Origin of the sequence: Streptomyces lydicamycinicus (genome assembly GCF_000829715.2) — a bacterium.
GTDB lineage: Bacteria > Actinomycetota > Actinomycetes > Streptomycetales > Streptomycetaceae > Streptomyces > Streptomyces lydicamycinicus.
The window spans coordinates 1-55,292 of the sequence record NZ_BBNO01000005.1; the positions used below are offsets into that span (position 1 = coordinate 1).

Annotated in this window: 54 protein-coding genes and 2 rRNA genes (1 of these 56 running past the window's edge); 35 read left to right on the top strand and 21 right to left on the bottom strand. The window is 71.0% G+C overall.

All coding sequences use genetic code 11. The features are described from left to right. The 10 genes from TU31_RS17630 to TU31_RS17670 all read left to right on the top strand — a co-directional run. Positions 1-234, top strand: a 23S ribosomal RNA gene (locus tag TU31_RS17630); the annotation flags it as partial. A gap of 73 nt (positions 235-307) precedes the next feature. After that, a 5S ribosomal RNA gene (rrf, locus tag TU31_RS17635) occupies positions 308-424 on the top strand. 83 nt (positions 425-507) lie between these two features. Then, the gene (locus TU31_RS17640; protein WP_042156572.1) at positions 508-1,176 is read left to right on the top strand and encodes an HAD family hydrolase; all 669 of its coding nucleotides are present in this window, start codon (positions 508-510) and stop codon (positions 1,174-1,176) included. A 94-nt stretch (positions 1,177-1,270) separates the two neighbouring features. Next, the gene (locus TU31_RS17645; protein ID WP_042155617.1) at positions 1,271-2,509 is read left to right on the top strand and encodes an MFS transporter; all 1,239 of its coding nucleotides are present in this window, start codon (positions 1,271-1,273) and stop codon (positions 2,507-2,509) included. Beyond that, positions 2,478-3,653: an acetoin utilization protein AcuC gene (locus TU31_RS17650; RefSeq protein ID WP_042155619.1), complete on the top strand. Its 1,176-nt coding sequence runs from the start codon at positions 2,478-2,480 to the stop codon at positions 3,651-3,653. Before TU31_RS17645 ends, TU31_RS17650 begins: the two co-directional genes overlap by 32 nt. 218 nt (positions 3,654-3,871) lie before the next feature. Next, complete coding sequence (locus TU31_RS17655; RefSeq protein ID WP_042156574.1) at positions 3,872-4,687, top strand: phosphatase; 816 nt, start codon at positions 3,872-3,874, stop codon at positions 4,685-4,687. 128 nt (positions 4,688-4,815) lie between these two features. Beyond that, positions 4,816-5,025 (top strand): helix-turn-helix domain-containing protein, encoded by a 210-nt coding sequence (locus TU31_RS17660; RefSeq protein WP_006604741.1) that lies wholly within the window; start codon positions 4,816-4,818, stop codon positions 5,023-5,025. 120 nt (positions 5,026-5,145) lie between these two features. Then, positions 5,146-5,244, top strand: coding sequence for a 30S ribosomal protein bS22 (locus tag TU31_RS36950; RefSeq protein ID WP_003948845.1), 99 nt, complete (start codon positions 5,146-5,148; stop codon positions 5,242-5,244). A 200-nt stretch (positions 5,245-5,444) separates the two neighbouring features. Next, the gene (locus TU31_RS17665; protein WP_042155621.1) at positions 5,445-6,494 is read left to right on the top strand and encodes an NAD-dependent epimerase/dehydratase family protein; all 1,050 of its coding nucleotides are present in this window, start codon (positions 5,445-5,447) and stop codon (positions 6,492-6,494) included. Positions 6,495-6,508: 14 nt separating this feature from the next. Further along, positions 6,509-7,504 (top strand): lysophospholipid acyltransferase family protein, encoded by a 996-nt coding sequence (locus tag TU31_RS17670; RefSeq protein WP_042155622.1) that lies wholly within the window; start codon positions 6,509-6,511, stop codon positions 7,502-7,504. A 47-nt stretch (positions 7,505-7,551) separates the two neighbouring features. Here TU31_RS17670 and TU31_RS17675 read toward each other — a convergent pair whose 3' ends face one another. The 4 genes from TU31_RS17675 to TU31_RS17690 all read right to left on the bottom strand — a co-directional run bounded on the left by TU31_RS17675 (position 7,552) and on the right by TU31_RS17690 (position 11,631). Then, complete coding sequence (locus TU31_RS17675; RefSeq protein ID WP_042155625.1) at positions 7,552-8,763, bottom strand: DUF5667 domain-containing protein; 1,212 nt, start codon at positions 8,761-8,763, stop codon at positions 7,552-7,554. Positions 8,764-9,036: 273 nt separating this feature from the next. Then, positions 9,037-9,822 (bottom strand): ECF subfamily RNA polymerase sigma factor, BldN family, encoded by a 786-nt coding sequence (locus tag TU31_RS17680; RefSeq protein WP_006604745.1) that lies wholly within the window; start codon positions 9,820-9,822, stop codon positions 9,037-9,039. Between the two features lie 330 nt (positions 9,823-10,152). Beyond that, a complete protein-coding gene (locus TU31_RS17685; RefSeq protein WP_033271004.1) occupies positions 10,153-11,094 on the bottom strand; it encodes an HAD family hydrolase in 942 nt (313 codons plus the stop codon). Between the two features lie 258 nt (positions 11,095-11,352). Beyond that, the gene (locus TU31_RS17690) at positions 11,353-11,631 is read right to left on the bottom strand and encodes a glutaredoxin family protein (RefSeq protein WP_042156576.1); all 279 of its coding nucleotides are present in this window, start codon (positions 11,629-11,631) and stop codon (positions 11,353-11,355) included. A gap of 332 nt (positions 11,632-11,963) precedes the next feature. Between TU31_RS17690 and TU31_RS17695 the strand changes: the two genes are divergently transcribed. The 6 genes from TU31_RS17695 (at position 11,964) to TU31_RS17720 (ending at position 18,280) form a co-directional block, all read left to right on the top strand. After that, entirely contained in the window at positions 11,964-12,731 is a 768-nt protein-coding gene (locus tag TU31_RS17695; protein WP_042155629.1) for a redox-sensing transcriptional repressor Rex, read from the top strand. Beyond that, positions 12,728-14,095, top strand: coding sequence for a glutamyl-tRNA reductase (locus tag TU31_RS17700; RefSeq protein WP_042155631.1), 1,368 nt, complete (start codon positions 12,728-12,730; stop codon positions 14,093-14,095). Before TU31_RS17695 ends, TU31_RS17700 begins: the two co-directional genes overlap by 4 nt. Then, on the top strand, positions 14,092-15,120 hold the full coding sequence (gene hemC / locus TU31_RS17705) for a hydroxymethylbilane synthase (protein ID WP_042155633.1): 1,029 nt from the start codon (positions 14,092-14,094) through the stop codon (positions 15,118-15,120). The genes TU31_RS17700 and hemC overlap by 4 nt, the downstream gene beginning before the upstream one ends. Beyond that, complete coding sequence (locus tag TU31_RS17710; protein ID WP_042155634.1) at positions 15,117-16,766, top strand: bifunctional uroporphyrinogen-III C-methyltransferase/uroporphyrinogen-III synthase; 1,650 nt, start codon at positions 15,117-15,119, stop codon at positions 16,764-16,766. Before hemC ends, TU31_RS17710 begins: the two co-directional genes overlap by 4 nt. A 191-nt stretch (positions 16,767-16,957) precedes the next feature. Further along, on the top strand, positions 16,958-17,947 hold the full coding sequence (hemB, locus tag TU31_RS17715; RefSeq protein WP_042155636.1) for a porphobilinogen synthase: 990 nt from the start codon (positions 16,958-16,960) through the stop codon (positions 17,945-17,947). A gap of 150 nt (positions 17,948-18,097) precedes the next feature. Then, positions 18,098-18,280: a CsbD family protein gene (locus TU31_RS17720; RefSeq protein ID WP_042155638.1), complete on the top strand. Its 183-nt coding sequence runs from the start codon at positions 18,098-18,100 to the stop codon at positions 18,278-18,280. A gap of 113 nt (positions 18,281-18,393) precedes the next feature. On the opposite strand, the gene argS is transcribed toward TU31_RS17720, so the two are convergent. Continuing rightward, the gene (gene argS / locus TU31_RS17725; RefSeq protein WP_042155640.1) at positions 18,394-20,157 is read right to left on the bottom strand and encodes an arginine--tRNA ligase; all 1,764 of its coding nucleotides are present in this window, start codon (positions 20,155-20,157) and stop codon (positions 18,394-18,396) included. A gap of 160 nt (positions 20,158-20,317) precedes the next feature. Here argS and lysS point away from each other — a divergent pair, with 160 nt between their 5' ends. Both lysS and TU31_RS17735 read left to right on the top strand, forming a co-directional pair. Continuing rightward, positions 20,318-22,042, top strand: coding sequence for a lysine--tRNA ligase (gene lysS / locus TU31_RS17730; protein WP_042155643.1), 1,725 nt, complete (start codon positions 20,318-20,320; stop codon positions 22,040-22,042). Between the two features lie 123 nt (positions 22,043-22,165). Continuing rightward, positions 22,166-22,381, top strand: a complete 216-nt coding sequence (locus TU31_RS17735; protein ID WP_042155645.1) for a hypothetical protein — start codon at positions 22,166-22,168, stop codon at positions 22,379-22,381. 71 nt (positions 22,382-22,452) lie between these two features. Here TU31_RS17735 and TU31_RS17740 read toward each other — a convergent pair whose 3' ends face one another. The 3 genes from TU31_RS17740 to TU31_RS17750 form a co-directional block, all read right to left on the bottom strand. Next, positions 22,453-23,685, bottom strand: a complete 1,233-nt coding sequence (locus tag TU31_RS17740) for a DUF2637 domain-containing protein (protein ID WP_042155646.1) — start codon at positions 23,683-23,685, stop codon at positions 22,453-22,455. A 200-nt stretch (positions 23,686-23,885) separates the two neighbouring features. Beyond that, positions 23,886-24,596 (bottom strand): DUF3558 family protein, encoded by a 711-nt coding sequence (locus TU31_RS17745; RefSeq protein ID WP_042155648.1) that lies wholly within the window; start codon positions 24,594-24,596, stop codon positions 23,886-23,888. A 211-nt stretch (positions 24,597-24,807) separates the two neighbouring features. Continuing rightward, positions 24,808-25,701: a hypothetical protein gene (locus TU31_RS17750; protein ID WP_042155650.1), complete on the bottom strand. Its 894-nt coding sequence runs from the start codon at positions 25,699-25,701 to the stop codon at positions 24,808-24,810. Positions 25,702-25,863: 162 nt separating this feature from the next. Here TU31_RS17750 and TU31_RS17755 point away from each other — a divergent pair, with 162 nt between their 5' ends. Further along, positions 25,864-27,057 carry an RtcB family protein gene (locus TU31_RS17755; RefSeq protein ID WP_042155652.1) on the top strand — a complete coding sequence of 398 codons (1,194 nt, stop codon included), beginning with the start codon at positions 25,864-25,866 and terminating at the stop codon, positions 27,055-27,057. A gap of 283 nt (positions 27,058-27,340) precedes the next feature. Further along, entirely contained in the window at positions 27,341-27,982 is a 642-nt protein-coding gene (locus TU31_RS17760; protein ID WP_042155655.1) for an RDD family protein, read from the top strand. A 27-nt stretch (positions 27,983-28,009) separates the two neighbouring features. Here TU31_RS17760 and TU31_RS17765 read toward each other — a convergent pair whose 3' ends face one another. From TU31_RS17765 to TU31_RS17780, 4 genes are all read right to left on the bottom strand, one after another. Next, positions 28,010-29,674 (bottom strand): alpha/beta hydrolase, encoded by a 1,665-nt coding sequence (locus tag TU31_RS17765; RefSeq protein ID WP_042155657.1) that lies wholly within the window; start codon positions 29,672-29,674, stop codon positions 28,010-28,012. A 267-nt stretch (positions 29,675-29,941) separates the two neighbouring features. Beyond that, complete coding sequence (locus tag TU31_RS38675; protein WP_158894527.1) at positions 29,942-30,214, bottom strand: hypothetical protein; 273 nt, start codon at positions 30,212-30,214, stop codon at positions 29,942-29,944. Between the two features lie 366 nt (positions 30,215-30,580). Further along, positions 30,581-31,339, bottom strand: a complete 759-nt coding sequence (locus tag TU31_RS17775) for an SDR family oxidoreductase (RefSeq protein ID WP_042155660.1) — start codon at positions 31,337-31,339, stop codon at positions 30,581-30,583. A gap of 77 nt (positions 31,340-31,416) precedes the next feature. Further along, positions 31,417-31,752: a YnfA family protein gene (locus TU31_RS17780; RefSeq protein WP_042155662.1), complete on the bottom strand. Its 336-nt coding sequence runs from the start codon at positions 31,750-31,752 to the stop codon at positions 31,417-31,419. 91 nt (positions 31,753-31,843) lie between these two features. On the opposite strand from TU31_RS17780, the gene TU31_RS17785 reads away from it, so the two are divergent. Continuing rightward, the gene (locus TU31_RS17785) at positions 31,844-32,584 is read left to right on the top strand and encodes an AAA family ATPase (protein ID WP_042155664.1); all 741 of its coding nucleotides are present in this window, start codon (positions 31,844-31,846) and stop codon (positions 32,582-32,584) included. Here the strand turns inward: TU31_RS17785 and TU31_RS17790 are convergent. Next, positions 32,541-34,151: an FAD-dependent monooxygenase gene (locus TU31_RS17790; RefSeq protein WP_042155666.1), complete on the bottom strand. Its 1,611-nt coding sequence runs from the start codon at positions 34,149-34,151 to the stop codon at positions 32,541-32,543. The two genes, TU31_RS17785 and TU31_RS17790, sit on opposite strands and share 44 nt — an antisense overlap. A gap of 108 nt (positions 34,152-34,259) precedes the next feature. Here TU31_RS17790 and TU31_RS17795 point away from each other — a divergent pair, with 108 nt between their 5' ends. After that, a complete protein-coding gene (locus TU31_RS17795; protein WP_078885839.1) occupies positions 34,260-34,940 on the top strand; it encodes a TetR/AcrR family transcriptional regulator in 681 nt (226 codons plus the stop codon). Positions 34,941-35,413: 473 nt separating this feature from the next. Here the strand turns inward: TU31_RS17795 and TU31_RS17800 are convergent, their stop codons facing one another. Beyond that, positions 35,414-36,217, bottom strand: a complete 804-nt coding sequence (locus TU31_RS17800) for a helix-turn-helix domain-containing protein (RefSeq protein WP_042155667.1) — start codon at positions 36,215-36,217, stop codon at positions 35,414-35,416. Positions 36,218-36,309: 92 nt separating this feature from the next. Here TU31_RS17800 and TU31_RS17805 point away from each other — a divergent pair, with 92 nt between their 5' ends. The 3 genes from TU31_RS17805 to TU31_RS17815 all read left to right on the top strand — a co-directional run bounded on the left by TU31_RS17805 (position 36,310) and on the right by TU31_RS17815 (position 38,418). Next, on the top strand, positions 36,310-36,996 hold the full coding sequence (locus tag TU31_RS17805) for a TIGR03086 family metal-binding protein (protein ID WP_078885840.1): 687 nt from the start codon (positions 36,310-36,312) through the stop codon (positions 36,994-36,996). Positions 36,997-37,108: 112 nt separating this feature from the next. Next, positions 37,109-37,624 carry a cupin domain-containing protein gene (locus tag TU31_RS17810; RefSeq protein ID WP_042155669.1) on the top strand — a complete coding sequence of 172 codons (516 nt, stop codon included), beginning with the start codon at positions 37,109-37,111 and terminating at the stop codon, positions 37,622-37,624. Next, positions 37,621-38,418 carry an SDR family NAD(P)-dependent oxidoreductase gene (locus TU31_RS17815; protein ID WP_042155671.1) on the top strand — a complete coding sequence of 266 codons (798 nt, stop codon included), beginning with the start codon at positions 37,621-37,623 and terminating at the stop codon, positions 38,416-38,418. The genes TU31_RS17810 and TU31_RS17815 overlap by 4 nt, the downstream gene beginning before the upstream one ends. A 33-nt stretch (positions 38,419-38,451) precedes the next feature. Here TU31_RS17815 and TU31_RS17820 read toward each other — a convergent pair whose 3' ends face one another. Then, complete coding sequence (locus TU31_RS17820) at positions 38,452-39,048, bottom strand: hypothetical protein (RefSeq protein ID WP_078885841.1); 597 nt, start codon at positions 39,046-39,048, stop codon at positions 38,452-38,454. A 325-nt stretch (positions 39,049-39,373) separates the two neighbouring features. Between TU31_RS17820 and hemL the strand changes: the two genes are divergently transcribed. From hemL to ccsB, 7 genes are all read left to right on the top strand, one after another. Continuing rightward, positions 39,374-40,681: a glutamate-1-semialdehyde 2,1-aminomutase gene (gene hemL / locus TU31_RS17825; protein ID WP_042156582.1), complete on the top strand. Its 1,308-nt coding sequence runs from the start codon at positions 39,374-39,376 to the stop codon at positions 40,679-40,681. A gap of 53 nt (positions 40,682-40,734) precedes the next feature. Further along, positions 40,735-41,415: a histidine phosphatase family protein gene (locus TU31_RS17830; protein WP_042155674.1), complete on the top strand. Its 681-nt coding sequence runs from the start codon at positions 40,735-40,737 to the stop codon at positions 41,413-41,415. A gap of 147 nt (positions 41,416-41,562) precedes the next feature. Next, positions 41,563-42,783 (top strand): polysaccharide deacetylase family protein, encoded by a 1,221-nt coding sequence (locus TU31_RS17835; RefSeq protein WP_042155676.1) that lies wholly within the window; start codon positions 41,563-41,565, stop codon positions 42,781-42,783. A gap of 77 nt (positions 42,784-42,860) precedes the next feature. Further along, entirely contained in the window at positions 42,861-43,475 is a 615-nt protein-coding gene (locus TU31_RS17840) for a TlpA family protein disulfide reductase (RefSeq protein ID WP_042155678.1), read from the top strand. Positions 43,476-43,479: 4 nt separating this feature from the next. Further along, positions 43,480-44,241: a cytochrome c biogenesis CcdA family protein gene (locus TU31_RS17845; RefSeq protein ID WP_042155680.1), complete on the top strand. Its 762-nt coding sequence runs from the start codon at positions 43,480-43,482 to the stop codon at positions 44,239-44,241. A gap of 3 nt (positions 44,242-44,244) precedes the next feature. Then, a complete protein-coding gene (gene resB, locus TU31_RS17850) occupies positions 44,245-46,029 on the top strand; it encodes a cytochrome c biogenesis protein ResB (protein WP_042155682.1) in 1,785 nt (594 codons plus the stop codon). Then, a complete protein-coding gene (gene ccsB / locus TU31_RS17855) occupies positions 46,026-47,117 on the top strand; it encodes a c-type cytochrome biogenesis protein CcsB (RefSeq protein WP_042155684.1) in 1,092 nt (363 codons plus the stop codon). The genes resB and ccsB overlap by 4 nt, the downstream gene beginning before the upstream one ends. 232 nt (positions 47,118-47,349) lie before the next feature. On the opposite strand, the gene TU31_RS17860 is transcribed toward ccsB, so the two are convergent. The 4 genes from TU31_RS17860 to TU31_RS17875 form a co-directional block, all read right to left on the bottom strand. Next, positions 47,350-48,777, bottom strand: coding sequence for an alkaline phosphatase family protein (locus TU31_RS17860; protein ID WP_042155686.1), 1,428 nt, complete (start codon positions 48,775-48,777; stop codon positions 47,350-47,352). 214 nt (positions 48,778-48,991) lie between these two features. Further along, positions 48,992-49,681 (bottom strand): DUF4291 domain-containing protein, encoded by a 690-nt coding sequence (locus TU31_RS17865; RefSeq protein WP_078885842.1) that lies wholly within the window; start codon positions 49,679-49,681, stop codon positions 48,992-48,994. Positions 49,682-49,769: 88 nt separating this feature from the next. Then, positions 49,770-50,198, bottom strand: a complete 429-nt coding sequence (locus TU31_RS17870) for a nucleoside deaminase (protein WP_042156585.1) — start codon at positions 50,196-50,198, stop codon at positions 49,770-49,772. A gap of 145 nt (positions 50,199-50,343) precedes the next feature. Continuing rightward, the gene (locus TU31_RS17875; RefSeq protein ID WP_042155689.1) at positions 50,344-50,769 is read right to left on the bottom strand and encodes a PLD nuclease N-terminal domain-containing protein; all 426 of its coding nucleotides are present in this window, start codon (positions 50,767-50,769) and stop codon (positions 50,344-50,346) included. Positions 50,770-50,857: 88 nt separating this feature from the next. Here TU31_RS17875 and TU31_RS17880 point away from each other — a divergent pair, with 88 nt between their 5' ends. Beyond that, a complete protein-coding gene (locus TU31_RS17880; protein ID WP_042155691.1) occupies positions 50,858-52,312 on the top strand; it encodes a menaquinone biosynthesis decarboxylase in 1,455 nt (484 codons plus the stop codon). After that, the gene (mqnP, locus tag TU31_RS17885) at positions 52,309-53,214 is read left to right on the top strand and encodes a menaquinone biosynthesis prenyltransferase MqnP (protein ID WP_042155693.1); all 906 of its coding nucleotides are present in this window, start codon (positions 52,309-52,311) and stop codon (positions 53,212-53,214) included. Before TU31_RS17880 ends, mqnP begins: the two co-directional genes overlap by 4 nt. Before the next feature lie 265 nt (positions 53,215-53,479). Here mqnP and TU31_RS40265 read toward each other — a convergent pair whose 3' ends face one another. Then, entirely contained in the window at positions 53,480-54,088 is a 609-nt protein-coding gene (locus TU31_RS40265) for a magnetosome magnetite crystal formation protein family (RefSeq protein WP_042155695.1), read from the bottom strand. A gap of 94 nt (positions 54,089-54,182) precedes the next feature. After that, positions 54,183-54,776 carry a rhomboid family intramembrane serine protease gene (locus TU31_RS17895; RefSeq protein ID WP_042155697.1) on the bottom strand — a complete coding sequence of 198 codons (594 nt, stop codon included), beginning with the start codon at positions 54,774-54,776 and terminating at the stop codon, positions 54,183-54,185. A gap of 115 nt (positions 54,777-54,891) precedes the next feature. Here TU31_RS17895 and TU31_RS17900 point away from each other — a divergent pair, with 115 nt between their 5' ends. Then, positions 54,892-55,292: the 5' portion of a UbiX family flavin prenyltransferase gene (locus tag TU31_RS17900; RefSeq protein WP_042155699.1), read on the top strand. It continues 328 nt past the right edge of the window; the window shows 401 of its 729 coding nt (coding positions 1-401); its start codon is at positions 54,892-54,894; its stop codon lies off the right edge, out of view.

A 55,292-nucleotide genomic window follows, 5' to 3' on the forward strand; every position in this document is an offset into this window, starting at 1 on the left:
CGGGACGGACGAACCTCTGGTGTGCCAGTTGTCCTGCCAAGGGCATGGCTGGTTGGCTACGTTCGGAAAGGATAACCGCTGAAAGCATCTAAGCGGGAAGCCTGCTTCGAGATGAGGGCTCCCACCAACTTGATTGGTTAAGGCTCCCAGTAGACGACTGGGTTGATAGGCCAGATATGGAAGCCCGGTAACGGGTGGAGTTGACTGGTACTAATAGGCCGAGGGCTTGTCCTCAGTTGCTCGCGTCCACTGTGTAGGTTCTGAAGTAACGACCTGTGATTATGCCGGGTTGTCATCTTCATAGTGTTTCGGTGGTCATTGCGTTAGGGAAACGCCCGGTTACATTCCGAACCCGGAAGCTAAGCCTTTCAGCGCCGATGGTACTGCAGGGGGGACCCTGTGGGAGAGTAGGACGCCGCCGAACAATTTTTCAGCTCCGGTCCCTGAACCTCTGGTTCAGGGACCGGAGCTTTTTTGCGTTTCCGGCCGCTCGGTAGGCTCGTGGGCATGCGCTACGACCTGGTCATTTTCGATAACGACGGTGTCCTGGTGGACAGCGAGGCGATCTCCAATCGGATTCTTGCCGGCTACCTCACCGAATTGGGCCATCTGACCAGCTACGAAGATTCGCTGCGGGATTACATGGGTGGTGCGATGCACCGCATTCATGAGGTCGTGCTCCAGCGGTCCGGGAAGCGGTTGCCGGCCGAGTTCGACGAGAGTTTTCATGCGCGGGTCTTCGACGAGTTCCGTAGGCGGCTGGAGCCGGTGGCGGGGGTGTGCGAGGTGCTGGAGAAGCTGGCCGCGGACGGGGTTCCGTACTGCGTCGGGTCGTCGGGCAGCCATGAGCGCATTCGGGTGGCGCTGACGAAGACCGGGCTGTGGGAACGGTTCGCGGAGGCCGGGGGTGGTGCCGGTGAGCGGATCTTCTCGTCGCAGGACGTGGGGCGGGGGAAGCCGGCGCCGGATCTCTTTCTGTATGCGGCACAGGAGATGGGGGTGGCTCCGGAGCGGTGTGCGGTGGTCGAGGACAGTCCGCTGGGCGTGCGGGCCGCGGTCGCCGCGGGCATGGATGTCTACGGCTTCACGGCGATGACACCGGCGGAGAAGCTGACGGAGGCCGGGGCCACCGCGCTGTTCGCCCATATGGCGGAGCTGCCGGCGCTGTTGCAGTAGGGGGCACCGTCCCCGCCGCCCGTCGGACGCCGGGCGACATCGGCGCTGTGATCCATCTACCCAGTGGTAGTGGGGAGTTCTAGGCTGAGCGGCCGTGACGGCCCCTCGGGTACCAGGAGCGCAGCTGCGACACGGCCGGGTCTCGCTCGCCCTGAGCTTCTTCATCCAGGGTGCGGTCTTCGCCCTTCTGGTGACGCGAATACCCGCGATCCAGGACCGCTACGGGATCTCGGACGGGCTGCTGCCGGTGTTCCTGGCGGCGGTACCGGTCCTCGCGGGGGTCGGCAGTGTCGTCACCGAGCAGCTGGTGAAGCGGGTGCGGCCCGGCCGGGTGCTGCGAGCGGTGCAGCCGGTGGTGTGTCTGGCGCTGGCCGCCGTCGGGTCGGTCGGCTCGATGGCGCAGGCGGCGGTCGCGCTGGCGGTGTTCGGGCTGACGGTGGGCGCGTTGGACGCCTCGATGAACATGCTCGGGGTGAGCCTTCAGCGGGCGTACGGGCGGAGCATCATGCTCGGGTTCCACGCCGCGTACAGTCTGGGCGGCATCGTGGGCGCCTCGCTGGCCTGGGCGGGTGCGCACTGGAAGCTGTCGCTGGCGCTGCTGTACGGGCCGGTGGTGGCGGCCCTGGTGCCGCTGACGCTGCTCGTGGGCCGATGGTTCGTGGACCGGGGCCGGGAGGCGCAGGGGGACAGCGAGGAGGGGACGGCGGGGGCCGTCGTGCCCCTTGCGATGCGGCTGTTGGTGCCGCTGTGTCTGGTGATGGCCTTCGCCTATATCGGGGACTCGACCGTCTCCAACTGGAGCGCCAAGTATCTCCAGGACGTCCTGGGGAGCTCCGAGCAGCTCGCCACCGTCCCGTACAACGTCTATATGGTCACCACGCTGCTCGGGCGGGTGGTGGGGGACCTGGGCGTGCGGCGTTTCGGGGCGGTCGCGGTGGTGCGGGCCGGGGCGGTGGTCGCGGCGGGCGGCTTCGCGGTGGTGGCGGCGGCGCCGGTGGCGTGGGCCGGTATGGCGGGGTTCACGCTGCTGGGGTTCGGGCTCAGTGTGCTCGTGCCCCAGACGTTCGCGGCGGCGGGGCGCTACGCCTTCGAGCGGCACGGTCCGGAGGCCGCGGACATGGCCGTCGCGCGGCTGAACATCTTCAATTACGTGGGCTTCTTGATCGGCTCTCCGCTGGTCGGTGCGCTGGGTGATGTCTGGAGCTATCGGGGGGCGATGCTCGTACCGATGGCCCTGGTGCTGGTGACGCTGGTGTATGCCCGCTCGTTCGGGGCGCCGGCGGCCCGATACGGTGACGGGCATGAGCGGCCGCGCACAGCTGATGTGGGATGAGGCAGTAACGGGCTACGACTTCGGGTCCGGGCATCCGATGGACCCGGTCCGGCTCGCGCTGACCATGCGTTTGGTGGAGGCGTTCGAGCTGGACCGCGGACCGCTGGAGGTGGTCGCGGCCAAGCCGGCCGGGGACTCCACGCTGCGGCTGGTGCATCGTGAGGACTACATCGCCGCGGTCCGCAGAGCCTCGGCGGACCCGGCGGCGGCGGACCTGTCGTACGGGCTGGGGACGGCGGACGATCCGGCGTTCCCGCGGATGCACGAGGCGTCCGCGCTGATCGCCGGGCAGTCGGTGGGCGCGGCGGAGGCCGTCTGGCGCGGCGACGCGGCGCATGCGGTGAACTTCGCCGGCGGTCTGCACCACGCGATGCCGGGCGGGGCGGCCGGATTCTGCATCTACAACGACGCGTCGCTGGCGATCGCCCGGCTGCTGGAGCTGGGGGCCGAACGGGTCGCGTATGTGGATGTGGACGTCCACCACGGAGACGGCGTGCAGGCGGCGTTCTGGGAGGACCCGAGGGTACTGACGATCTCGCTGCACGAGCACCCCCGGACGCTCTTCCCGCAGACCGGCTGGCCGGAGGAGACCGGCGGGGCGGGCGCGGAGGGCACCGCGGTGAATGTGGCGCTGCCGGCCGGGACCGGGGACGAGGGCTGGCTGCGGGCGTTCCACGCGGTGGTCCCGGAGCTGCTGGGGGCCTTCCGCCCGCAGGTGATCGTGACGCAGCACGGCGCGGACACCCACTTCGAGGATCCGCTGGCGCATCTCGCGGTGAGCCTGGACGCCCAGCGTGCGGTGGCGGAGGCCTGCCACGACCTGGCGCATGAGCACGCCGACGGCCGGTGGGTCGCGCTCGGCGGGGGCGGCTATGCGGTGGTGGACGTGGTGCCGCGCAGCTGGACGCATCTGGTCGCGATCGCGGCGGGCCGGCCGATCGAGCCGACCTCGATGGTGCCGGAGGCATGGCGGCACGAAGTGTTCCGCCGGACCCGCCAGTTGGCGCCGCACCGGATGACGGACGGCCGTACGCCGCAGTGGCGGGACTTCTTCGACGAGGGCTATGACCCGGCCGACCGGCTGGACCAGGCGGTGCTGGCGACCCGTCGGGCGGTCTTCCCGGCGCACGGGTTGCTGCCGTAGGGCCGGCCTTCCTGCGGGGGCTGTAACGCTGTTACGGCGGCCCGGGAGCGGGTACTCGGCGGGAGCCGACGGCCCGCACGCGGTCGTCGTCCTGCGCTGCACCGCACCGCTCCGTCCGCCGCTCCCGTACGGCCGTGTCCGGCGCCGCGCCCCACGGATGTGTGATGTCCCGCTGGTCCGGGCACCCGAAGGCCGACCAACCGGACAGTATGGGAAGCGTGTTGGGAACCGGGGCGCTGCGGGCGCACCTGATCGAGGCGCGGCTCGCGGGGACGATCGCGACCACGCGGGAGAAGAGTCTGGCGCGCTACCGGCTCTTCGCGGCACGCGATCCCCGGGCGCTGCTCGGGCTGGATCCCGAGCGGGACTGGCCGCTGAGTGAAGTACTGCGACTGATGGGGCGTAAGTGCGGGGTTTCGGTCGATCCCGCGCACACTTCCGGCCCGGATGTGATCGACCCCGACCGTACGGTCGCCGCGCTGGACGGGTTCGCCGAACGGATCGCCACGGCGGCCGGCCGCCGGGTGCCGGTACTGATCGGCACCGGCCATCCGCACCGGTTGCTGGAGTTCTACGCCGCCCTCGCAGACGCTCTCTCGTCGGCGGGCTGCACCGTTCTCACCCCGGCGTATGGCGCCCGTGTCGACATAGCGACCCGGTTCGGGGTACGTCCCTGCACCCTTGAGTACGTACGGGGAGTCGCGCTGATGCGAGAAACCGGCGTGCGGGGTGCGCCCGGGGCCGGGGGCGTACACACCCATTCTCCGCTCCCGGTACGGACCGCTCTGGCGGCCGCGGCGGACGCTGCGGGGCCGCTGCCGGGGCTGGTGATCGGGGACCACGGTTGGGTCTGCGGGGCAGGTCAGCTGGGCTTTGAGGCGATCGGGCTGGCGGACACGGACGACCCGGCGCCGTTCGTCGGCCAGGCCGAGGGACGGGTGTCCGTGGTGGTGCCGCTCGATGACGCCGTGCGGGCGGCGGACTATCGGCCGCTGGCCCGCTATGTATTGAATCGGGCATGTCTGTCCCGATAGGCGGCTGTTCGCTGCTCCTCTTCCCCACTCGCATCACCCGCCCCTAATCTGGGGAGTGAGCGCATAGCGACGAAGAGTCACCGGAGGGGAAGCCGGTGACCGTCTTATGCGGAAGGTGCAGGTGTGACATGGCGGCAGACCAGAGGCCTCTGAACGAGGTCGTGTTCCTGACAGTGGCGGAGGTCGCCACGGTGATGCGAGTGTCGAAGATGACCGTGTACCGCCTGGTGCACAGCGGTCATCTGCCCGCGATTCGCGTGGGGAGGTCATTCCGGGTTCCGGAGCAGGCGGTGCACGACTACCTCCGGGAGTCCTTTGTGGGGGTGGAATCAGCCTGACAGGTCCGTCGCCGACCCTCGGATTACGCCGTTCGCCCGGCGGCGGGTAGGCTGGCCCGATGTAGGTAGTGTGGGCTCGGACGCCCCGCACCGAGTGATTCGAAGTGAGCGAGGGTAGTCGTGGGCTCTGTTATCAAGAAGCGGCGCAAGCGGATGGCGAAGAAGAAGCACCGCAAGCTGCTCAAGCGCACCCGTGTTCAGCGTCGTAACAAGAAGTAAGCGACGCTGATCGCGAATTCGCAGCCCCCCATCGCCTTGGAGCGATGGGGGGCTGCGGTGCGTTGTGGGCCGTATGGACGGTGGTCGGACGGAAATGTGGCCACGGGCATCCTGCGGTCATCACTGCGCAACACCGACCCGATAGCGTGGTCCGCACAGCTCGGGCCAGTCGTGGTCGCGGCGGGAAGGAAGGGCTGATCTTGGGCAAGGTCGTGCTCGTCACGGGAGTCGCACGGCAATTGGGCGGCCGGTTCGTCCGCCGCATCCAGCGCGATCCCGATGTCGACCGGGTGATCGGGGTGGACGCCGTGCCGCCGGAGCACCATCTGGGCGGCGCCGAATTCCTCAAAGCCGATATCCGGCATCCGGCCATTGCCCGGGTCCTTGCCGAGACGGGCGTCGACACCGTCGTCCATATGGACATCAACGGCACGCCGTTGGGCAAGCGCGGCGGGCGCGCCTCGGTGAAGGAAACCAACGTCATCGGGACGATGCAGCTGCTCGGCGCCTGCCAGAAGGCCCCTCATGTGCAGCGGCTGGTCATCAAGTCCAGCACCAGCGTCTACGGCTCCGCGCCCCGCGACCCCGCCGTCTTCACCGAGACCACCACCCCGAAGTCACTGCCCAGTGGTGGCTTCGCCAAGGACATCGTCGAGGTCGAGGGGTACGTCCGCGGCTTCGCCCGCCGCCGGCCGGATGTGGCGGTCTGTGTGCTGCGCTTCGCCAACATCCTCGGACCGTGCGCGGATTCCCCGCTCGCCGAGTACTTCTCGCTGCCCGTATGGCCCACCGTGCTCGGCTACGACCCGCGGCTTCAGTTCGTCCACGAGGACGACGCCATCGAGGTGCTGCGGATGGCCGCCGCCGCGCCGCGCCGCGGCACGCTCAACAGCGGCACGTTCAATATCGCCGGAGACGGTGTGCTGCTGCTCTCGCAGACCTCCCGGCGGCTGGGGCGGCCGACCGTACCGCTGCTGCTGCCGACGGTCACCTGGGCCGGTACGGCGCTGCGGTCCGTCGGCATCACGGACTTCTCGCCGGAACAGATCCGGCTGCTCACGCACGGCAGGGTCGTCGAAACGACGCAGATGCGCGAGACACTGGGGTTCCACCCGAAGTACACGACGGCGGAGACCTTCGCGGAATTCGCCCGCAGCCGCGGACCCGGGCTGTTGCCGCCCGAGTCCCTCGCCCGCACCGTCGACCGGCTCGCCGGCGTGCTGCCCGCACGCGGCGGCCCGACCCAGTGAGGAGTTCATCCACGATGGCGGACGCCAAGGTCATTCCCTTCGGCGAGGAGCCCCGGGCGCGCAGGAAGGCCAGGCGGGCCGGGCGCGCGGGACGCGATGCGGCGCTGGCGCCCGTACCGGAGGCACGGACCGAGCATCCGCCGGCGGTGCCCCCGCGGCAGAGTCCCGGGCGGTCCCTGGACGAACGGATCGCGGGCGGGCTGGCGTTTCTGCGGCGGCGGATCACCGGCGACTATGAAGTCGACGACTTCGGGTACGACAAGGAGCTGACCGACCAGGTCCTGATGTCGCTGCTGCGGCCCTTCTACGAGAAGTACTTCCGGGTCGAGGTGAAGGGGGTGGAGAACATCCCCTCCGACGGCGGTGCGCTGATCGTCGCCAACCACTCCGGGACGCTGCCGCTGGACGGCCTGATGCTCCAGGTCGGGGTGCACGACAATCACCCGGCACAGCGTCATCTCCGGCTGCTGGCGGCCGATTTGGTCTTCGTCCTGCCGGTGATAAACGAACTGGCACGCAAGGCCGGGCACACCCTCGCCTGCGCGGAGGACGCCCAGCGGCTGCTGGAGCGTGGTGAGATCGTCGGGGTGATGCCGGAGGGCTTCAAGGGCATCGGCAAGCCCTTCGCGGACCGCTACAAACTCCAGCGCTTCGGGCGGGGCGGCTTCGTCTCCACGGCCCTGAAGGCCGGGGTGCCGATCGTGCCGTGCTCGATCGTCGGCGCGGAGGAGATCTACCCGATGATCGGGAACGCCAAGACGCTGGCGCGGGTGCTGGGGCTGCCGTATTTCCCGATCACGCCGACCTTCCCGTGGCTGGGGCCGCTGGGTGCGGTGCCGCTGCCGACGAAGTGGACGATCCAGTTCGGCGAGCCGATCCAGACGGCCGGCTATCCGGCGGAGGCGGCGGACGATCCGATGCTGATGTTCAACCTGACCGATCAGGTACGGGAAACGATTCAGCACACTCTCTACAAGCTGCTGGTACAGCGACGCTCGGTGTTCTTCTGAGGGAAGGACCAGAAGAACACCGAGCGGGCCGGCGCCAAAGAGCTGGGCTACTTGGGGAGATCCTCGCCGTCGATGCCCAGACCGGGAAGCAGCCCCGGGATCAGCGGCGGGAGGGTGACGTCGGGGCGGCCGCCGGTGTCCTTGCGGCCAGCGCTCCCCCCGTCGTGCGGTGACGGGCTGTCGCCCTTGGAGGGCGGGTCGAGCAGCCCGCCCGTGTTGCCGCCGAGCAGGCCGTCCTCCTGCGAAGGCGAGGCCGACGGGCGCGGGGCGTGCGATCCGCCGCGGTGCTTGCCGTGGGCGGACTTGCTGCCGGACGGTGCCGGACGGCCGTCGGAGCCGGAGCCGGTGCCCGCGGAGGCGGGCGTGTCGCGGTGGTGGCGCCTGCTGTCCGGAGTGGACGGCAGCAGCGAGCGGAGCGGACCGACCTCTTTGTCTATGGCGTCGAAGACCGAGCTGACCTCGTCGCGGACGTCGGTGAGCTGCACCGGGAGCTTGTCGCGCAGATGCGACCAGGTGCCGCGGTGGGACTTGGTGAAGGAGTTCAGCGCCTGGATGGGGTCGAGCGAGCCATCGCGCTCATACGCCGCGTGCAGCAGGCGGTGGCCCTCGCCCGCGTCGTGCCGGATGCCGGCCAGCGCCTTGCGGATCTCGCCGAGCGCCTCGTGGTCGAGGTCGGCGAGCCGGGCGCGCTCCATCAGGCGGCGGACCTCCATCATGCGGGTGGAGGCCTGGTCGAGAAGGAGCCGTCCGCGGTCGGAGTCATCGTCGGCCATGCCGAGCCGGAGGTCCTCCATACCGCGCTTGAGGCCGTAGAGGGAGTCGCCGGGGAGGGCATCGGAGCTGGCCGCGGCGACGCCGCTGAACGCTCCGGCGGCGACGCCGACCGTCAGCCCGCCGGCCGCCAGCCCCTTGGAGAGACGGGAGCGCGGGCGCAGTCGGCCGATCGATTTCGTGGCGCGGTGCGCGCCTTTGTGGGCGCGCTGCTCGGGCACCCTGGCACCGTCGGACGGAGCGCCTTCGGCGAAGGCGGCCTCCATCGCGGCGATGAGCTGGGCGCGCTGGACAGTCTTGACCTCGGTGGCCATCTCGGGCCCCGGGAGTCTCCCGAGGCCGTCGGCGACCGCCAACAGCCGTGCTTCGCCCGGCGCTTGCGCCGGATTGTCGACCTGGTCCTCGGCCGCCGCGCCTTCGAGGACCTGCTCCTCCAGCGCCTGGGCGAAGGCGTTGGCCCGCCGGTGCACCGAGACATTTGCGATCACGGGCGGCACCTCCTCTCGTCATCCCGCTCGACTCCCCGGACTGGCTTTGACTGTCCAGATGGACCGGATGGTTGCACGCCGTGCTCCGCGGCCACTCGATCGAGTGAGTGGCAGCGGGCATGGCGTGACCGCATGGAGCCTGCATCCCGCACAACGAGCGGCGCGGCACTCGGGTTACGCACTCACGATGATCTGACCGACCGGGTGCGAGTGGTCACCAAGAGTGAGCGAATGAGGGTGTGGGGCGGGGCGTCGGTTCATGTGGACAGGGGGTCAGCGGGCGTCTTCGGGGAGCAGGCGCGCGAGGGTGCGGACCGCGCGGTACTGGAGGGTCTTGATCGCGCCCTCGTTCTTGCCCATGACGCGGGCGGTCTCGGCGACCGAGAGGCCCTGGAGGAAGCGCAGCGTGACGCACTCCTGCTGCTGGGGGTTGAGCTTGCGTACCGCCTCCAGGAGGGCGGCGTTGGAGAGCGATTCGAGGACCGAGTCCTCGGGGCTGCGCTCGACCTCGTTGGCGTCGAGCATCTCTCCGGTGGTGACTTCCAGACGGAAGCGGGAGGACTTGAAGTGGTCGGCGACGAGGTTGCGGGCGATGGTCACCAGCCAGGCGCCGAAGTCACGGCCCTGCCAGGTGAACGTGCCGATGCGGCGCAGGGCGCGCAGAAAGGTCTCGCTGGTCAGGTCCTCGGCCGTGGCGCGTCCGCCCACGCGGTAATAGATGTAGCGGTAGACCGTGTCGGCGTACTGGTCGTAGAGGCGGCCGAAGGCTTCGGCCTCGCCGGCCTGGGCTCGTTCGACGAGGTCCATCATGCGACGGCTGTCGCTGTCGGCGGGGCGACGGGCGGTGGTCGTGCCGGTGCCGGAGCGGCGGGTTCTGCCGGCGGCCTTTCCGACCGCAGCACTCCCGTCGGCCAGGGCGTAGCAGGGTCCGGCGGCGGGGACGGCTGAGGCGAATGCGGGGACGGCGTACGCGGTGGGGACAAAACTGCGCAGGTGGTCGACGAGTGTCGTACGCAGCGTAGCCAGGCCCGAGGCGTCAACCCCGACGTGTGGGTACACGGGACTCCCAGAGGCAGAGCTTCCATCACGTGCAGTGCGGGACCGTTCACTCCTCGTAGGGACGTGTGGGTTCCGGATTGCGTCTGAGGAGAATAACGCTTCGTACAGGCAGCGCTACACCCAGTTGCTCAAATCATCGATTAGTTACGGTCCGTGCCGGGTTGGTGGCAGATCAAGTATCGAATACTGAGCAACTATTGATCGGAAGGGAACGCAATCTGCCTGGTTGGAAGGCGTGTTGTGGCTGACCGACGGCAGCGGGACTGAGGGGACGGCGCGGGGGGTAGGAAGAGGGGATGGCCGTCCCGTCCGATCGGTGATCAGGCCTGGTCAGCGGCGTCGGCGCTGGAGCGCGACCGCGGCCGCGGCGCCGCCGGCGAGGGCGCCGACCCCGGCCGCCGCCGGGATGCCGATCTTGGCCGCTTTCCGGCCGGTGCGGTAGTCGCGCAGCCGCCAGCCCTGCTCCCGGGCGTGCTTGCGCAGCCTGCTGTCGGGATTGATCGCATACGGGTGCCCGACGAGCGAGAGCATCGGGATGTCGTTGGCGGAGTCGCTGTAGGCGGCGCAGTGCGACAGGTCCAGGCCCTCGGCGGCCGCCAGTGCGCGGACCGCCTCGGCCTTGGCGGGGCCGTGCAGCGGCTCGCCGACCAGCTTGCCCGTGTAGACACCGCCGACGGACTCGGCGACGGTGCCCAGCGCGCCGGTCAGGCCAAGCCGGCGGGCGATGATCGTCGCGGTCTCGACGGGGGCCGCGGTCACCAGCCAGACCTTCTGGCCGGCGTCGAGGTGGGCCTGGGCCAGGGCGCGGGTGCCGGGCCAGACCCGCTCGGCCATGTACTCGTCGTAGATCTCCTCGCCGATGGACATCAGCTCGGCGACGCGGTGGCCCTGGACGATGGACAGCGCGCTGTTGCGGACGTCCGCCATGTGCTCGGGGTTCTCCGAGCCGGCCAGCCGGAAGTAGATCTGCTGCCAGGCGAAGCGGGCCAGGTCGCGCTTGTGGAAGAAGTGCCGTTTGTACAGGCCGCGGCCGAAGTGGAAGAGCGCGGCGCCCTGCATGACGGTGTTGTCCAGGTCGAAGAACGCGGCGGCCGCGGTGTCCCCGACGACCGGGAATTCGGGCTCCGCGGGCGTCTCCTCGACGGGCGGGGCCTCCTGGGAGGACTTGCGGGCGGCCTCGGCCGCGGCCTCGCCGGCCAGCACGCTGCGGGCCGTGGCGGGGCGTCGGCGGCGAGGGATCCAGCCCAGGTCGAAGAGCGCCCCGGAGGGCATCCAGCCGGATCGGCGAGCGGGCGACATGCCGACAGCGTAGCCAGTTTGTTCGGTGCAGCCGGTTACGGGCGCGTGTCAGGAGGGCCTGGGGAGGGGGAAGGGCGCATTACGGCCACCTCAGCGGGGCCTTAGGGGGCGGGCGAACACTTCCCGTAGGGGACGAGAAGGCCCCCTGCGGGGCCACAACGTGGTGGGGGGAGGGGGAATTCCTTGCGTCGTGGGGCGGTGGGGGATTTCCGGGCGGGTTGGGGGTCGGGGTCAGGCGCCCAGGGCCGTGCGCAGGCGTTTCGGGTCGACGCGCCAGAAGTCGTGCTGGGCGCCGTCGACGAGGATGACCGGAATCTGCTCCCAGTACTTGCGGTGCAGCTCGGGGTCCTCCGTGATGTCTTTCCGCTCCCACGACGCGCCGGTCTCGGCGCAGACCTTCTCGATCACGGCCTGGGCGTCGTCGCAGAGGTGGCAGCCCGGCTTGCCGACGAGGGTGACCAGCCGGTCGGCGGGGTTCTTGCGGGGGCTGCGGCTGAACAAGGGGGCCATGGAGCCATTGTGCCGGGTCACGGCGGTGTCCGGTCCGGCCGGGTTCGACTACCATCGGTGGGCGATTTGTAGGTTTCCGGGGGTATAGCGGTGAGGAGTGAGGGCGCGTGCTCCCGTCGGTGCTACCCGCTGAAACGGGTGGCGCGAGTGAACGGTGTGACGTGGGAGTTGGTTCCACGGGGGCCCGTAATGGCCGCGTGACCCCGGTCACTTTGGGCCGACAAAACGGACACCATCTTTGTGCACGCGTTCACAAAGACATAGCCTGCACAAGACAGGGCGGTCGGGTTCCATACGGTCGCCCGCAGCCCCGCTCTACCCGCAGGAGCACCGTGGCAACTGGCCGAACTCACCGACCGGCGACCCGAAGCCGAGGCATTCCCGAGGCCACCGTCGCCCGGCTTCCGCTGTATCTGCGTGCACTGACCGCGCTCTCCGAGCGCTCGGTACCCACGGTCTCCTCCGAGGAGCTCGCGGCCGCGGCGGGGGTCAATTCCGCCAAGCTGCGCAAGGACTTCTCCTACCTCGGCTCGTACGGGACCCGCGGCGTCGGCTACGACGTGGAGTACCTCGTTTACCAGATCTCGCGTGAACTGGGGCTGACCCAGGACTGGCCGGTTGTCATCGTCGGTATCGGTAACCTCGGCGCCGCCCTCGCCAACTACGGCGGCTTCGCCTCGCGCGGGTTCCGCGTCGCCGCGCTGATCGACGCCGACCCGGCCATGGCCGGCAAGCCCGTCGCGGGCATCGCGGTCCAGCACACCGATGAGCTGGAGCACATCATCGAGAGCAACGGCGTCTCGATCGGCGTCATCGCCACGCCGGCCGGGGCCGCCCAGCAGGTCTGTGACCGCCTGGTCGCGGCCGGTGTCACCTCGATCCTCAACTTCGCGCCGACCGTGCTGACCGTGCCCGACGGGGTGGACGTCCGCAAGGTCGACCTGTCGATAGAGCTCCAGATCCTCGCCTTCCACGAGCAGCGCAAGGCCGGCGAGGAGGTCGGGCCCGACAGCGGTGGGCCGGCGGCCGCCGCCCGCGCCGCGGTGGCGGACGATCGCAAGGGACCTGACGGGGACATGCCCGCCGTGATGCCGGCATGACACTCCTGGTCGTCGGACTGAGCCACCGCAGCGCGCCGGTGAGCGTGCTGGAGCGGGCCGCGCTCGCCCCGGAGGCGCGCGGCAAGCTGCTCCAGGACGCGGTGTCGGCCGAACCGGTCACCGAGTCCGCGGTGCTCTCCACCTGCAATCGCATCGAGCTCTACGCCGACGTGGACAAGTTCCACGCGGGTGTCGCCGAGCTGTCCGGCCTCCTGGCCCGGCACAGCGGCGCCGGCCTGGAGGAGCTCACCCCTTATCTCTACGTCCACTACGAGGACCGGGCGGTCCACCACCTCTTCTCGGTGGCCTGCGGCCTGGACTCGATGGTCGTCGGCGAGGGCCAGATCCTCGGGCAGATCAAGGACGCGCTGGCCGTCGCGCAGGAGCAGCACACCGCGGGCCGGCTGCTGAACGATCTGTTCCAGCAGGCCCTGCGGGTCGGCAAGCGGGCCCACAGTGAGACCGGTATCGACAAGGCCGGCCAGTCGCTGGTCACCTTCGGGCTGGAGCAGCTCGCGGCCGGCCGGGACGTCGAGGACTGGGCGCGCGGCAAGCGGGCGCTGGTCATCGGCGCCGGCTCGATGTCGTCGCTGGCCGCCACCACGCTCGTACGGGCCGGGGTCGGCGAGCTGGCCGTCGCCAACCGCACCGTCGAGCGCGCCGAGCGGCTGGTGCAGATCCTCACCGAGCCGGGCGGGACCGGCGCCGCCACCGGGCTCGCCGCCCGTGCGGTGGCGATGACCTCCGTCCCGGAAGAGCTGGCGCTCGCCGACATCGTGGTCTCCTGTACCGGTGCGACCGGCCTGGTCCTGGCGGGCGAGATGGTCGCCGCCGCGCGCGACGGCCGTACGGCTCCGCTGGCGCTGCTCGATCTCGCCATGCCGCGGGACATAGATGCCGCGGTGCACCGGATCGAGGGCGCGCACCTCGTCGACATCGAGTCGCTGGCCGACGCGTCCGCGGACGCACCGATGGCGGCCGACGTGGACAAGGTGCGCGGCATCGTCTCCGATGAGGTCGCCGCGTTCGGCGCCGCCCAGCGGGCCGCGCACATCACCCCCACCGTGGTCGCCCTGCGCACCATGGCCGCGGACGTCGTCGCCGGTGAGATCGCCCGGCTCGACGGCCGCCTTCCCGACCTGGACGACAAGCAGCGCGCCGAGATCACCCAGACCGTGCGCCGCGTCGTCGACAAACTCCTGCACGCGCCCACTGTCCGGGTCAAGCAGCTGGCCAGCGAGCCCGGCGGCGCCGGGTACGCGGACGCCCTGCGGGAACTCTTCGACCTCGACCCCCAGACGGTCGCCGCCGTCAGCCGGGCCGACACGCGCGCCGACAGGCACGATGCACGGGAGCGGGCATGACTGACAGCACCACGAGAGCACTGCGGCTGGGCACGCGGCGCAGCAAGCTCGCCATGGCCCAGTCCGGACAGGTCGCCGAGGCGGTGCGCGCACTGACCGGCCGCCCCGTCGAACTGGTGGAGATCACCACCTACGGGGACACCTCCCGCGAGCATCTCGCGCAGATCGGCGGCACCGGTGTGTTCGTCTCCGCGCTGCGGGACGCGCTGCTCGCCGGGGAGATCGACTTCGCCGTTCACTCGCTCAAGGACCTGCCCACCGCGCAGCCCGAGGAGCTGACCCTGGCCGCGATACCCGTACGGGAAGACCCCCGGGACGCGCTGATCGCCAGGGACGGGCTCACCTTCGAGCAGCTGACCGCCGACGAGGACCGGGTGGCCCGCATCGGCACCGGCTCCCCCAGGAGGATGGCGCAGCTGAACGCCTGGGCCAGGTCGCTGGGCCGGCGTGTGGAGACCGTGCCGATACGCGGGAACATCGACACCCGCATCGGCTTCGTCGAAAAGGGCGAACTGGACGCGGTCGTACTGGCCGCCGCCGGACTCACCCGCATCGGCCGGATCGACGAGGTGACGCAACTGCTGTCGCCCGACGTGATTTTGCCTGCCCCCGGCCAGGGGGCGCTGGCGATCGAGTGCGCCGCGGTCAACGCGGACCTCGCCGCCCGGCTCGCCGAGCTCGACGACCCGGACACCCGGGCCGCCGTGACCGCCGAGCGATCCCTGCTCGCCGCCCTGGAGGCCGGCTGTTCCGCACCCGTCGGAGCACTGGCCGAACTTTCCCCAAGCTCTCGACTTCGTTCGAGCAGGGGAGGCCCCAAGGCCGACGAGCAGGCTGTCACCGAATTGCACCTGCGCGGTGTCGTCGGCACGACCGACGGCAGCACGCTGGTGCAGATGTCCACCACCGGGCACGTACCCGCCTCTCCCGACGAGCTGTCGACCCCGCTGCACATGGGTCGGGAACTCGCCGCCGAGATGCTCGCAAAGGGTGCGGCCGGTCTTATGGGGGAGCGAGCACTTTGAACCCCACCGCCCCAAACCACTCCGCCTCCGGTCAGGTCACCTTCCTGGGTGCCGGGCCGGGAGACCCGGGTCTGCTGACGCTGCGTGCCGTGGAGGCGCTGGCCTCCGCGGACGTACTGATCGCCGACCCGCAGGTGCTGGACGTCGTGCGCGTGCATGCCCGCGCACAGGTGGACACACCACTCCAGGCATCAGCCGACGAGGCGTCAATCCCCGCCGATGTCCCGGCCCTTAGGGACACCGCCAATCTTGTCATGGCGGCCGCCCGTGCGGGCAAGCGGGTCGTACGTGCCGTCAGCGGAGATCCCGGCCTGGACGGGTACGTCGCCGAGGAGATGCTGGCCTGCGCCGCCGAAGGCATCGTCTTCGAGGTCGTGCCCGGTATCGCCGCGGCCGTCGGCGTGCCCGCGTACGCCGGTGTCCCGCTGCGGGACGCGCAGGGCACCGATGTCCGCTTCGTCGACGCCCGCACCGCCGATGCGCGCTGCTGGTCCGAGGTGGGTGCCAGCGACGCCACCGCCGTCGTCTCCACCTCCCTCGACTCGGTGGCCGCGGCCGCCGGTGAGCTGGTGTCCGGGGGCCGCAAGCCCGACACTCCGCTGACCGTCACCGTCGCCGGTACCACCACCCGCCAGCGCACCTGGACCGCCACCCTCGGGTCGGTCGCGCAGGTGCTCAAGGCCGCCAAGGTGCTGCCGTCGCCGGACGGCGGCCAGCCGGTCATAGCCGTGGTCGGTGAGCGCAGTGCCGCCGCGCAGCGCGACCGCCTTTCGTGGTTCGAGTCCAAGCCGCTCTTCGGCTGGCGGGTGCTCGTGCCGCGCACGAAGGAGCAGGCCGCGTCGCTCTCCGACCAGCTCGTCTCGTACGGCGCGGTGCCGCACGAGGTCCCGACCATCGCCGTCGAACCGCCGCGCACCCCGCAGCAGATGGAGCGCGCGGTCAAGGGCCTGGTCACCGGCCGCTACGAGTGGATCGCCTTCACCTCGGTCAACGCCGTCAAGGCCGTCCGGGAGAAGTTCGAGGAGTACGGCCTGGACGCCCGCGCGTTCGCCGGGATCAAGGTCGCCGCGGTCGGCGAGCAGACCGCCAAGGCGCTGGTCGCCTTCGGCGTGAAGCCCGACCTGGTGCCGAGCGGTGAGCAGTCCGCCGCCGGCCTGCTGGAGGACTGGCCGCCCTACGACCCGGTCTTCGACCCGATCGACCGCGTCTTTCTGCCGCGCGCCGACATCGCCACCGAGACCCTGGTCGCCGGGCTGATCGAGCTGGGCTGGGAGGTCGACGACGTCACCGCCTACCGGACGGTGCGCGCCTCGCCGCCGCCGGCCGAGACCCGTGAGGCGATCAAGGGCGGCGGCTTCGATGCGGTGCTCTTCACGTCCTCGTCGACCGTGCGGAACCTCGTCGGCATCGCCGGCAAGCCGCACAACGTGACCGTGATCGCCTGTATCGGTCCGGCCACCGCCAAGACCGCCGAGGAGCACGGGCTGCGGGTGGACGTGATGTCGCCCGAGCCGTCGGTGCACAAGCTGGCCGAGGCACTCGCGGACTTCGGGGCGGCGCGCCGCGATGCCGCGCTGGAGGCCGGGGACCCGGTCACCCGCCCGAGCGAGCGGCGGCCCGGCTCGCGCCGGAGAGCGCGCAGCTGACAGCGGTTCGTACGGCTCGGAAGGGCGCCTCTCCTGGGGGCGCCCTTCTGCTTGTCCGGGGAGCCGGTGGTCCGCGTCGCCCGTCGTCCCGTGAGCCCGCTGTCGCGGCCCCGGGCGGGCGCCGGAAGGGGCCGGGCCTGCCGACGACACGTCGGCAAAGGCAGGTGCACGGCGGGCGTAGCGTGTTCGGTATGACGAAGTACGGAAGCTTCCCAGGAGCGCGGCCGCGGCGCCTGCGCACCACCCCCGCCATGCGGCGGATGGTCGCGGAGCACCGGCTGCATCCGGCGGACCTGATCCTCCCGGCGTTCGTCCGGGAGGGGATCAGCGAGCCGGTGCCGATCTCCGCCATGCCGGGCGTCGTCCAGCACACCCGCGACACGCTGCGCAAGGCCGCCGTTGAGGCGGTCGAGGCCGGGGTCGCCGGGATCATGCTGTTCGGGGTGCCCGAGGACGCCAAGAAGGACGCGGCGGGCACGGCGGGCACCGACCCGGACGGCATCCTCCAGGTCGCCATCCGCGATGTGCGGGCCGAGGTCGGCGACGACCTCGTGATCATGTCGGACCTGTGCCTGGACGAGTACACCGACCACGGGCACTGCGGTGTCATGGACGCCGACGGCCGGGTCGACAACGACGCGACGCTGGAGCGCTACGCCGAGATGGCGCAGGTCCAGGCCGATGCGGGCGTCCATGTCGTGGGCCCCAGCGGCATGATGGACGGCCAGATCGGCGTCATCCGGGACGCTCTGGACCAGACCGGCCACGAGGACGTCTCGATCCTCGCCTACACCGTGAAGTACTCCTCCGCCTTCTACGGCCCCTTCCGCGAGGCCGTCGGCTCGTCCCTCCAGGGCGACCGCAAGACCTACCAGCAGGACCCGGCCAACCTCCGTGAGTCGCTGCGCGAGCTGGCGCTCGACCTGGAGGAGGGCGCCGACATGGTGATGGTCAAGCCGGCGCTGCCGTACCTGGACGTGCTGGCGAAGATCGCGGACGCGGTGGAGGTGCCGGTCGCCGCGTACCAGATCTCCGGTGAGTACGCGATGGTCGAGGCGGCCGCCGAGAAGGGCTGGATCGACCGGGACAAGGCGATCATGGAGACGCTGACCGGCATCAAGCGGGCCGGCGCGAACATGATCCTCACGTACTGGGCGACGGAGGCCGCGCGGGGGCTGTGAGGCACCCGGCGGCCGTCCGTCGCAGCTGCTCCCGTCCCCGGGGTCCGGGGGCGGGAGCTTTGCTGTGTGAAGGTGACGTTTTGTCCGCCTGGTTCCGGGCACGCACCGGTTGTCAGGGAAGACCGCGACCGGACCGAGGAGCGAGTCACCATGACCGCGAAGCGCAAGATGCAGGCGAAGGGCGCCCAGGTCATCGGCGCCATGAAGGAAGTCGTCGGCAAGGCGACGCACAACCGCAAGCTGGAGGCCGAGGGCAAGGCGGAGAAGACCGCCGGTCAGGGCCTCGATGTGAGCGAGAAGACCAAGGACGAGGTGCGTAAGCGCTGGCCGTGAGGGCCACCCGGTGTCGCTGTCCCTCCCCTGGAGACCGGTACGGCCCCGTACCTCACCTGTGAGGTACGGGGCCGTGGTGGGAAGCGCTGGGCGGCCAGACCGGCGCGCTCCGGTCAGAGGCGCTCGGGCGTCCGGATGCCGAGCAGGGCCATGCCCTGGTGGAGCGTGCGGGCGGTCAGCTCGCACAGGAACAGCCGGTTGGCGATCTGGTCCGCGCCGCCCTCGGCCTTCAGGACCGGGCACTGGTCGTAGAAGGTCGTGAAGAGCGAGGCGAGGCCGTAGAGGTACGCGGCGAGCTTGTGCGGCTCGTACGACGCGGCGGCCTCGGCGACGGTCTCGCCGAACTGGTCGAGGTGCAGGCCCAGCGCCCGCTCCGCCGGGGCCAGCGGCAGCTCCGGGTGCGCCTGCGGGCCCACGTCACCGGCCTTGCGGAAGATCGACCGGATACGGGCGTAGGCGTACTGGAGGTACACCGAGGTGTCGCCGTTCAGCGAGACCATCTGGTCCAGGTCGAACTTGTAGTCGCGGCTCGGCGACGTCGACAGGTCCGCGTACTTCACCGCGCCGATGCCGACCTGCGCACCGTTCTCGGTGATCTCCCGCTCGGTCAGGCCGATCGGCTCGCCCTTCTCCCGCACCACCGCGGTCGCCCGCTCGGCCGCCTCGTCGAGCAGGTCCTCCAGGCGTACGGTCTCGCCCGCACGGGTCTTGAACGGCTTGCCGTCCGCACCGAGGACCGTGCCGTAGCCCATGTTGTGCGCGGTGATGTCGTCGCTCAGCCAGCCCGCCCGGCGGGCCGTCTCGAAGACCATCCGGAAGTGCAGCGACTGGCGGACGTCCACGACGTACAGGAGCGTCGTCGCCTTCAGGTCGAAGACGCGGTTGCGGATCGCGGAGAGATCGGAGGCCGCGTAGCCGAAGCCGCCGTCCGCCTTCTGCACGATCAGCGGCACCGGCTGGTCGTCCTTGCCGCGGATCTCGTCGAAGAAGACCACCAGTGCGCCCTCGGAGCGGACGGCGACGCCCGACTCCTCCAGCAGCCGCGCGGTCTCGGTCATCATGTCGTTGTACGCGGACTCGCCGACGATCTCGTCGTCGCGGACCTCCATGTCCAGCTTCTCGAAGACCGAGTAGAAGTAGACCTTCGACTCGTCCACGAACCGCTGCCACAGGTCGAGGGTCTCCGCGTCGCCGGACTGGAGCGCCACGACCCGCTTCCGGGCCCGCTCCTTGAACTGCTCGTCGGCGTCGAAGACGGCGCGCGAGGCCTTGTAGACGCGGTTGAGGTTGCTCATCGCCTGCTCGCCGTCGACGTCGGCCGCCGGGGCCAGCTCGCCGGGGTTCTCGATCAGGTACTGGATGAGCATGCCGAACTGGGTGCCCCAGTCGCCGATGTGGTGCCGGCCGATCGTCCGCTCACCGGTGAAGTCCAGCATGTGGCGCAGGGCGTCGCCGATGACCGCCGAGCGCAGGTGCCCGACGTGCATCTCCTTGGCGACATTCGGCTGGGCGTAGTCGATGACCGTGACGCCGGGGTTCTCCTTCAGCGGCACGCCGAGCCGGTCGTCGTCGGCGCGCGCGGCCAGCGTCTGGGTGATCGCCCGGTCGGTGACCGTGATGTTGAGGAAGCCGGGGCCGGAGACCTCGACCTCCTTGAAGAGGGCGTTCTCGCCGATCTCCGCGACGACCTTGGTCGCCAGCTCCCGCGGATTGCCCTTGAGCTTCTTCGCCAGCGCCAGCATGCCGTTGGCCTGGAAATCCGCCCGGTCACTTCGGCGCAGCAGCGGGTCGGCGGAGCCGGCCTCCGGCAGGGCTGCCGAGAGGGCGTCCGCGACGCGCTGGTGGACCGAAGCTGCGAGGGAGGTGACCGAGGCCATGGAAAGAGCCGTTCCGTCGGAGTGGAAAGGGTTTGCCAATGAGTATCCCACGGCACTACCACTGATTTTCCGTCTGGGAGAATGGGCACCGTCAGGCATTTGTGCGTCGCACGCGCAAGACGGCGCAATCAGGAAGCACCAGGAAGAGGAAGGGCCGATCGTGGCTCAGCAGAGCACCGAGACCGACTGGGTCTCCAGGTTCGCGGACGAGGTCATTGCCGAGGCGGAGCGCCGCGCCCCCGGCAAACCGATCGTCTGTGCCTCGGGCCTGAGCCCGTCCGGCCCGATCCACCTGGGCAACCTCCGCGAGGTCATGACCCCGCACCTGGTCGCCGACGAGATCCGCCGCCGTGGCCACGAGGTCCGCCACCTCATCTCCTGGGACGACTACGACCGCTACCGCAAGGTCCCGGCCGGTATCGCGGGCATCGACGAGTCCTGGGCCGAGCACATCGGCAAGCCGCTGACCTCGGTTCCGGCCCCGGCCGGCTCGGCGTACCCGAACTGGGCCGAGCACTTCAAGGCCGCGATGAGCGAGGCGCTGGCCGAGATGGGCGTCGAGTACGACGGCATCAGCCAGACCGAGCAGTACACCTCGGGTGTCTACCGCGAGCAGATCCTGCACGCGATGAAGCACCGCGCGGACATCGACGCGATCCTCGCCCAGTACCGCACGAAGAAGGCCCCGGCGAAGAAGTCGCAGAAGCCGGTCGACGAGGCCGAGCTGGAGGCCGCCGAGGGCTCCGGCGCGGCCGGCGAGGACGACGGCAGCGGCGGCTCGGCGGGCTACTTCCCGTACAAGCCGTACTGCGGGCAGTGCGCGAAGGACCTCACCACGGTCACCTCGTACGACGACGAGACCACCGAGCTCGCCTACACCTGCACCGAGTGCGGCTTCGGCGAGACGGTCCGGCTGAGCGAGTTCAACCGCGGCAAGCTGGTCTGGAAGGTCGACTGGCCGATGCGGTGGGCCTACGAGGGCGTGATCTTCGAGCCGTCCGGTGTCGACCACTCCTCGCCCGGCTCGTCCTTCGTCGTCGGCGGCCAGATCGTCCGCAAGATCTTCGGCGGCGACCAGCCCATCGGCCCCATGTACGCCTTCGTCGGCATCAGCGGCATGGCCAAGATGTCCTCGTCGCGCGGCGGGGTGCCGACCCCGGGCGATGCGCTGAAGATCATGGAGGCGCCGCTGCTGCGCTGGCTGTACGCGCGCCGTAAGCCCAACCAGTCCTTCAAGATCGCCTTCGACCAGGAGATCCAGCGGCTCTACGACGAGTGGGACAAGCTGGAGGCCAAGGTCGCGGACGGCACGGTGCTGCCGGCCGACGCCGCCGCGTACTCCCGCGCGGCCCGCACCGCCGCCGGTGAGCTGCCCCGTACGCCGCGCCCGCTGCCGTACCGCACCCTCGCCTCGGTCGCGGACATCACCGCCGGCCATGACGAGCAGACGCTCCGGATCCTGAGCGAACTGGACCCGGCCAACCCCGTCACCTCCCTGGACGAGACCCGGCCGCGGCTCGACAAGGCGGAGTACTGGATCGCCACCCAGGTCCCGGCCGAGCAGCGCACCATCGTCCGCAGCGAGCCCGACGCGGAGCTGCTCGGCACCCTCGACGAGCAGTCCCGCGGCTCGCTGCGGCTGCTGCTCGACGGCCTCGACGAGCACTGGTCGCTGGACGGACTGACCACGCTCGTCTACGGAGTGCCGAAGGTCCAGGCGGGTCTGGAGCCGGACGCCAAGCCGACCCCGGAGCTGAAGACCGCCCAGCGCGCGTTCTTCGCCCTGCTCTACAACCTGCTGGTCGGCCGGGACACCGGGCCGCGGCTGCCCACCCTGCTGCTGGCCGTCGGCGCCGACCGGGTGCGCAAGCTGCTCGGCGGATGACGGCCCTCGGAGCGCCGCTGCCGTGGAGTCGTAGACACCACGGCGCGCTCTCCGACTGAGGGAGGAGACGGGTTCGGCCCCGGGGACGAGGATTCCCGGGGCCGAACGCTGCACGCTGGAGCCATGAGAGGGTTAATCGGCTTCATCGTCATGATCCAGGGCGCGATGGGATTCATCGGCCAGGTCTTCTTCGACGGCGCCTGGGGGCTGCTGCCCCACTGGTTCACCTTGCCGTCCCCCGCCTACGTCGGCCTCTTCGCGGCCGGTGCGGCGCTGGCCGTATGGGGCGACACGGCCAGGAAGCGCAAGCAGCAGCAGGAGCGCTCGGGGGCGGCATAGGGGCGGCACGGGGACAGCCCCTACGGGATGCGTTCCGTCCCTACCGGATGGGTTCCGTCTCGGAGTGCGCGTTACGCGATGTGTTCGTCCAGCAGCTCCGCGTTGAGGCGGTCGCTGAACTGGTCCATGTAGCGGTGCAGGTCCCGTGCCCGGAGGCGAATCCCGTACTGCGCTTGCAGGTTCGCCGCGAACGCGCCCTGTGTCGGCATGCCTTCGCCCTCTATCGAATGCCGGAACACCTGGTACAGGTCCTCGTCGGTCGGGGCCGCGGCCGGTGCCGGGGCAGGCTGCGGGTCCGCCTCGGGAGTGCCCTTGCCGAGCGGACGCGTGCCACCCGCACCGGTCGGCACCGGGACCTGCGGCTCGGGCTCCGGCCCGTGTGGCGCCGGTACCGGGGCCTGCTCGTGCGCCGGCACCTGCTGGTGATCGTCGTACGAGAGCTGATGCTCCTGCTCCGGGACGTACGCCGGGTCGTAGTCACCCTGATACGTCACCTGCTGCGGCGCCGCGAACCACTGGTTCGGCAGCTCCTCGGCCGCTTCCTGGGCCTTCGGCTCCTCGGCCTTCGGCTCCAGAGCGGGCGTCACGGACTGCTGTGGCGCCGGCAGCAACTGCGGTTCGATGCCGGCCGCGGCAAGCCCCGCGGGAGCGGTCTCGGCCAGCGGTACCCCGTACCGGGCGAGCCGCAGCGGCATCAGGGACTCCACGGGAGCCTTACGGCGCCAGCCCCGCCCGAAGCGCGACCGCAGGCGGGCCTGGTACACGAGCCGTTCCTGCTCCAGTTTGATCACCGCGTCGTAGGACCGCAGCTCCCACAGCTTCATCCGCCGCCACAACAGGAACGTCGGGACCGGCGACAGCAGCCAGCGGGTGAGGCGCACACCTTCCATGTGCTTGTCCGCCGTGATGTCGGCGATCCGCCCGACGGCGTGCCGGGCGGCCTCGACGGTGACGACGAACAGCACCGGGATGACGGCATGCATGCCCATGCCCAAGGGGTCGGACGCCACGGCGGCATTGAACGCCACCGTCGCCACCGTCAGCAGCCACGCTGCCTGGCGCAACAGCGGGAAGGGCATGCGGATCCAGGTCAGCAGCAGATCCAGGGCGAGCAGGACACAGATGCCCGCGTCGATGCCGATGGGGAAGAAGTAGGCGAAGTCGCCGAAGCCCTTCTTGACGGCCAGTTCCCGCACGGCCGCGTAGGAGCCGGCGAAGCCGATGCCGGCGATGACCACCGCGCCGGTGACGACAACCCCGATGAGTATCCGGTGTGTGCGTGTCAGCTTCAGCGGCGCGGCCACCCGAGAACCCCTCTTAGTCGGTCTGTTGCGAGCGACAGCCTGGCACATGTGTACGGGCGGGCGTGGGCCGGTACGGAGGGGGCGGGGTCACGATTGGGGCGCCGGCCGGCGGCGGGCCGGGGCGCTTCACCTCCAGGGTGCGGCTGTGGACGCACCCGTGCCCCCGGCCGGGGCCGGGGGCACGGGCGGTGTCGCTTCGGTCAGCCGTTGGCCTTGGTGGCGGCGGTGACCGCTTCCTTCGCGGCGGCCTGGGCCTTCTTCAGCAGGTCGGCACCCTTGGGGGTGTCCGCGCCCGCCAGGCCGGCACCGTTGTAGTTGAGCGTGACGACGATGTTGGAGGTGCGGGCTATGACCGTGGTGTTCTTGAAGTCGTTGCCCTCCTTCTTCACGTCGTAGGTGATCGCGGTCGCCTCGTCGCCGGTGCCGGACGTCTTCACGGACGTCAGCTTCTTGGCGTCCTTGGTGTCCTTCGCGTCGATGACCTGCTTGGTGTAGAAGTCCGTGGCGCGCTTCTCGCCGGAGCCGATGCCCAGGTCGGAGTCGTAGCGCTGGAAGCCGACGTCCAGCCAGCGGAACTGGGTGCCGTCGACGCCGTTCTCGTCGGAGCTGCTCCAGGAGCAGGTGCCGTGCGCGGCGTTGTCCGTGGAGTTGCCGCGCTCCCCGGAGGCGTCCTTCACCTTGGGCAGCATCTTCTTGACGGTGTCCTTGGAGAACGCCTCGCACGGGTTCGGCAGCTTCTTGAACTTCGCCGGCGCGACGGTCGGCGAGGGCTTGGCCGCACCGCTGGACTTGGCGGAGGCGGAGGCGTCACCGGAGCTGTCGCTGTCCGAGCCGGAGCAGCCGGCGACGAGCAGCACCGGTACTGCTGCGCAGGTGAGAAGGCTGGCAAGTCGCTTGGCTGAACGGTGCATGGTTCCTTCGCTGTTCGTCGTCATCCGGCCGGCATGGCGCGCGACCGTGGCGGTGGCCCGCCTTTCCTCGCGTACGGGCAGGGCGTGTCCGCCCTAGGGGCACGGTACGCGGCGCGGCGAGGTGGGTGACCGATTCCTGTCGATGAGCGCAACGCCCAAAACGGGCGCAGCTCCCCGTACTTGCTGATTCGGGCAATGCGCTCGATCCGGACTATTCGCTGAGGCTCTCCGACAGCTCGCCGGCCAGCGAACGGGCCTTGTCCTGCAGTTCCTGGCTCTCCGGCAACATCGTCTTGTCCGTCGACCACTGGTCGTAGGTGAGCGTCACGATGACGTTCGACGTGCGGAAGACCACAGTGACGTCGCGGTGCACACCCGAGTCCGCTGTGACCAATTTGTCATTGAGGAAGGCCGCATCCCCGAGGTCGTCCAGGACGCGCGGGGCGGTGGAGTCGCTCAGGTCCGCGCTGGGGTCCGCGGCGGGGGTGGACGCCCCCGAGGGGCTCCCGGAGGGCGCCTGCTCCTTCTTGTCCGTCGAGCTGTTCGTGGTGGTTCCCGTGCCCTCCCCCTTGCCCTCTCCCTTGCCCTCGCTCTTGGTGGCGGACGGGCTCGGGTCGGCGGGGGAGGGGGAGCCGTTGCCGCCGGACGGGATCTTGGCGGCCAGCGCCTTGCTGTCGTAGACACCCTGCGCCTTGTCGTCATCGCTGACGGCGGCGTCGTACGACACCACGCGCTGGATGTCGAGGCTCAGATGGCGGGTGCCCGCGGTGGTCTCGCGGGTCCAGCGGCAGCCCACGCGGCGGTCGGTGTCGTAGGTGATGTCGGGCTGGCCGTCGTAGATCTTCTTGGCCTCGTCGCGCGACAGGTGCTGGCCGCCGCCGGGCAGCATGCCGCGGAGGCTGCTGCGCGCGGGCAGCCCGCAGGCCTCGGGGAGGGTCTGATAGCGGCCCGGTTCGGCGGCCTGGCTCGACGTGGAGGTGCCGCCGCTCTTGGCGTCACCCTCTTCGCCGTCGGAGCCGGAGCCGCCGGTGCAGGCGGTGAGGCCGGCGGCCAGGGCCGCGGCCACCACCAGTGCGGCACCGGGTACGAACGGCTTGCGTGGCATCGTTCGCGGCTCCTTTCCCTGCGAAATGCGGTTGCCGCCGGTCAGCGGCCGATGGACACAATGTCTACCGCACGTCTTGCCGCGCACGCCGGTTCGCCGTCCATGATCGGATAACTTGTCCGGCTTTTGCGTTTTTCATAAATTCGGGGGAATGAGGGAGTTATGTCGTACGTCGAGGTACCGGGTGCCCAGGTACCGATACGGATGTGGACGGACCCGGCCACGGTCGAGGGCGTCGCGATGCAGCAGCTGCGCAATGTCGCCACCCTGCCGTGGATCAAGGGCCTGGCCGTGATGCCGGATGTCCACTACGGGAAGGGCGCCACGGTCGGCTCGGTGATCGCCATGCGCGGCGCGGTCTGCCCGGCGGCGGTCGGCGTCGACATCGGCTGCGGAATGAGCGCGGTACGGACCTCGCTCACCGCCGATGACCTGCCCGGCGACCTCTCCCGGCTGCGCTCGAAGATCGAGCAGGCGATTCCGGTGGGCCGGGGCATGCATGACGACCCGGTCGACCCGGGGCGGCTCCATGGCTTCCCGACGGCCCGGTGGGACGACTTCTGGGCGCGGTTCGACGGGGTCGCCGAAGCGGTCAAGTTCCGGCAGGAGCGGGCCACGAAGCAGATGGGGTCGCTCGGCTCCGGCAACCACTTCATCGAGTTCTGCCTCGACGACGACGGTGTGGTGTGGCTGATGCTGCACTCCGGCTCCCGGAACATCGGCAAGGAGCTCGCCGAGTTCCACATGGGCCAGGCGCAGAAGCTGCCGCACAACCAGGGCCTGGTCGACCGTGACCTCGCCGTCTTCATCGCGGACACCCCGCCGATGGCGGCGTACCGCAACGACCTGTTCTGGGCGCAGGAGTACGCGCGGCACAACCGGGACGTGATGATGGCGCTCTTCCAGGACGTGGTCCGCAAGGAGTTCAAGAAGGCGAAGGTGACCTTCGACGACGTGATCTCCTGCCACCACAACTATGTGGCGGAGGAGCGCTACGACGGCATGGACCTGCTGGTGACCCGTAAGGGTGCGATCCGGGCGGGCAGCGGCGAGTACGGGATCATCCCCGGCTCGATGGGCACCGGCTCCTACATCGTCAAGGGCCTGGGCAACCCCGCGTCCTTCAACTCCGCCTCCCACGGCGCCGGCCGCAAGATGAGCCGGAACGCCGCGAAGAAGCGGTTCTCCACCCGGGATCTGGAGGAGCAGACGCGGGGCGTGGAGTGCCGTAAGGACTCCGGAGTGGTCGACGAGATCCCGGGCGCCTACAAGCCGATCGAGAGGGTCATCGACCAGCAGCGCGACCTGGTCGAGGTCGTCGCCAAGCTCAAGCAGGTCATCTGCGTGAAGGGGTGAGCGCGGCACCCCATGTGATCGAGCGCCCCGGGTCGTATGTGGTCCGGGGCGCTCGGTTTCTGACCGTGGATCACAGCCCGGAGCGACCGCCGCCGGCCGGCCCGCCCCCTTGCGGCAGCTGTGGTGACCACCGCTCCCGGCCTTGATTGGACAGAGCCGAGCCGGAACCAGAAGGATCGTCGGGCAGCAGTGCCGCAGGCATCGTCGGGGGCGGGCCGGTGAAGCCTGTTTTACCTCCGAGTCACGCCGCGTCGTCCCCTCACACCTCGGAGGAAATCCACAGATGAGCTTCGGCGACCCGAACAACCCCTACGGCCAGCAGCCGCCGCCTGCCCCGTATGGAGCTCCGCAGCAGCCGGCCCCGTACGGATACCCGCAACAGGCCGCGCCGGGCTATGGCTACCCGCAGCAGCCCGTGCCCGGCCATGGCCTCCCGCAGCAGCCCGGCATGCCCGTCGGGCCCGGGGCGTACGCGAGCTGGGGCAGCCGTTTCGGTGCTTTCCTGATCGACTTCCTGGTCGCCGGTCTGGTGCCGGCCCTTGCGTTCATCGTCGCGATCTTCCTCGAGCAGTCATTGCAGGGCTGCCTGGGCGACTCCGCCTGCCAGGCCGAGAGGGAGAAGGTAAGAGTCCCGATCATCATCGCCCTGCTGGTGATCGCCGTCCTGTGGGCCGTCATCGCCAACATCGTCATCCTCGTCAAGGAGGGCAAGGGCGCGTCACCGGGCAAGAAGGCCATGAAGATCCGGCTCATACGCGAGGAGAACGGTCAGCCGCTCGGCTTCGGCAGGGCCCTGCTGCGCCGGATCTGCCACGGGCTGGACAGCGCCCCGTGCAGCATCGGCTACCTGTGGCCGGCGTGGGACGCGAAGGGCCAGACCTTCGCGGACAAGGTCATGCGCACGGTGGTCGTCAGCACCGAGTGAGCCAGGCGCCCTGGCCGGCCCTCTGCGTCAAGGGGTGACCCCGCCCGCGGAGCGGCCGCCGGCCCGGGAGACGAGGCCGGCCATCGCTCCGCCGCCGGTGGCGACGCCGCCGCGGGGCACGGGGGTGGCGAAGGGCGGTGTGTCCTGTCGGCACGCCGCGCCGGGGGGCGGGAGTGTGCCCTCGATGAGGTAGCGGCTCTCATAGGCGTGGACGCAGGTGCTGGGGTTGGTCAGTTCGGTGTGGCCGTAGCCGTGGTGGGTGAGCAGGCGGGCACGGTCCAGTTCTTCGGCCAGCGCCTGGGCGCCCGAGTAGGGGGTGGCGGGGTCGTAGGTGGTGCCGATCACCAGGACGGGGTGCGCCGTCGGCTTGTTCCATGGGCCGCGGTAGGCGTCGGCCGCGACCGCCGGCCAGGTGGCACACGGCTCCCCCGCCCAGGCCCAGAAGCGCCCGGCGTCGCCCGCGCGCCGAGCGGAGGCCTCCGCCAGGGCGTGATAGACCCCCGGGTCACGCGGATTGGGGCTGTCGCCGCAGAACACCGCGGCGGCCTGTTCCTCGCCGGTGTACGGATTCGGGTTCGGGACCGGTGGTGCGGGTGGCGGCGGGGTCGGGTCCGGGGCGCGGCCCCGCCAGAGGGTCTGGAGGCGGGCGGCGAGGTAGGCCCATCCGGGGTCGACGTTGTAGAGGCTGTTCACCACGTCACCGACCGTACGGCCATAGGTCCACGCGCCCACGGGATGCTCCCGGAGCCGCCGCATCAGCCGGTCGAACTTGTCCCGGGTCGCCTTCGGGCCGCCGGCGGAGAAGGCGCAGCGGGCCGTGGTGGTGGCGCCGCAGTGGCTGAGGAACTGGTCCAGGGTCGCGGCCGCGCCGAGGTCCGAGCCCATCCGCAGGAACGTCGGGAGCCGGGGGGCCTCGTGGGAGGCGTGGTTCGTCCAGGCCTGCGGGTCGATGGTGCTGTCGAGGACCATGGCGCGGACCTTGCCGGGGAAGAGGTTGGCGTAGGTGGCGCCCAGGAACGTGCCGTAGGAGACCCCGAGGTAGCTGAGCTGCGGTGCGCCCACCGCCTGGCGGAGCCCGTCGAGGTCGCGCGCGGTGTCGGCCGTCGACACATGGCGCAGGAGCTCGGGATCGCGCTGCTGACAGCGCCGGCCCAGCTCCCGGTACGCGGCGATCCAGGCCGCCCGCTGCGCCGCGCCCACCGGGAAGCCGGCCGGTCTGCTCGCATTCCACGCGCGGGCCTCCGCGGGGCCGCCGAAGCAGTTCACCGCGGTGCTGCTGCCGATTCCGCGGGGATCCCAGCTGACGATGTCGAACCGCTCCCGCACCTCGCGCGGGAAGAACGGGTAGGTCTGCGGCATCTGGACGGTGCCGGGCCCGCCGGGTCCGCCGGGGTTGAAGAACAGGGTGCCGAGGCGCCGCCGGGGGTCGGTCGCCTTCCGCTTGATGACGGCCAGTTCGATGGTGCGGCCGCCGGGGTCGCGGTAGTCCAGGGGCACCTTCGCGGTCGCGCAGTCGAACTGGCCGCCCTGGACGCAGGGGTGCCACGCCAGCCGCGGAACAGTCCCCGAAGGCGACGGCGGACCGCCGGCCGCGGCGAGGCCCGGCCCGGTCAGGACAGTTGAGCAGGTCACGGCCGCGGTGACGACCGCGGCGTACCACCTACGGCCCGCCAGGGCCCCGGCTATGTGCATGCCTCGTCCTTCCACGGCTGAGCGCCCGATGCCTCCCCTGCGCGGGAGTCGGCACGCTTCCGTGTTCACCACACCGTGGTCCGGCACGGTGCGCGAGCCCACCGCGGCCGAATGGCCGAGGTCGGAGCGAGCCGGCCGGGATCTGGCTGTGGGTGATCGCGGCGGTGGTCCAGGACCTGGTGGCGCCGGCGGTCGCGCAGCTCGCGGGCCGTATCCCGCTCAGCGGCTCCTCTTACGAGTGGGCCTCGCCACCGGCCAACCCCGAGGTCAGCTGGGGGTTCGGGTGGCTGACCTTCTGGCCGGAGGCTGAGCCCGGCGCGGGGGTGCCGTGCGCGTTGCCCGTTGGCGTAGCCAGGGCCAGGGCCAGGGCCAGGGCCAGGGCCGGGACCGGGCGAGGCCGGTGAGCACGGCGACGGTGGTGGTGACGGTGTGGGCCACCAGCAGGGCGTAGTGGAGCTCGCTGCCGAGCGGGGCCCGGCTGGTGTGCAGGTCGGGCGGGACGTAGGCGGTCAGCGCCCGCGCGGTGACGAGGACGGTCACGACGGTGAGCGTGAGCAGTTAGGCGGCGGTCCGGGGGCGGTCCGGGGGCGGTCGCGAAGGCGTCGTCGGGCGGCGGAGGGGCGTCTGGTGGCCGGGCGGGCGCCGGTGTCCGCGGTGGCCGGGCGCGCGCCGCTGCCCGTGGTGGTGGGGCGGGTGCCGGTGGCCGTAGTGGTGGGCCGGTACCCGTCGGTGGTTGCTCGGGCGGGGGGCTCCGTGTCCGGCCGCGGTCATGGGTCCACTGTCGCGAGCGGGACGCCCTCGGACACGGGGCCCGGACACCCGGTGAAGGGTGTACCCAGGCCCCCGCATTTCGGGTTTCGGGTTTCGGGGTGATCGTACGGCGGGTGGCGATGCCCGCCGGGTGGCTCAACCGGTGCGGTGGACCTTGGAGTTGGAGGCCTGGGCGCGGGGGCGGACCACCAGGAGGTCGACATTGACATGGGAGGGGCGGGTGATCGCCCAGGTGATGGTGTCGGCGACATCCTCCGCGCTGAGCGGCTGGTCGACACCCGCGTAGACCTTGGCGGCCTTTTCGGTGTCGCCACGGAAGCGGGTGGTGGCGAACTCGTCGGTCTTGACCATGCCCGGAGCCACCTCGATGACGCGGACGGGCTCGCCGCACAGCTCCAGACGGAGGGTCTCGGCGATGACATGCGCACCGTGCTTGGCGGCGACATAACCGCCACCGCCCTCGTACGTGCCATGGCCCGCGGTGGAGGAGAGCACGACGACGGTGCCGTCGCCGGAGGCGGTGAGCGCAGGCAGCAGCGCCTGGGTCATATGGAGCACGCCCAGCACATTGACCTCGTACATGGTCCGCCAGTCGGCGGGGTCACCGGTGGCGACCGGCTCCGCGCCGAGGGCACCGCCGGCGTTGTTGACCAGCACATCGACGGACGGGTAGCGGTCCAGGACGGTCGCGAAGGCGTCGACGGCGGCGCGGTCGGTGACATCGAGGGCGTAGGCCTCGGCGTTCGGCAGCTCGGCGGCGAGCGCCTCGATGCGGTCCTTGCGGCGGGCGGTGAGCACCACGTGGTAGCCGGCCGCGGCCAGCGCTCGCGCGGTGGCGGCGCCGATGCCGCTGCTCGCTCCGGTGACGACGGCGGTACGGGCCTCGGCGGTCATGCGCTCTCCTCGGGCGATGGGGCCCCTGCTCCTCATGAGCCGGGGGAGACGGTCCGCGGCCAGGATATGCAGGCCGGTCAACGGCCCCTGGGGGCGTACATGATCACTGCCATGCCGGCCAGACAGACCAGCGCGCCGATCACGTCCCAGCGGTCGGGGCGATAGCTGTCGGCGACCATGCCCCAGGCCAGCGATCCGGCGACGAAGACACCGCCGTACGCGGCGAGGATCCGGCCGAATTCGGCGTCCGGCTGGAGCGTGGCGACAAAGCCGTACACCCCGAGCGCGAGCACTCCGGCGCCGATCCAGGCCCAGCCCCTGTGCTCTCGGACGCCCTGCCAGACCAGCCAGGCGCCGCCGATCTCGAAGAGGGCAGCGACGACGAAGAGGACGGCGGAGCGGGCGATGAGCATGGGGGAAGCGTACGGAGGCGAAGCCCGGCTCCGGCGGGGGCGGGGTGGCGGGGCGCGGGGGTTGTCAGTGGGGTGTGGCAGCTTCGGAGGCATGCTGATCGAACGGGCTTACGTGGACGTGCCGGAGGGGACGGGGACGGTGGAGGACGGCTGGCCCTGGACGGTGCCGTGTGTGCGCCAGCTGGCCGAGGACGGGCTGGCCTTCGGCGCCCCGGTGACCTTTCTGGTGGGGGAGAACGGTTCGGGCAAGTCGACCCTGGCCGAGGCGCTGGCGGAGGGCTTCGGGCTGGATTCCTACGGGGGTTCGGCCGGATACAAGTACGCCAGCTCGCGGGAGGCGTCGCTGCTCGGCGGGCTGATGCGGTTCGACCCGACGCGTGAGGGGCGGGGGATGGTGCGCGGGCCGCGGGTCCGCCGACGGGGGTTCTTCCTCCGGGCCGAGACCGCGATGGAGGCGCTGAACCGGGAGCGGAGCGCGCTGAAGCTGTCGCGGTCCCCGGACGACATGAGCCATGGGGAGGGCTTTCTGATGGCCTTCCGGGAACGGTTCGCGCAGCGCGGCCTCTATGTGATGGACGAGCCGGAGGCGGCCCTGTCCTTCTCCTCCTGTCTTGAACTGGTGGGGCTGATGGACGAGTTGGGGAGGGGCGGGGCGCAGATCATCTGCGCCACCCACTCCCCGCTGCTGACGGCGCTGCCCGGCGCCGAGATCGTCGAGGTCGGTGAGCACGGGATGCGGCGAGTGGAGTGGGCGGAGCTGGGGCTGGTCGACCACTGGCGGCGCTACCTCAGCGACCCGCGGGCGTATCTGCGGCATGTGCTGGAGGGGTGAGGTCGGCGGCTATGGACGCGCCGTCCTCGGTGCCGGTCCAGTGGGCGACGGCGCCCCGTAGCGCCGCGGCGCGTGCGGCGGGGGCGGTGGCGTCGGTGGCCCAGGCGATATAGCCGTCGGGGCGTACGAGCAGGGCCGTGCGGCGCTCGCTCCGCCACGAGGCGGTCACCACGCGGGCATCGGCGGGGCGAGAGGAGCCCCCGCCGCTCGCCGTGGCCTGGGGGACGCCGGGCTCGCCGGCGGGGGTGATGAGGACGAACCGGCCCTGGCGGAGGAGCTCATAGAGGCGGCTGCCGCCCGCCAGCCGGAAATCGGGGGCGCGGTGGCCTGCGAGGGGGTGGGCGCCGGGCCCGGCCGGATAGGCGATACCGAGGCCGGAGATGGTGCGCACCGCCCGGCGGGCCAGCGGCCGCACATGATTGACGAGCTGGGCGGCGAGGGCACGGACGGCATGCCCGGGGGCGGTGGGCATCAGGGCGATCCGGATGAGGGTGCCACTGCTGCGCAGCGCCTGCTTGCCCACCGGGTGGCGCTCGGTCTGATAGCTGTCCAGCAGGCCGTCGGGGGCCCGGCCCCGCAGCACCGCGGCCAGCTTCCAGCTGAGGTTGGCGGCGTCCTGGAGGCCGGTGTTCATGCCCAGGGCGCCGGCGGGGGAGTGCACATGCGCGGCGTCGCCGGCGAGGAAGACACGGCCGACGCGGTACGAGGGGACCTGGCGCTCGTCGCTGTGGAAGCGGGAGATCCAGCGGGCGTCATGCATGCCGTAATCACTGCCGAGGGCGAGCCGGGTCAGCTCGCGGACCTCGTCGAGATCGGCGGGCGCGTCGTCGGCGGCCTGGCGGTGGCGGTTCCAGCCGATGACGCGGTACCACCCGCCGCCGAACGAGGCGATCAGCGCGAACGCGTCGCCGGTGGCATTGAAGGTGAGGGGTGAATCGGGCTCCTGGGCCAGCCGGACATCGGCGAGCACCAGCGAGCGGATCACCGACTTGCCGGGGAAGGGCAGGCCGACGGCCTCCCGGATGGTGCTGCGAACGCCGTCGGTGCCGACCACATACGCGGCGCGCACGGAGCCGAGGCCCTCGGCGGTCCGGAAGCGCACCGTCACACCCTCGGCGTCCTGGTCGAGACCGAGCACCTCGGAGTCATGGCGGAAGGTGACACCGGCCCGGCGGGCCCGGCGCTCCAGGACCCGCTCGACCTCGAACTGGGGCGTGACCAGCACGAAGGGGAAACGGGAGCGGAGCTGGGTCGGGTCGATGGTGGCCCGGCCGAAGAGGCGGAGGCCGGTGAGCGGATGGCCGCCGGCGACCAGCTCATCGGCGAGGCCGCGGGCGTCGAGCTGCTCCAGGGAACGGGCGTGCACGACGAGGGCGCGGGTGAGGTTGCTGATCTCGGCGGGGCGGCGCTCCAGGAGCGTGACCCCCAGCCCCGCCTCGGCGAGGTCTCCGGCGAGCAGCAGGCCGGTCGGCCCGGCGCCCACGACGATGACGTCCGTGTCGTGCGCCCCGCGGGGGCCGGCCCCCGCGCCGTCGCTTTGGTCGGTCCTGCGGTTCATGGCGTGCATGGCTTCCGCCTCCCGTGGCTGTGCCAACGCATGTTGGTCAACGCTTGTTGGCAAGCGTAGGGCTCCCGGGCCTGGCGTGTCAACAGGTGTTGGCCTACTGTTGTTGGCATGGCCGAACACGCCCCCTCCATGGACGCCGTACCGGGTGCCGCCCCCACCACGGCGCCCGTTGCGCTGCCCGACGCCCCCGCGGACGCGGCCGACGGCCTCGCACCGGACGCGGTCGACGCCGCCCGCCCCCGCCGCTCCGACGCCACCCGGGCCGCGATCCTCGCCGCCGCCAGGGACCGCTTCGCCGCGGACGGCTACGAGCGCGCCACCATCCGCGCCATCGCCAGGGACGCGGCGATCGACCCGTCGATGGTGATGCGCTACTACGGCAACAAGGCCGGCCTCTTCGCGGCCGCCTCCGAGATCGAGGTGCACGCCCCGGACCTCACCCACTACCCGCGCGACGAGGCCGGCGCCCGGCTCGTGCGCCATTTCGTGGAGCGCTGGGAGTGCGACGAGACGCTGACGGCGATGATGCGGGTCGGCGTCACCAACGAGGCGGGCGCCGAGCGGATGCGAGGCGTGTTCGCCGAGCAGATCAAGCCGGTCCTCGCCGCGGTCTGCCCGGTGCCCGGGGAGGCGCCGACCCGCGCCGCGCTGATCGCCTCCCAGATACTCGGCATGGCGCTGTGCCGCTATGTGCTGCACATTCCGCCGGCCGTGGACCTCAGCCGCGACGAGCTCATCGCCTGGCTGGCCCCCACCGTCCAGCGCTATCTGACGGCCGAACACCCCTGAGTACCGCCCCCACCTCCCACCCCCCACCCCGCCCCCTCCCCCGAAGGGGGAGGAGGGGGGAGGGGGCGGGGAAGCGCGCCCGCGCCCGAAGGGGGAGGGAGGGGCAGGAGAGCGCCCGCGCCTGGTAGGGGAGGGGGGCGGGGAAGCGCCTTGCGCCCGAAGGGGCAGGAGGGGGACGCGCGCCCGCGCCCGAAGAGGGAGAAAGAGGCGGACGAGCCGCCCGCACCCCGATGAGCCAGGAGGGGAATGCGCGCGCGCCCGAAGAGAGGAAGGCGCGGACGAGCCGCCCGCACCCGATGAGCCAGGAGGGGAAAGCGCGCCCGCGCCCGAAGAGAGGAAGGCGCGGACGAGCCGCCCGCGCCCGATGAGGCGGGAGGGGAAAGCACGCCCGAAGGGGCAGGAGGAGCGGAACCGCTCCCCCTCCCGAGGAGGTGGCCGGACAGCGCCCCCGCCCCCCGCCCGCCGGCGCTCGCTCACCCCACGTACGCGGTCGGCGGGACCCCGACGGTGGCGGTGACATCGCGGACCAGATGCGCCTGGTCGCTGTAGCCCAGTTCGGCGGCGAGCGCGGCCCAGTCCACCGCCGCCCCGGAGGCGGCGCGCTCCAGGGCCTCGTGCACCCGGTAGCGCAGCAGCACCCACTTGGGGCTGACCCCGACATACCCGGCGAACAGCCGCTGAAGGGCCCGTACGGACAGGCCCTCGGCCCGTGCGAAGTCCGCGACCCGGCGGATCGTACGGTCCGTGCGGATCCGGTCGGCCAGCCCCATGGCGAGCTCGGCCTGGGCGAGAACCCGCGGCCCGGCCCGCAGCAGCGGGGTCAGAAAGGTGTCGAGCGCGGCGACCCGGGCGTCCTCGTCGGCCGGCTCCAGTACGGCGGCCGCGGCATCGGTGGGCCCGAAGGCGGCGGCCAGCGGCAGTCGGCGGTCCGTCCAGTCCGTGGCCGGCCGCTCCGGGGTGAACGGCCGGAACCCGCCGGGCCGGAACTGCACCCCGCACACCCGCCCGCGCCCCGCCAGCTTCTGCGCGAACAGCTCCAGTCCGACGCCCGCGACCTCGCCGAACCCGGGGCGGTCGGCGTACCGCTGGAAGACCAGGTTCACGCACGGATGCGGGACGACATGCGTGGCGTACGGCTCGGACAGGTCCCAGTCGATCAGCCAGTAGTGCTCGACGTACGGGCGCAGCGGTGCGGCGGGGGTGCGGCGGCGGAAGCGCACCCGCGTGAAGAGCCCGGGGGCGTCCACGATGCCCCGGGTGTCGCGCCGTGGAGCCATGCCTCGGATCCTAGGACGGACCGCGGCGATCGTGAGCCGGCCTGTCGCGTTTTTTCAATCCCCCGTCGGCGGCGCCCCGTAGCGTCCTCGGTATGAGCGACACACACGACATTCCGGATGAAAAGCACCACGACGCGGCGGCACACACGGCCCGTCCGGCCGACGCGCCCCACCCGGCCCACGCGACCGGCCCGGCCGACCCGCCCCCACCCATCAGCGCCCTCCTCGACGCCGCGGCCGGGGCTGCGCTCCCGGTACTCCGCGCGGTACGCGAGGACCAGATGGAGTGGCCCACGCCCTGCTCCGAGTACGACATACGCGCGCTGCTCAACCACCTCTTCCAGGTGGTCGTCGCCTTTCAGACACTGGCCGCCAAGAAGGACGTGGACTTCAGCCGTACCCCTGACCGGCTCGGTGAGTACGGGGCGCAGTGGCCCGACCGGTTCGCGGAGGAGACGGTGCGGCTGGTCGAGGCATGGGCGGCGCCGGGCGCGGAGGACGGGCTGACCGGCGGGATGCAGCTGCCCGCCCGGACCGTCGGCGCCATGGTGTTGCTGGATCTGACCGTGCACGCCTGGGACCTGGCACGGGCGATCGGCCGGCCGTACGCGCCGGCCGCGGGCTGTGTGACCGAGCTGCGGGCGCTGGCCGCCCGGATGGCCCCGACGGCCCGCACCATGAACGTCTTCGCCGCACCGGTCCCCGTCCCGCCCGGCGCCTCCGACCTGGACGTGCTGCTCGCGGAGACGGGCCGCGACCCGCACTGGACGGCGGGCTGACGGGGCGACGGCCGGGGGCGCCGGACATGGCCCGATTGCGCCTGCGCACCGCGGACTTCGTGCCTAGGGTGGAGCGACCGGCAGTCGCGGACGAGGCGGAGGCAGCCCGCAGATGGATGAGCACCGCACCTCCCGTGACCCCCTTCCCCAGGCGCTGATCGACTTCTACGGGCTGACGCCGCTGCCCCGTGAGGGCGGGCGCTACCGGCCCATGTGGGCGGGCCCCGAGCGCCCCGACGGACGGCCCGAGGGGACCGCGATCGTGATGCTGCTGACCGCCGAGCCGGGCGACTTCTCCGCCCTGCACCGGCTGCCGTCCGACGAGATCTGGCACTTCTACCGGGGCGACCCGCTCACTCTGTTCCTCCTCCAGGAGGACCGCGGCGGGGGCACGGCCCGTACGGTCGCCCTCGGACCGGACGTCCTGGGCGGGCAGCACGTCCAGTTCACGGTGCCCGCCGGTACGTGGATGGCCGCCGAGGTCGCCGACGGCGGCTCCTGGACGCTCTTCGGCTGCACGATGGCGCCCGGTTTCACCTTCGAGGACTACGAGCACGGGGACGCCGCCGCACTGGCCGCGCGCTTCCCCGGGGAGGCGGCGCGGATCACCGCGCTGAGCCGGCCATGAACGCCACCCCGCCCGCGGCCACCCGCCACCCCGCCCTCCCCGACCTCCGGGGCCAGGTCGCCCTCGTCACCGGCGCCGCCGGCGTCCTCGGCCGCGGGATCGCACTGCGGTTCGCCGCCGCCGGAGCCGCCGTCGTGGCGCACTACCGTACGGGCGCCGACGCGGCGCAGGAGCTGGTCGCGGAGATCGAGGCGGACGGCGGGAGCGCGCTGGCGCTGTGCGCCGATCTGGCCGTCGAGGAGGAGTGCCACCGACTGGTGAGGGAGGCGGCCGGCTGGCGCGGCCGGCTCACCGCGCTGGTGAACAACGCGGGGGTGCAGCCGACCCAGGAGCTGGCGGCGATGTCGCTCGCCGACTGGCGGGCGGTGACCGACCCGAATGTGCACAGCGTCTTCGCCTGCACTCAGGCCGCGGCGGCCGTGATGCGGGCGGCCGGCGGCGGCTCGGTGACCCATATCGCCTCGATCGAGGCGGACCGCCCGGCGCCGCGGCACGCCCACTACTGCGCGTCGAAGGCGGCGGTGGTGATGCACGCCCGCGCGGCGGCGCTCGAATACGGGCCGGACGGCATCCGCGTCAACAGCGTCTCGCCGGGCCTGATCGGCCGGCCCGGCCTGGCCGAGGACTGGCCGGAGGGGGTGCGCCGCTGGCAAGCGGCGGCCCCCGCCGGGCGGTTGGGCACCCCGCAGGACGTGGGCGACGCCTGTGTCTTCCTCGCCTCGCCGATGGCGTCCTGGATCACCGGTCACGACCTGGTCGTGGACGGCGGTGTCTCGGCCCGCCCGACGTGGTGACCGCCGGGGCCCATCGCCGCCCGCGCTGAACCGTTACGGCCAGACCAGGCAGTACGCCTGGTGCCCCGCCTCGTGCAGCCGGTGGCTGAAGTCCTGCCACTCGTGCAGGAGCTGGTAGACGGTGAAGGCGTCCCGCGGGCCGCCCCGGTCGGGGACGGTGGACCAGATGAAGGCGGCCGCGCCGACCGACTCCTCACCGACCCCGCGCAGCGGGTCGACCACGGTCATCGGCAGCTTGACGACGGCGTAGTCGGGGTGCAGCACGACGAGTTCGAGCGGCGGAACCTTATGGAGCGGTATGCCCTCTATACCGGTGAGGACCATGGCGGCCATGGTCTCCGGCTTGATCTTGCTGAACATGCCGCCCATGCCGAGCTCGTCACCGCCGAGCTCCTCGGGGCGCATGGAGACCGGGACCCGGGCCGCGGTGGCACCGTTGGGCGCACCGAAGTACCTGTACGTCACCCCCATGCGGCCGCCTCTGATTTCCCCGCCCGTGGTCCTGTCGCCGGTGGTCTCCTCGCGCGTGGTCCTGTCGCCCGTGGATTCCTCGCGCCGGTGACGGCCGCGCTGGGCGCGGTCGGGACCCCGGTCATTGGTTCCCTCGCCCACTTCGCCACCGCGATGCATATCTCCACCCGACCACTCGCAGCCCCAGCCGCGCAACCCGATCATCGTCTCAGAGACCTCCCCCGTCACCGGCGTGTGAAACGCCCGGCCGCACGCCCCCGTGCGCCTCTGAGACCATTGCTTGCGTGACTTACTCGTACGTCTCCACAGTTTCGCAGACGAGTGGGGGCTGACGCCCGGTCGGAAGCGAGAGGAATCAAAAAAGGATCGAGAGTGAACCGAGCGGCGCCTGAAGGCGTACCGCGAGGGGATTCCCGCACCGTTGTCAGCCGGGCCGGGCCCACGAGCCACCGCCCTCCCTCCGTTTATGCAGGTCAGGATCGCCGTGTCTTTTCCGTATGAAGCCCCTGTTTCGCAGTCGCTGTTCGACCGGGCGTCCGTCGTGACGCCGGGCGGCGTCAACTCCCCGGTGCGGGCTTTCCGCGCTGTGGGCGGTACGCCCCGTTTCATGGTGTCCGGTGCCGGTCCGTACCTCACTGACGCCGACGGCCGTGAGTATGTCGACCTCGTGTGCTCGTGGGGACCGATGATTCTCGGCCACTCGCACCCCGAGGTGATCGCCGCCGTCCAGGAGGCCGTCGCCCGCGGTACGTCCTTCGGTACGCCCGGCGCGGGCGAGGTCGAGCTGGCCGAGGAGATCGTGGCCCGGATCGAGCCGGTCGAGCAGGTACGGCTGGTCTCCAGCGGCACCGAGGCGACGATGTCGGCGATCCGGCTGGCCCGCGGGTTCACCGGCCGCCCCAAGGTGATCAAGTTCGCGGGCTGCTACCACGGCCACGTGGACGCGCTGCTGGCCGCGGCCGGGTCGGGCGTGGCGACCTTCGGGCTGCCCGACACGCCGGGGGTCACGGGCGCGCAGGCCGGTGACACGATCGTGCTGCCGTACAACGACCTGGAGGCGGTGCGGGCCGCGTTCGCCGCGCACCCGGGAGAGATCGCCTGTGTGATCACGGAGGCGTCGCCGGGCAACATGGGCGTGGTGCCGCCGCTGCCGGGCTTCAACCAGGGCCTGAAGGATCTGTGCGCCGCCGACGGCGCGCTCTACATCTCCGACGAGGTGATGACCGGCTTCCGCGTCAGCAAGGCCGGTTGGTACGGGATCGACGGTGTCCGTCCGGATCTGATGACCTTCGGGAAGGTCATGGGCGGCGGCTTCCCGGCGGCGGCCTTCGGCGGCCGTGCGGACGTCATGGCGCATCTCGCCCCGGCCGGCCCGGTCTACCAGGCGGGCACCCTGTCCGGGAACCCGGTCGCCACCGCCGCCGGTGTCGCGCAGCTGCGGCTGCTGGACGACGCCGCGTACGAGAAGGTCGACGCGGTCTCGGCGGAGGTGCGGGGCCTGGTCACCGCGGCGCTGGCGAAGGAGGGCGTGGCGCACCGGGTCCAGGCCGCGGGGAACATGTTCACGGTCTTCTTCACGGACGCCGAGGTGACCGACTACGACGGGGCCAAGGCGCAGGAGGCGTTCCGCTTCACCGCCTTCTTCCACTCGATGCTGGCGCAGGGCGTCTACCTCCCGCCGTCCGCCTTCGAGTCGTGGTTCGTCTCGACCGCGCACGACACGGCGGCCGTCGAGCGGATCGCCGCCGCCCTGCCGGCCGCCGCGCGCGCCGCGGCCGGGGCGACGGCCTGACGGCTCCGGCGCACGGGCCGGCACCGCTTGAGACCACTGAATGAATGGGTGACATGAGCAGCGAAGAGATCACCGTCGTGCATCTGATGCGGCATGGTGAGGTGCACAACCCCGACGGCGTGCTCTATGGGCGCCGCCCCGGCTATCACCTCTCCGACCTGGGGCGGAAGATGGCCGACCGGGTGGCGGAGCATCTCGCGGAGCGGGACATCACACATGTCGTCGCCTCGCCGCTGGAGCGTGCGCAGGAGACCGCGGCGCCGATCGCCGGTGCGCGGGGTCTGGATCTGGCCACCGACGAGCGGCTGATCGAGGCCGCCAACGTCTTCGAGGGGAAGACCTTCGGGGTCGGCGACGGTGCGCTGAAGAAGCCGGGGAACTGGAAGTATCTGACGAACCCGTTCCGGCCGTCCTGGGGCGAGCCGTACATCGAGCAGGTCGTACGGATGATGGCGGCGCTGGGCGCGGCGCGCGACGCCGCGCGGGGCCACGAGGCGGTGGCGGTCAGCCATCAGCTGCCGATCTGGATCGTGCGCAGCTTCGCGGAGCGGCGGCGGCTGTGGCACGACCCGCGGAAGCGGCAGTGCACGCTGGCCTCCCTGACGTCGTTCACCTTCCACGGCGACAAGATCGTTTCGGTGGGGTACAGCGAACCGGCGCGCGACCTGGTTCCCTCCCATCTTCTGGCGGGCGCCAAACCCGCCAAGGGAAAGACCAAGGCTTTCGGAGCCTGACGGCGCATCACATGGCGCAACGTCAAAAGCGCGAAAAATGAAATATCTGAGCGACTGACCCGGAATCCCCGCCGCTCAACATGCCCTCCACTCAGTTGTCCGTTTATATGGATATTGAGTTCGGCGAGCACGGATGGGGACGAGGGTATGCGCGCGATCAGTCGGCGAAACCTGCTGGGTATGGGAGTTGGGGCGGCGGCGGCGCCGGTCGTCGCCGGCTGCTCCTCGCCGAACCAGGACGCGGGGGCCAACAAGCAGCGCGTGACGAACGTCCAGGCCCGCCCCAAGCTCATCGGTGACGGTTCGACAGCGCATTCCGGAGCCCAGCCCCATCAGCCGAAATCCCCCGAACGGCTGGAGCCCGGTCAGACCCCGCCGCAGTTCGTGGTCTTCTCCTGGGACGGTGCCGGAGAGGTCGGAAACGGCCTCTTCCCCCGCTTTCTCAAACTCGCCCGGGACCACGGCGCGGCCATGACCTTCTTCCTCTCCGGGGTCTACCTCCTCCCCGAATCCCAAAGACACCTCTACGAGCCGCCGAAAAACCCGCAGGGCGCCTCCGACATCGGCTTCCTCAGCGACGACCACATCAAGGAGACCCTCAAGTACGTGCGGGAGGCCTGGCTGGACGGCCACGAGATCGGCACCCACTTCAACGGGCATTTCTGCTCCGGCAGGGGCGCCGTCCGACACTGGAGCCCGGAGGAATGGCAGTCCGAGATCGACCAGGTGATGGACTTCGTCACCAAGTGGCGCACCCACACCGGCTTCACCGATCTGGAGCCGCTGCCCTTCGACTACCGGCAGGAATTGGTCGGCAGCCGTACGCCCTGCCTCCTCGGGCAGAGAAACCTGCTGCCCACCGCCCGGGAACTCGGCTGGCGCTATGACGCCAGTTCACCCGGAGGAGTGCAGATGTGGCCCAAGAAGAAAATGGGGCTCTGGAACTTCCCGCTCCAGCAGATCCCCTTCCCGGGTCACTCTTTCGAGGTCCTCTCGATGGACTACAACATGCTCGCCAATCAGTCGAGGAATTCCACGAAGGCCCCGCCGGTCAACTACCCGGGCTGGCGGCAGCAGGCCACCGACGCCTATATCTCCGGGTTCCGCCGGGCGTACGAGACCAACCGTGCGCCCTTCTTCGTCGGAAATCACTTCGAGCAGTGGAACGGCGGCATCTATATGGACGCCGTCGAGGAAGCGATCAAGCACATCGCCAATGAGCAGAACCGGGATGTCCATCTGGTGTCGTTCCGGCAGTTCACCGACTGGATCGACGCCCAGGACCCGGAGGTGCTGCGCAGGCTCCAGCGGATCCCCGTCGGGAAGCGGCCCGCCGGTGGCTGGAAGTCGTACCTGACAGCGGCCTGACAAGCCCCTTCGCGAGGGGACGCGGTCGGTGAGGGGGGCGTGGAAGATCCGGAATGGGCCCATGCGAAACTTTTCACATGAGTGCCTGCCGCGCCCCACGCCGCCTCACGAGCCGCCGCCGCGTCGCCCTGCTCGCCGCGGGGACGGCGGTCGCCGCGCTGACGCTGAGCGCCTGCGGCGACGGCGCCTCCGGCGGCTCCGCCCAGACCCGCTTCGTCCAGGGCAAGAACGGCGTCGACACCGTCAAGAAGGACCAGCGGCAGCCGGCGCCCGAGCTCTCCGGAGAGTCCACCACCGGCAAGAAGCTGGACGTCGCCGACTACAAGGGCAAGGTCGTCATCCTCAACGTCTGGGGATCATGGTGCGGCCCCTGCATCGCCGAGGCGCCGAACTTCGCCAAGGTCGCGAACGAGACCAAGGACAAGGGCGTCCAGTTCCTCGGGATCAACACCCGCGACTCCGAGAAGTCGCAGGCCACCAGCTTCGAGGAAGAGCACAAGGTGCCCTACCCGAGCCTGTTCGACCCGACCGGCCGGCTGATGCTGCGCTTCCCCAAGGGCAGCCTCAACCCGCAGTCCATCCCCTCCACGATCGCCATCGACCGGCACGGCAAGATCGCCGCGCGCTCGATCGGCCCGCTCGCGGAGGACGATCTGCGCAAAATGGTCGAACCGCTGATCGCCGAGAAGTGATCACGTGACCCTGCTCGCCGCCGCCGCGGAGAACCAGACCGTCCTCAACGGCACCCTGCTCGCCGCCGCCCCCATCGCGCTGCTCGCCGGCCTCGTCTCGTTCTTCTCGCCCTGCGTCCTGCCGCTGGTCCCGGGCTATATGTCGTACGTCACCGGCGTCACCGGCACCGACCTCGGCGAGGCCAAACGCGGCCGGATGCTGGCCGGCGCCGGCCTCTTCGTCGCCGGCTTCACCGCCGTCTTCGTCTCCGGCGGCGCCCTCTTCGGCTTCGTCGGGCGGGACCTCCAGGAGTACAAGGACGTCATCTCGCGCGTCCTCGGCGTGCTGATGATCCTGCTCGGGCTGGCCTTCGCCGGCGTCCTCAAGAACTTCGGGCAGCGCGAATTCCGCTTCCACAAGAAGCCCGCCATGGGTCTGGCCGGCGCGCCGGTGCTCGGGATGCTCTTCGGCGTCGGCTGGACGCCCTGCCTGAGCCCCACCTTCGCCGCCGTCAGCACGCTCACGTTCTACGATGCCAGCGCCGTCCGCGGCGCCCTGCTCACCGTGGCGTACTGCCTGGGCCTGGGCCTGCCGTTCATCGCGGTCGCGCTGGCCTTCCGCCGGGTGCTCGGCGCCTTCGGCTGGGTCAAGCGGCACTACGTATGGGTCATGCGGCTCGGCGGCGGCATGATGATCGCGCTCGGCATCCTCCTCGTCACCGGCGTCTGGGACAGTCTGATGTCCGAGGTGCAGGCCTGGACGCAAAGCTCCACCGTTGGGATCTGATTGATGTCCACCAAGACCGGCACCCCCCGCGACCCGGGCCCCGCGGCCGACGGGGGCAGCGATCTCGGCACGGCCGGGTCCCAGCTCTCGACCGCGCCCACCGAGGACGTCACCCTCCCCTCGCTCGGCCCCCTGGGCTGGGCGCGCTGGTTCTGGCGGCAGCTGACCTCGATGCGGATCGCGCTGCTGCTGCTCTTCCTGCTGTCGATCGGCGCCATCCCCGGCTCGCTGATCCCGCAGACCAGCATCGACCCGGTCAAGGTCGACCAGTTCAAGGCCGAGCACGGCACCCTCGCCGACATCTACGACAAGCTCGGGATGTTCCACGTCTACAGCTCGGTGTGGTTCTCGGCGATCTACCTGCTGCTGTTCATCTCGCTGATCGGCTGCATCGTGCCGCGCAGCTGGCAGTTCGTCGGACAGCTCCGCGGCCGCCCGCCGGGCGCCCCGCGCCGGCTGACCCGGCTGCCCGCCTACACCACCTGGCGCACCGACGCGGCGCCCGAGGAGGTCCTCGGGGCGGCGCAGCGGCTGCTGAAGAAGCGGCGGTTCCGCGCCCACCGGGACGGCACCGCGGTCGCCGCCGAGAAGGGCTATCTGCGGGAGGTCGGCAACCTCGTCTTCCACCTCGCGCTGATCGTGATGCTGGTGGCGTTCGCCGTCGGCAGCCTGTGGAAGTCCGAGGGCGGCAAGCTGATCACCGAGGGCGACGGCTTCGCCAACAGCCTCACCCAGTACGACGACTTCAAGTCCGGTGCGTTCTTCGACACCGACACCCTGGAGCCGTTCGGCTTCACCCTCAACAAGTTCGAGGCGACCTACGAGCGGTCCGGCCCGCAGAAGGGCACCCCGCGGGTCTTCCGCGCCCACATCACGTACTTCTCCGGTGCGGACGGCAAGGAGCACCGGACCGCGATCGAGGTGAACACCCCGCTCGACATCGCCGGCTCGAAGGTCTACCTGCTCTCGCACGGCTACTCGCCGGAGGTCACCGTCAAGGACGGCCGCGGCAAGGTCGTCTACAAGGGCGCGGTGCCCTTCCTGCCGCAGGACCCCAAGAACTTCACCTCGACCGGTGTGGTCAAGGTCCCGGGCGCGCAGACCAAGGACGGCAAGCGCAATCAGCTCGGCTTCCAGGGCTTCTTCGTGCCGACGTTCGGCGGCAAGGGCTCCGGCTCGATGTTCTCCCAGTTCCCGGCGCTGGACTACCCGGTGCTGACGCTCACCGCCTACCACGGTGACCTGGGCGTCGGCTCCGGGCTGCCGCAGAACGTCTACCAGCTCGACAAGAAGCGCCTCAAGCAATACAAGGACAAGGGCGCCCCGGTCGCCAAGATGATGCTGCCCGGCGAGACGATGAAGCTGCCCAACGGTGACGGCAGCATCAAGTTCACCGGCATCAAGAGCTGGGCCAGCTTCAAGATCAGCCACCAGCCCGGCAACGGCCTCGCCCTGACCGGCGCGGCCGCCGCCCTGATCGGCCTGGCCGGCTCGCTGTTCATCCAGCGGCGCCGGGTATGGGTCCGCGCCGAGCCGGGCGCCGACGGCCGCACCGTCGTCGAGCTGGCCGGACTCGGCCGCAGCGAGTCCGCCCGGCTGCCGGAGGAGCTCGCCGAGCTCGCGCTGGCGCTGGAGCCCGACGCCCCCCTCGCCCCGGCCGACGAGACCGGCCCGGCACCCGAACCGAAGCCCGGACCGGCCGCGGACGCCGGCCCCGGCTCCGAAGACCCCGCGGAGCCCACCGACTCCGCCGGACCTGCTGACCCCTCTGAAGGAGCGCGCGCGTGAACCTCGCTGCCGCAGCCAACGAGACAATGGCGCACAACAGCAACCTGCTGGTCTATTCGGCGATGGCGGTCTACACGCTCGCCTTCCTCGCGCACATGGCCGAGTGGGTGTTCGGCAGCCGCAGCAAGGTCGGCCGCACCGCCGCCGCCCTCACCGTCCAGGCCCCGGCGCCCGCCACGGCGTCCGTCGGAGCCGCGGCGAACGGCGGCACCGGAACCGCCGTACTGGAGCGCCCCAAGGTCGTCACCCGGTCCGTGGCCGGCAGCCGCGACGTTCCCGACGGGCCGGGCGCCGCGGGCGGCACCGAGAAGGGCGACCTCTACGGGCGGATCGCCATCTCGCTGACCGTGCTGGCCTGGGGGCTGCACGTGGGCGGCGTCATCACCCGCGCCCTGTCCGTGCAGCGTGCCCCCTGGGGCAACATGTACGAGTTCTCCACGACCTTCGCCGCGGTCGCGGTGGGCCTCTTCCTGCTGCTGCTCGTGCTCAAGAAGAACGTCCGCTGGATCGGGCTCCCCCTGGTCACCAGCGTCCTGCTCGACCTCGGTCTGGCCGTCTCGGTGCTCTACACCGCCAGCGACCAGCTGGTGCCCGCGCTGCACTCGTACTGGCTGTGGATCCACGTCAGCTGCGCGATCATCTCCGGCGCGGCGCTCTACCTCGGTGCCGTCTCCACGGGGCTGTTCCTCTTCCGCGACCGCCACGAGGCCAAGCTCGCCGATCCGGCGGGCAAGCAGCCCGGCGCCTTCGCCACCTCCGTGCTGGAGCGGCTGCCCTCGGCCGCCTCGCTCGACAAGTTCGCCTACCGCATCAACGCCACCGTCTTCCCGCTGTGGACGTTCACCATCATCGCGGGCGCCATCTGGGCCGAGGCCGCCTGGGGCCGCTACTGGGGCTGGGACCCCAAGGAGGTCTGGTCCTTCATCACCTGGGTCGCCTACGCCGGCTACCTGCACGCCCGCGCCACCGCCGGCTGGAAGGGCCGCAAGGCCGCCTGGCTCGGCCTGATCGCCTTCGCCTGCTACCTGTTCAACTACTACGGCGTGAACATCTTCGTGACGGGTCTGCACTCCTACGCGGGGGTCTGACCACAGGAGTCCACGCGCTCCGCGGCGGTTCGTGCCGCCGCCCCCGGTGCCGTACGGGAAGCCTCGCTCTGAGGCCGCCCGTACGGCACCGTCGTTTCCGGCAGGGGAAGTCTTGGGCGGGGGCCGGGGCCGGGGGCCGGGGGCTGGGGCCCGGGCGCCCGCGGCCCGTACGGCACCCCTCGCTCCCGGGGAGTGGCGCGCCCGGCCCGCGTCCGTGGCGCCGCCCGCCCCCTCAGCGCCGCCGGCGCCGGCCGCGCTCCTGACGCGGCGGCCGCTGCCCGCCGCCCGGCAGCGTCGGCTTCGGCAGATGCGCCACCTCCCACTGCGCCTCGGCCAGCTGCTCGGCGGTGTCGTCCGGCAGCCGCGGCGGCCGGCGCACCCGGTGGCGGAAGCCGAACGCGGAGGTCAGATCGCCGAAGGCGGACCGGCGCCAGTCACTGATATTGGGCTCAGCGACGCCCGTCCAGCGCTCCAGGAACTGAAGCACCGACGTGTGGTCGAAGGGATCGCCGGCCGCCCAGCCGCCCACCGTCCACGGCGACACGATCAGACACGGCACCCGGAAACCGCCGCCGATCGGCAGGCCGCGTACGAACTCGTCCGGCGTGCCCGGCGGCGGCACCGGCGGCGGCACATGGTCGAAGAGCCCGTCGTTCTCGTCGTAATTGAGGATGAAGACGGTCTTCGCCCACACCTTCCGGTTGGACGCGATCGCCTCGATCTTCTTCGCGACATAGTCGGCACCGGCGGCCGGCAGATAGTCCGGATGCTCGGACTGATGGCTGGTGGGGATCAGCCAGGACACCGCCGGCAGCCGGTCGGCGCGGGCATCGTCCTCGAAGGTGCCGGCCGGCTGCGCCCGCATCCCCCGCTCGTAGAGCGGCTCCCCGGGCTTGGCGTCCCGGAACGTCTGGAACTGCTCCAGGAGGTTGCAGCCGTAGTCGTCCTCCTCCTGGTAGACCTTCCAGCTGATGCCCGCCGCCTCCAGCCGCTCCGCGTAGGTCGTCCAGCGGTACGGCCGTGGCGCGGTGTTGTTCAGCACCGGCCCGCCCCGGGTGCCGCCCGGGTCGAGGGTGCCCGTCATCCAGTAGAGCCGGTTGGGCCACGTCGGGCCGAAGACCGAGCAGAAGTAGTTGTCGCAGAGCGTGAACGTCTCGGCGAGCGCGAACTGGAACGGGATGTCCGCACGGGTGTGATAGCCCATCACATACGGCCCGTTGACGCCGTCGGCCTTGCGGTGCGCGGGCAGCCAGCGGTCCATCTTCCCGCCGTTCCACGCCTCGTGCTGCACGGACCAGGCATGGCTGGTGGAGGGGATGGCCTGCGCGCTGGAGGTGTGCGTGTTCAGGCGGAACGGCAGCAGATAGCCGTCCGGGTTCTGCGCGTCCGGCTGATGGAAGACGGACCGGCCGTCCGGCAGCGTCAGCGCGTCCGGGTCGGCGAAGCCCCGGACGCCGCGCAGGGTGCCGAAGTAGTGGTCGAACGAGCGGTTCTCCTGCATCAGCAGGACGACGTGCTCGACGTCGTGCAGTGAGCCGTGACGTGCGGGTCCGGCGGCGACGGCCTTTTGGACGCTGGGCGGCAGCAGCGACAGCGCGGCGGCGCCGCCGACCGCGCCGGCCGCGGAGCCGAGGAGTCTGCGTCGGGTCATGTCAGGCATATGAGCCACTCTCCCTGAGTCGCGGGAGCCCTCCGTGGGCCGACTTGACTGTGGCGGCGGCTGGGTTTCCCGGGGAGGGGGAGGTAGCTGAGCGATGCATCAAATGGCTGTGAACGGCGCTCAGTTGGCCGGACCTCGCTACGACCCGTACGCCACACGAAGCAGCGCACGGCGGACTGCGCGGTGGCGCGATTTACGCGTTTGGGAAGCGGAGTCAGGACACGCGGCGCAGGCCCGGAGTTCCCTCGGGTGCAGGGTAGGGACGCTCCTCGGGCAGCAGTGCGGCGGCCGCCGCGGTCTCCCCGGCCCGCACCAGCGCATGGACCTCCCGCGCCAGCGGGGTCACATCCCTGATCGCCACGGTCCACTCATCCGCGTACCGCCGCGACGCCACCCCCGCCAGCCCCAGCTGAAGCGAACGGTACGGCAGCGCCCGCAACCCCAGATCACGCTCCGGATCCCACTGCACCCGCGCCGGCGCCCCCTTCAACTCCCGCTGCCACGCGCCCCGGTCGGCATGCTCCCCGGCGTCGAAATGCGACAGACAGGCATTCCGCAACGCCCAGTCGAACCCGCTCCGCCCGATCTCGATCGCCAGCACGGTCTCCTGATCGGCCTTCTCACCCCACCCGCAGCGGTACATCATCCACAGGAACGACGGCTTGATCCATGTCATCCGCTCCCGCTTCCAGGCCGCGGGAAACCGCCCGTCCCGCACGGCCGGCAGCCCGAGCGCGGGGGAGTACGCCTGGTAGACGGTGACGGTCGTGTCCGTGTGCAGGGCGCGGATACGGCGCCGGGGCTCGGCGGGGGGCGCGGGAGCGTCCGTGGGGCCGGCCACGGGGGTGCGAGGAGCCGGGACAGGGGTGACCGGGCCGTCGGGGCCGGCGGAGCTGGTGGTCATGCCTGGTCATCCTGGCGGAGGGCCGGGCGGCGGGCCAGCGAATTGTGGGGGCGGGGAGGGCGCCGGGCGTGGTGTGACACCCCGCCGCTCACTCGTCCCCGATGTCCTCCCGCCACAGCTCCGGATGGGCCCCGATGAAGTCGCGCATCATCGACGCGCACCCGGGGTCGTCCAGCAGCACGATCCGTACGCCGTGCCGGGCCAGCCAGTCGTGGCCGCCGTGGAAGGTGCGGGCCTCGCCGATGACCACCCGGGAGATGCCGAACTGGCGGACCAGGCCGCTGCAATACCAGCAGGGGGAGAGGGTGGTGACCATCGTCGTGCCGCGGTAGCTGCGCCGGCGGCCGGCCGCGCGGAAGGCCGCGGTCTCGGCGTGCAGAGTGGGGTCGCCGTCCTGGACACGGCGGTTGTGGCCGCGGCCCAGCAGGGCGCCGTCCGGACCGTAGAGCGCCGCGCCGATCGGGATACCCCCCTCGGCCAGCCCGGCACGCGCCTCGGCGACCGCCGTCGCCAGCATGCCGCGGGCCTGCTCCTGGAGATGGTCGGGGTGCCCGGTCGGGTCGCTGTGCCCGTCGACGCGGCCGTGCAGCCGGAACTCGTCGCGGTCCTGCCCCCAGTCCTGCGTACGGTCCATGGACTCACCGTACGCCGCGGACCGTGCCTCAGCCCGTGGCCGGCGGAGTGCCCTCCGGGCCGTTCGCGTCGCCCGGCCCGCCCTCCTTGCGGCGCAGCTCCTCCTCGCGGCGGCGCAGATCGGCCTCCCAGTCCTTCAGCAGCGCCTCGTCCTTCTTGTTCTCGTTCTTGAGGGACTGGAGGAACTCGGGGTTGTCGTCCGGCGCGACGAACTTCGTACGGTGGTTGCGGTGCCACTGCGACGGCGTGCTGCCGCCGCCCGCCACCGGCTGCCGCTGCTTGCCCGCCACCAGCCAGGCGACCGGGCCGACCAGCACCTCGCCGAAGAGCAGGATGATCAGGACCCAGACCACCTTGGGCAGGCCGCGCACCTGCGATTCGGGGGTGTTGAGGCAGTCGATGAACGCATAGATCCACAGCGCCAGCACCAGTAGGAACGGCAGATACCTGAGCATTGCGGAACGGTCCCCCTGCGCGCGACGGCGGGCCCTCGGCGGGGCCCGGTGACCCGTCCAGGGTAGTGCGTACCCGATACTGGAACGCATGGCTTATGACGATCTTCGCTCGTTCCTGCGCGCGCTCGAGCGGGAAGGCGACCTCAAGCGCATCAAGGCCGAGGTCGACCCGTATCTGGAAGTCGGCGAGATCGTGGACCGGGTGCAGAAGTCCGGCGGCCCGGCGCTGCTCTTCGAGAACGTCAAGGGCTCGGCGATGCCGCTCGCCATGAACGTCTACGGCACCGACCGCCGCCTGCTGAAGGCGCTGGACCTCAAGGCGTACGAGGACATCAGCGGCAAGATCGGCGGTCTGCTCAAGCCGGAGCTGCCGCACGGGTTCGTCGGCGTGCGCGAGGCGTTCGGCAAGCTCGCCGGCATGACGCACGTCCCGCCCAGGAAGGTCAAGGACGCGCCCGTCCAGGAGGTCGTGCTCCGGGGCGACGACGTCGATCTGGACCGGCTCCCGGCGCTGTTCACCTGGCCCGAGGACGGCGGCTCCTTCTTCAACCTGGGGCTGACGCACACCAAGCACCCGGAAACCGGGGTGCGCAACCTGGGCCTCTACCGCCTCCAGCGCCACGACAAGCGCACCATCGGCATGCACTGGCAGATCCACAAGGACAGCCGCAACCACTACCAGGTCGCCGCCCAGCGCGGCGAGAAGCTGCCGGTCGCCATCGCCTTCGGCTGCCCCCCGGCCGTCACCTACGCCTCCACCGCGCCGCTGCCCGGCGACATCGACGAGTACCTCTTCGCGGGCTTCCTCCAGGGCAAGCGGATCGAGATGGTCGACTGCAAGACCGTCCCGCTCCAGGTTCCGGCGAACGCCGAGGTCGTCATCGAGGGCTGGCTGGAGCCCGGCGAGATGCTGCCCGAGGGCCCGTTCGGCGACCACACCGGCTTCTACACGCCGCAGGAGCCGTTCCCGGCGCTGACCATCGACTGTGTGACCATGCGTAAGCGGCCGCTGCTCCAGTCGATCGTGGTCGGCCGGCCGCCGACGGAGGACGGCCCGCTGGGCCGCGCGACGGAGCGCTTCTTCCTGCCGCTCCTCAAGATCATCGTCCCGGACATCGTGGACTACCACCTCCCCGAGTCCGGCGGCTTCCACAACTGCGCGATCGTCTCGATCGACAAGAAGTACCCCAAGCACGCACAGAAGGTCATGCACGCCATCTGGGGCGCGCACATGATGTCGCTGACCAAGCTGATCGTGGTCGTGGACGCGGACTGCGATGTGCACAACCTCCACGAGGTGTCGTGGCGGGCGCTCGGCAACACCGACTACGCCCGCGACCTCACCGTCGTCGAAGGTCCCGTCGACCATCTCGACCACGCCTCCTACCAGCAGTTCTGGGGCGGCAAGGCGGGCATCGACGCGACGAAGAAGTGGCCCGAGGAGGGCTATACGAGGGACGGGGGCTGGCCCGAGATGGTCGAGTCCGACCCGCGGACGGCGGCGCTGGTCGACCGCCGCTGGAAGGAGTACGGCCTCTCGTGAGCAGCGCATCCGCAGCGGTCCCGCAGCCGGGCCGCACCAAGGCCTTCCTGCGCCTGGTGATGATCGAGCACTCGGTCTTCGCGCTGCCCTTCGCCTACATCGCCGCGCTGACCGCGATGTACGAGGAGGGCGGCCGGCGCATCCAGTGGGGCCCGCTGCTCCTCGTCACCGTCGCCATGGTCGGCCTGCGCACCTTCGCGATGGCCGCGAACCGCATCATCGACCGCGAGATCGACGCCCGTAACCCGCGCACCGCGCAACGGGAACTGGTCACCGGCGCGGTCTCGGTGAAGTCCGCATGGACCGGCGCGCTGATCGCGCTCGTCGTCTTCCTGGGCGCCGCCGCCCTGCTGAACCCGCTGTGCCTGGTGCTCGCGCCGCTCGCCGTGGTGCCGATGGTGGTCTATCCGTACGGCAAGCGGTTCACCAACTTCCCGCAGGCGATCCTCGGACTCGCCCAGGCGATGGGCCCGGTCGGCGCCTGGCTCGCGATCAGTGCGACCTGGTCCTGGGAGGCGGTGATCCTCGGTCTCGCGGTCGGCATCTGGATCGGCGGCTTCGACCTGATCTACGCCTGCCAGGACGTGGACACCGACCGCGAGATCGGCGTGAAGTCCGTCCCGGCCCGCTTCGGTATCCCGGCCGCGATCTGGGGCGCGCGCGGCTGCCACCTCGTCACGACGGGCCTCTTCGCCTGGTACGCCGTGGCCACCGGCGCGGGGGTCTTCCTCTGGCTGGGCCTGGTGATCGTGGCGGCGGCGTTCCTGTACGAGCACACCCTCGTCAAGCCCCATGACCTGACCCGCCTCAACCGGGCGTTCTTCCAGGTCAACGGCTTCATCGGGATCGCGCTGTTTGTGTGTGCGCTGCTGGATCTGCTGGTGCGGGGGCTGGCGGCCTGACGGTCTGGCACCGGGCGGGCGTTCTGACGGTCTGGCGCGGGCGGGTGCTCTGGCGGTCTGGCGCGGGCTGACGGTCTGGCGCGGGCGGTGCGGAGGCGGTCCCGGCCGTGCTGTGCGGCTGCCCCCGCCGTGCCTGCTGCCTCCTTTTATCCGGCAACGATTACGTAGAGTAATCAGTTCCTTGCGGTGTGCTCGGGCTTGACGGTCGCTCAGTCGTTCTCGGCAGCGTTCAGCCTTCGTGCGGTCAGCCCCTCTTGACGGTCGCTCAGCCCTTGCTGAGGGGCCAGGCGATCAGGCGGGGATAGGTCCACAGTTCGCCGCGGGTTGCCTTGACCGTGGCGATCACTGCGCAGATGACGCCGGCGAGGGCGTAGCCGGCGAAGATGACGATCACGGTGATCAGGGGGACCGCGAGGCCGGAGCTGTTGCGCTGTTCTTCCGTGGCGACCGCGGCGAAGGTGAAGGCGCTGGCGACGTACAGCACCAGTCCGAAGGCCGCCATGATGGCCTGGGTGATGCCGTAGTTCACGGCCTGGGTGGCGTGGTGGCGGATGTACGGGTCGTGCTGGTGGCGGTCGTTGCCGCGCAGGGACAGCGGGTAGATCCAGCCGAGGAAGGCGCCCAGGCCGCAGCACATCATCGTGCCCGCGGTGATGGTCAGCAGCGCGCCGAGGTGGGACCACATCGCGGGGCCGGACGAAGGGGCGGGAGGCCGGGGGCCGTAGCCGGGCTGCGGGGTGCCGGGGTAGCCGTAGCCGCCGGGCTGTGGCGCGCCCGGCTGCGGCGCGCCGGGCCAGCCCTGCTGGGGTGCCCCGTACGGCTGCTGTGGTCCGCCGGCCGGTGGACCGTATCCGGGCTGGTGGTAGTCGGACATGCTGTGCTCACCCCGTGTTACTGCGTGGCGCCTTGGGCGCCGTGTGGCACGCGGCGGCCGTGCGGCGGCCCCGCGGCTCCCGTTCGGATCGAGGCTATGCGATGGGTCGGACATCGGCGGCGGGCAGGGCGCCGGGAGCGCGCACCCGGAAGACGAAGGCCGCCAGCACCCCGCCTATCAGCCCGAACAGATGCCCCTGCCAGCTGATGCCGCTGTCGGTCGGCAGCGCGCCCCACAGGATCGAGCCGTAGAGCACGCCCACCACCAGGCCGATGCCGATGTCGAGGAGTTTGCGCTCGATGAAGCCGCGCACCAGGAGGTAGCCGAAGAGCCCGAAGACGACTCCGGAGGCGCCCGCGGTGTTGCTGTCCGGCGCGGCCGTGAACCAGACGCCCAGTCCGCTGGTGAGGATGATCAGCGCGGCGACGGCGAGGAAGCGGCGCACCCCGCTGCGCAGCGCGGCGACCAGGCCGAGCAGCAGCAACGGCAGGGTGTTCGCCACGAGATGGCCGAAGCCGAAGTGCAGGAAGGCGGCGGGCACGACATCGGCCAGCTCGGCGGGTTCGCGCGGTGTGATCCCGAAGGTGTCCAGCGCGCCGCCGGTGGCGAAGTCGACGCCCTCCAGCAGCCAGAGCAGGGCCACCCAGCCCAGCATCAGGCAGATCGCGGGCTTCGCGCGTGAGGTCATCTCCGGCCGTCCCTTCTCGTCCCCCGGTGGGCGGCCCCCGGCGGAGGTCCGCGAGGGGCGCACAGGTAGGAACGGCCGTGAGGGGGTCCGTGGTTCCGCCGGATAGGCTCGATGCGTGGAGCCGCCGCACAACGACACCAGTAAGCAGGACCCCGGCCGCCGACGTCCGTGGGTCGTGGGGATCTCCGGCGCGTCCGGGACGCCGTATGCCGCGTCCGTGCTGCGCGGGCTGCTCGCCGCCGGGGAGGCGGTGGACCTGATCGTCAGCCGGGCGTCGCGGCTGACCCTCCTGGACGAGACGGGCATCGCCTTCCGGGACGCTCATTGGCGCGCCGACCTGCGGGAATGGCTGGCGCGCGGAGCCGATGGCAAGCCGGCGACGTTTCCGGTGACGGAGGCGGACCTGGCGGAGGTGCGGTACTGGCCGGCCGGGGATCTGGCGGCCGGGCCCTCGTCGGGCTCGTATCCGGTGAAGGGGATGCTGATCGTCCCGGCGAGCACGGCGTGTGTGGCCGG

What these genes read in the sequence shown, in the direction of transcription:
- TU31_RS17640 (WP_042156572.1), top strand. Translation starts at nt 508, where the DNA reads ATGCGCTACGACCTGGTCATTTTCGATAACGACGGTGTCCTGGTGGAC.
- TU31_RS17650 (WP_042155619.1), top strand. Translation starts at nt 2,478, where the DNA reads ATGAGCGGCCGCGCACAGCTGATGTGGGATGAGGCAGTAACGGGCTAC.
- TU31_RS17660 (WP_006604741.1), top strand. Translation starts at nt 4,816, where the DNA reads ATGGCGGCAGACCAGAGGCCTCTGAACGAGGTCGTGTTCCTGACAGTG.
- TU31_RS17670 (WP_042155622.1), top strand. Translation starts at nt 6,509, where the DNA reads ATGGCGGACGCCAAGGTCATTCCCTTCGGCGAGGAGCCCCGGGCGCGC.
- TU31_RS17685 (WP_033271004.1), bottom strand. Translation starts at nt 11,094, where the DNA reads ATGCCCTCCGGGGCGCTCTTCGACCTGGGCTGGATCCCTCGCCGCCGA.
- TU31_RS17690 (WP_042156576.1), bottom strand. Translation starts at nt 11,631, where the DNA reads ATGGCCCCCTTGTTCAGCCGCAGCCCCCGCAAGAACCCCGCCGACCGG.
- TU31_RS17700 (WP_042155631.1), top strand. Translation starts at nt 12,728, where the DNA reads ATGACACTCCTGGTCGTCGGACTGAGCCACCGCAGCGCGCCGGTGAGC.
- hemC (WP_042155633.1), top strand. Translation starts at nt 14,092, where the DNA reads ATGACTGACAGCACCACGAGAGCACTGCGGCTGGGCACGCGGCGCAGC.
- hemB (WP_042155636.1), top strand. Translation starts at nt 16,958, where the DNA reads ATGACGAAGTACGGAAGCTTCCCAGGAGCGCGGCCGCGGCGCCTGCGC.
- TU31_RS17720 (WP_042155638.1), top strand. Translation starts at nt 18,098, where the DNA reads ATGACCGCGAAGCGCAAGATGCAGGCGAAGGGCGCCCAGGTCATCGGC.
- argS (WP_042155640.1), bottom strand. Translation starts at nt 20,157, where the DNA reads ATGGCCTCGGTCACCTCCCTCGCAGCTTCGGTCCACCAGCGCGTCGCG.
- TU31_RS17735 (WP_042155645.1), top strand. Translation starts at nt 22,166, where the DNA reads ATGAGAGGGTTAATCGGCTTCATCGTCATGATCCAGGGCGCGATGGGA.
- TU31_RS17745 (WP_042155648.1), bottom strand. Translation starts at nt 24,596, where the DNA reads ATGCACCGTTCAGCCAAGCGACTTGCCAGCCTTCTCACCTGCGCAGCA.
- TU31_RS17750 (WP_042155650.1), bottom strand. Translation starts at nt 25,701, where the DNA reads ATGCCACGCAAGCCGTTCGTACCCGGTGCCGCACTGGTGGTGGCCGCG.
- TU31_RS17755 (WP_042155652.1), top strand. Translation starts at nt 25,864, where the DNA reads ATGTCGTACGTCGAGGTACCGGGTGCCCAGGTACCGATACGGATGTGG.
- TU31_RS17760 (WP_042155655.1), top strand. Translation starts at nt 27,341, where the DNA reads ATGAGCTTCGGCGACCCGAACAACCCCTACGGCCAGCAGCCGCCGCCT.
- TU31_RS17765 (WP_042155657.1), bottom strand. Translation starts at nt 29,674, where the DNA reads ATGCACATAGCCGGGGCCCTGGCGGGCCGTAGGTGGTACGCCGCGGTC.
- TU31_RS17775 (WP_042155660.1), bottom strand. Translation starts at nt 31,339, where the DNA reads ATGACCGCCGAGGCCCGTACCGCCGTCGTCACCGGAGCGAGCAGCGGC.
- TU31_RS17780 (WP_042155662.1), bottom strand. Translation starts at nt 31,752, where the DNA reads ATGCTCATCGCCCGCTCCGCCGTCCTCTTCGTCGTCGCTGCCCTCTTC.
- TU31_RS17785 (WP_042155664.1), top strand. Translation starts at nt 31,844, where the DNA reads ATGCTGATCGAACGGGCTTACGTGGACGTGCCGGAGGGGACGGGGACG.
- TU31_RS17790 (WP_042155666.1), bottom strand. Translation starts at nt 34,151, where the DNA reads ATGCACGCCATGAACCGCAGGACCGACCAAAGCGACGGCGCGGGGGCC.
- TU31_RS17795 (WP_078885839.1), top strand. Translation starts at nt 34,260, where the DNA reads ATGGCCGAACACGCCCCCTCCATGGACGCCGTACCGGGTGCCGCCCCC.
- TU31_RS17800 (WP_042155667.1), bottom strand. Translation starts at nt 36,217, where the DNA reads ATGGCTCCACGGCGCGACACCCGGGGCATCGTGGACGCCCCCGGGCTC.
- TU31_RS17805 (WP_078885840.1), top strand. Translation starts at nt 36,310, where the DNA reads ATGAGCGACACACACGACATTCCGGATGAAAAGCACCACGACGCGGCG.
- TU31_RS17810 (WP_042155669.1), top strand. Translation starts at nt 37,109, where the DNA reads ATGGATGAGCACCGCACCTCCCGTGACCCCCTTCCCCAGGCGCTGATC.
- TU31_RS17815 (WP_042155671.1), top strand. Translation starts at nt 37,621, where the DNA reads ATGAACGCCACCCCGCCCGCGGCCACCCGCCACCCCGCCCTCCCCGAC.
- TU31_RS17820 (WP_078885841.1), bottom strand. Translation starts at nt 39,048, where the DNA reads ATGCATCGCGGTGGCGAAGTGGGCGAGGGAACCAATGACCGGGGTCCC.
- TU31_RS17830 (WP_042155674.1), top strand. Translation starts at nt 40,735, where the DNA reads ATGAGCAGCGAAGAGATCACCGTCGTGCATCTGATGCGGCATGGTGAG.
- TU31_RS17835 (WP_042155676.1), top strand. Translation starts at nt 41,563, where the DNA reads ATGCGCGCGATCAGTCGGCGAAACCTGCTGGGTATGGGAGTTGGGGCG.
- TU31_RS17840 (WP_042155678.1), top strand. Translation starts at nt 42,861, where the DNA reads ATGAGTGCCTGCCGCGCCCCACGCCGCCTCACGAGCCGCCGCCGCGTC.
- resB (WP_042155682.1), top strand. Translation starts at nt 44,245, where the DNA reads ATGTCCACCAAGACCGGCACCCCCCGCGACCCGGGCCCCGCGGCCGAC.
- TU31_RS17860 (WP_042155686.1), bottom strand. Translation starts at nt 48,777, where the DNA reads ATGCCTGACATGACCCGACGCAGACTCCTCGGCTCCGCGGCCGGCGCG.
- TU31_RS17865 (WP_078885842.1), bottom strand. Translation starts at nt 49,681, where the DNA reads ATGACCACCAGCTCCGCCGGCCCCGACGGCCCGGTCACCCCTGTCCCG.
- TU31_RS17870 (WP_042156585.1), bottom strand. Translation starts at nt 50,198, where the DNA reads ATGCTGGCGACGGCGGTCGCCGAGGCGCGTGCCGGGCTGGCCGAGGGG.
- TU31_RS17875 (WP_042155689.1), bottom strand. Translation starts at nt 50,769, where the DNA reads ATGCTCAGGTATCTGCCGTTCCTACTGGTGCTGGCGCTGTGGATCTAT.
- TU31_RS17880 (WP_042155691.1), top strand. Translation starts at nt 50,858, where the DNA reads ATGGCTTATGACGATCTTCGCTCGTTCCTGCGCGCGCTCGAGCGGGAA.
- TU31_RS40265 (WP_042155695.1), bottom strand. Translation starts at nt 54,088, where the DNA reads ATGTCCGACTACCACCAGCCCGGATACGGTCCACCGGCCGGCGGACCA.
- TU31_RS17895 (WP_042155697.1), bottom strand. Translation starts at nt 54,776, where the DNA reads ATGACCTCACGCGCGAAGCCCGCGATCTGCCTGATGCTGGGCTGGGTG.